General features: G+C 69.8%; 71 protein-coding genes, 1 tRNA gene and 1 pseudogene. 9 read left to right on the plus strand and 64 right to left on the minus strand.

Annotation, left to right across the window (positions count from 1 at the left end):
• Positions 1–363 precede the first annotated feature (363 nt).
• Positions 364–963: a hypothetical protein gene (locus ACIRFL_RS19615; protein WP_404029912.1), complete on the plus strand. Its 600-nt coding sequence runs from the start codon at positions 364–366 to the stop codon at positions 961–963.
• On the opposite strand, the gene ACIRFL_RS19620 is transcribed toward ACIRFL_RS19615, so the two are convergent.
• From ACIRFL_RS19620 to ACIRFL_RS19660, 9 genes are all read right to left on the minus strand, one after another.
• Entirely contained in the window at positions 873–3,014 is a 2,142-nt protein-coding gene (locus ACIRFL_RS19620) for an ATP-binding protein (protein ID WP_404029914.1), read from the minus strand. The genes ACIRFL_RS19615 and ACIRFL_RS19620 overlap by 91 nt on opposite strands.
• A gap of 291 nt (positions 3,015–3,305) precedes the next feature.
• Positions 3,306–3,893, minus strand: a complete 588-nt coding sequence (locus tag ACIRFL_RS19625) for a hypothetical protein (RefSeq protein WP_404029916.1) — start codon at positions 3,891–3,893, stop codon at positions 3,306–3,308.
• A 368-nt stretch (positions 3,894–4,261) separates the two neighbouring features.
• On the minus strand, positions 4,262–4,720 hold the full coding sequence (locus tag ACIRFL_RS19630; protein WP_404029917.1) for a type II toxin-antitoxin system VapC family toxin: 459 nt from the start codon (positions 4,718–4,720) through the stop codon (positions 4,262–4,264).
• Positions 4,710–4,979: a type II toxin-antitoxin system Phd/YefM family antitoxin gene (locus tag ACIRFL_RS19635; RefSeq protein ID WP_404029919.1), complete on the minus strand. Its 270-nt coding sequence runs from the start codon at positions 4,977–4,979 to the stop codon at positions 4,710–4,712. Before ACIRFL_RS19635 ends, ACIRFL_RS19630 begins: the two co-directional genes overlap by 11 nt.
• Positions 4,980–5,157: 178 nt before the next feature.
• Complete coding sequence (locus tag ACIRFL_RS19640; protein ID WP_404029921.1) at positions 5,158–5,685, minus strand: hypothetical protein; 528 nt, start codon at positions 5,683–5,685, stop codon at positions 5,158–5,160.
• Between the two features lie 255 nt (positions 5,686–5,940).
• Positions 5,941–6,504: a carboxymuconolactone decarboxylase family protein gene (locus ACIRFL_RS19645; RefSeq protein ID WP_404029922.1), complete on the minus strand. Its 564-nt coding sequence runs from the start codon at positions 6,502–6,504 to the stop codon at positions 5,941–5,943.
• Positions 6,505–6,516: 12 nt separating this feature from the next.
• A complete protein-coding gene (locus tag ACIRFL_RS19650; protein WP_404029924.1) occupies positions 6,517–7,728 on the minus strand; it encodes an amidohydrolase family protein in 1,212 nt (403 codons plus the stop codon).
• Between the two features lie 62 nt (positions 7,729–7,790).
• Positions 7,791–9,194 (minus strand): L-serine ammonia-lyase, encoded by a 1,404-nt coding sequence (locus tag ACIRFL_RS19655; RefSeq protein ID WP_404029926.1) that lies wholly within the window; start codon positions 9,192–9,194, stop codon positions 7,791–7,793.
• A 51-nt stretch (positions 9,195–9,245) separates the two neighbouring features.
• Positions 9,246–10,301, minus strand: coding sequence for an Lrp/AsnC family transcriptional regulator (locus tag ACIRFL_RS19660; RefSeq protein ID WP_404029927.1), 1,056 nt, complete (start codon positions 10,299–10,301; stop codon positions 9,246–9,248).
• A gap of 334 nt (positions 10,302–10,635) precedes the next feature.
• Between ACIRFL_RS19660 and ACIRFL_RS19665 the strand changes: the two genes are divergently transcribed.
• A complete protein-coding gene (locus ACIRFL_RS19665; RefSeq protein ID WP_404030112.1) occupies positions 10,636–11,481 on the plus strand; it encodes an enoyl-CoA hydratase/isomerase family protein in 846 nt (281 codons plus the stop codon).
• Between the two features lie 1,294 nt (positions 11,482–12,775).
• On the plus strand, positions 12,776–13,003 hold the full coding sequence (locus ACIRFL_RS19670; RefSeq protein ID WP_404029929.1) for a helix-turn-helix domain-containing protein: 228 nt from the start codon (positions 12,776–12,778) through the stop codon (positions 13,001–13,003).
• Between the two features lie 82 nt (positions 13,004–13,085).
• Here ACIRFL_RS19670 and ACIRFL_RS19675 read toward each other — a convergent pair whose 3' ends face one another.
• Positions 13,086–13,388 (minus strand): hypothetical protein, encoded by a 303-nt coding sequence (locus tag ACIRFL_RS19675; RefSeq protein ID WP_404029931.1) that lies wholly within the window; start codon positions 13,386–13,388, stop codon positions 13,086–13,088.
• Positions 13,385–13,582, minus strand: coding sequence for a hypothetical protein (locus tag ACIRFL_RS19680; RefSeq protein ID WP_404029932.1), 198 nt, complete (start codon positions 13,580–13,582; stop codon positions 13,385–13,387). The genes ACIRFL_RS19675 and ACIRFL_RS19680 overlap by 4 nt, the downstream gene beginning before the upstream one ends.
• A gap of 230 nt (positions 13,583–13,812) precedes the next feature.
• On the opposite strand from ACIRFL_RS19680, the gene ACIRFL_RS19685 reads away from it, so the two are divergent.
• The 3 genes from ACIRFL_RS19685 to ACIRFL_RS19695 are packed head-to-tail and all read left to right on the plus strand — an operon-like array spanning position 13,813 to position 15,454.
• Positions 13,813–14,073, plus strand: a complete 261-nt coding sequence (locus ACIRFL_RS19685; RefSeq protein ID WP_404029934.1) for a hypothetical protein — start codon at positions 13,813–13,815, stop codon at positions 14,071–14,073.
• Positions 14,045–14,572, plus strand: a complete 528-nt coding sequence (locus ACIRFL_RS19690) for a DUF6879 family protein (RefSeq protein WP_404029936.1) — start codon at positions 14,045–14,047, stop codon at positions 14,570–14,572. The genes ACIRFL_RS19685 and ACIRFL_RS19690 overlap by 29 nt, the downstream gene beginning before the upstream one ends.
• A gap of 27 nt (positions 14,573–14,599) precedes the next feature.
• A complete protein-coding gene (locus ACIRFL_RS19695; protein ID WP_404029938.1) occupies positions 14,600–15,454 on the plus strand; it encodes a helix-turn-helix domain-containing protein in 855 nt (284 codons plus the stop codon).
• Between the two features lie 55 nt (positions 15,455–15,509).
• Here the strand turns inward: ACIRFL_RS19695 and ACIRFL_RS19700 are convergent, their stop codons facing one another.
• From ACIRFL_RS19700 to ACIRFL_RS19950, 51 genes and pseudogenes are all read right to left on the minus strand, one after another.
• Positions 15,510–15,767, minus strand: coding sequence for a hypothetical protein (locus ACIRFL_RS19700; protein WP_358906548.1), 258 nt, complete (start codon positions 15,765–15,767; stop codon positions 15,510–15,512).
• Positions 15,764–15,994, minus strand: a complete 231-nt coding sequence (locus tag ACIRFL_RS19705) for a hypothetical protein (RefSeq protein WP_404029940.1) — start codon at positions 15,992–15,994, stop codon at positions 15,764–15,766. Before ACIRFL_RS19705 ends, ACIRFL_RS19700 begins: the two co-directional genes overlap by 4 nt.
• A gap of 3 nt (positions 15,995–15,997) precedes the next feature.
• Positions 15,998–16,888, minus strand: a complete 891-nt coding sequence (locus ACIRFL_RS19710) for an N-acetylmuramoyl-L-alanine amidase (RefSeq protein ID WP_404029941.1) — start codon at positions 16,886–16,888, stop codon at positions 15,998–16,000.
• 61 nt (positions 16,889–16,949) lie between these two features.
• Positions 16,950–17,459, minus strand: a complete 510-nt coding sequence (locus ACIRFL_RS19715) for a hypothetical protein (protein ID WP_404029943.1) — start codon at positions 17,457–17,459, stop codon at positions 16,950–16,952.
• A gap of 4 nt (positions 17,460–17,463) precedes the next feature.
• A complete protein-coding gene (locus ACIRFL_RS19720) occupies positions 17,464–17,901 on the minus strand; it encodes a hypothetical protein (RefSeq protein ID WP_404029945.1) in 438 nt (145 codons plus the stop codon).
• An 11-nt stretch (positions 17,902–17,912) separates the two neighbouring features.
• Positions 17,913–20,669 carry a carbohydrate binding domain-containing protein gene (locus ACIRFL_RS19725; protein WP_404029947.1) on the minus strand — a complete coding sequence of 919 codons (2,757 nt, stop codon included), beginning with the start codon at positions 20,667–20,669 and terminating at the stop codon, positions 17,913–17,915.
• 17 nt (positions 20,670–20,686) lie between these two features.
• The gene (locus ACIRFL_RS19730) at positions 20,687–23,824 is read right to left on the minus strand and encodes a hypothetical protein (protein WP_404029949.1); all 3,138 of its coding nucleotides are present in this window, start codon (positions 23,822–23,824) and stop codon (positions 20,687–20,689) included.
• Between the two features lie 142 nt (positions 23,825–23,966).
• Positions 23,967–24,443, minus strand: a complete 477-nt coding sequence (locus ACIRFL_RS19735) for a hypothetical protein (RefSeq protein ID WP_404029951.1) — start codon at positions 24,441–24,443, stop codon at positions 23,967–23,969.
• Between the two features lie 11 nt (positions 24,444–24,454).
• Positions 24,455–24,961: a hypothetical protein gene (locus tag ACIRFL_RS19740; RefSeq protein WP_404029953.1), complete on the minus strand. Its 507-nt coding sequence runs from the start codon at positions 24,959–24,961 to the stop codon at positions 24,455–24,457.
• Between the two features lie 5 nt (positions 24,962–24,966).
• Positions 24,967–25,953, minus strand: coding sequence for a phage tail tube protein (locus ACIRFL_RS19745; RefSeq protein ID WP_404029955.1), 987 nt, complete (start codon positions 25,951–25,953; stop codon positions 24,967–24,969).
• 3 nt (positions 25,954–25,956) lie between these two features.
• On the minus strand, positions 25,957–26,157 hold the full coding sequence (locus tag ACIRFL_RS19750; RefSeq protein WP_404029957.1) for a hypothetical protein: 201 nt from the start codon (positions 26,155–26,157) through the stop codon (positions 25,957–25,959).
• A 26-nt stretch (positions 26,158–26,183) separates the two neighbouring features.
• On the minus strand, positions 26,184–26,648 hold the full coding sequence (locus ACIRFL_RS19755) for a hypothetical protein (protein WP_404029959.1): 465 nt from the start codon (positions 26,646–26,648) through the stop codon (positions 26,184–26,186).
• Entirely contained in the window at positions 26,648–27,208 is a 561-nt protein-coding gene (locus ACIRFL_RS19760; RefSeq protein ID WP_404029961.1) for a hypothetical protein, read from the minus strand. Before ACIRFL_RS19760 ends, ACIRFL_RS19755 begins: the two co-directional genes overlap by 1 nt.
• Before the next feature lie 12 nt (positions 27,209–27,220).
• Positions 27,221–27,439 (minus strand): hypothetical protein, encoded by a 219-nt coding sequence (locus ACIRFL_RS19765; RefSeq protein ID WP_404029962.1) that lies wholly within the window; start codon positions 27,437–27,439, stop codon positions 27,221–27,223.
• Between the two features lie 63 nt (positions 27,440–27,502).
• Entirely contained in the window at positions 27,503–28,744 is a 1,242-nt protein-coding gene (locus tag ACIRFL_RS19770) for a phage major capsid protein (protein WP_404029964.1), read from the minus strand.
• A 71-nt stretch (positions 28,745–28,815) separates the two neighbouring features.
• Positions 28,816–29,586 carry an HK97 family phage prohead protease gene (locus tag ACIRFL_RS19775; protein WP_404029966.1) on the minus strand — a complete coding sequence of 257 codons (771 nt, stop codon included), beginning with the start codon at positions 29,584–29,586 and terminating at the stop codon, positions 28,816–28,818.
• Positions 29,564–30,886, minus strand: a complete 1,323-nt coding sequence (locus ACIRFL_RS19780) for a phage portal protein (RefSeq protein ID WP_404029968.1) — start codon at positions 30,884–30,886, stop codon at positions 29,564–29,566. Before ACIRFL_RS19780 ends, ACIRFL_RS19775 begins: the two co-directional genes overlap by 23 nt.
• Positions 30,883–31,053, minus strand: a complete 171-nt coding sequence (locus tag ACIRFL_RS19785; protein ID WP_404029970.1) for a hypothetical protein — start codon at positions 31,051–31,053, stop codon at positions 30,883–30,885. Before ACIRFL_RS19785 ends, ACIRFL_RS19780 begins: the two co-directional genes overlap by 4 nt.
• Positions 31,047–32,498 (minus strand): terminase, encoded by a 1,452-nt coding sequence (locus ACIRFL_RS19790; protein ID WP_404029972.1) that lies wholly within the window; start codon positions 32,496–32,498, stop codon positions 31,047–31,049. The genes ACIRFL_RS19785 and ACIRFL_RS19790 overlap by 7 nt, the downstream gene beginning before the upstream one ends.
• A gap of 7 nt (positions 32,499–32,505) precedes the next feature.
• Positions 32,506–32,784, minus strand: a complete 279-nt coding sequence (locus ACIRFL_RS19795; protein ID WP_404029974.1) for a hypothetical protein — start codon at positions 32,782–32,784, stop codon at positions 32,506–32,508.
• Positions 32,785–33,033: 249 nt separating this feature from the next.
• Positions 33,034–33,471 (minus strand): AAA family ATPase, encoded by a 438-nt coding sequence (locus ACIRFL_RS19800; protein ID WP_404029976.1) that lies wholly within the window; start codon positions 33,469–33,471, stop codon positions 33,034–33,036.
• A gap of 6 nt (positions 33,472–33,477) precedes the next feature.
• Positions 33,478–33,753, minus strand: coding sequence for an HNH endonuclease (locus ACIRFL_RS19805; protein ID WP_404029978.1), 276 nt, complete (start codon positions 33,751–33,753; stop codon positions 33,478–33,480).
• A gap of 16 nt (positions 33,754–33,769) precedes the next feature.
• A complete protein-coding gene (locus ACIRFL_RS19810) occupies positions 33,770–34,363 on the minus strand; it encodes a hypothetical protein (RefSeq protein WP_404029980.1) in 594 nt (197 codons plus the stop codon).
• 266 nt (positions 34,364–34,629) lie between these two features.
• Complete coding sequence (locus ACIRFL_RS19815; RefSeq protein ID WP_404029982.1) at positions 34,630–34,833, minus strand: hypothetical protein; 204 nt, start codon at positions 34,831–34,833, stop codon at positions 34,630–34,632.
• A 28-nt stretch (positions 34,834–34,861) separates the two neighbouring features.
• The gene (locus tag ACIRFL_RS19820; protein ID WP_404029984.1) at positions 34,862–35,062 is read right to left on the minus strand and encodes a hypothetical protein; all 201 of its coding nucleotides are present in this window, start codon (positions 35,060–35,062) and stop codon (positions 34,862–34,864) included.
• Between the two features lie 95 nt (positions 35,063–35,157).
• Positions 35,158–35,478, minus strand: a complete 321-nt coding sequence (locus ACIRFL_RS19825) for a hypothetical protein (protein WP_404029985.1) — start codon at positions 35,476–35,478, stop codon at positions 35,158–35,160.
• The gene (locus ACIRFL_RS19830; RefSeq protein ID WP_404029987.1) at positions 35,475–35,990 is read right to left on the minus strand and encodes a hypothetical protein; all 516 of its coding nucleotides are present in this window, start codon (positions 35,988–35,990) and stop codon (positions 35,475–35,477) included. The genes ACIRFL_RS19825 and ACIRFL_RS19830 overlap by 4 nt, the downstream gene beginning before the upstream one ends.
• Before the next feature lie 9 nt (positions 35,991–35,999).
• Entirely contained in the window at positions 36,000–36,155 is a 156-nt protein-coding gene (locus tag ACIRFL_RS19835) for a hypothetical protein (protein WP_404029988.1), read from the minus strand.
• Positions 36,155–36,481, minus strand: coding sequence for a helix-turn-helix domain-containing protein (locus ACIRFL_RS19840; protein ID WP_404029990.1), 327 nt, complete (start codon positions 36,479–36,481; stop codon positions 36,155–36,157). The genes ACIRFL_RS19835 and ACIRFL_RS19840 overlap by 1 nt, the downstream gene beginning before the upstream one ends.
• 17 nt (positions 36,482–36,498) lie before the next feature.
• Positions 36,499–36,771 (minus strand): hypothetical protein, encoded by a 273-nt coding sequence (locus ACIRFL_RS19845; RefSeq protein WP_404029992.1) that lies wholly within the window; start codon positions 36,769–36,771, stop codon positions 36,499–36,501.
• 151 nt (positions 36,772–36,922) lie between these two features.
• Positions 36,923–37,567 (minus strand): hypothetical protein, encoded by a 645-nt coding sequence (locus tag ACIRFL_RS19850; protein ID WP_404029994.1) that lies wholly within the window; start codon positions 37,565–37,567, stop codon positions 36,923–36,925.
• A complete protein-coding gene (locus ACIRFL_RS19855; RefSeq protein ID WP_404029996.1) occupies positions 37,564–37,839 on the minus strand; it encodes a hypothetical protein in 276 nt (91 codons plus the stop codon). Before ACIRFL_RS19855 ends, ACIRFL_RS19850 begins: the two co-directional genes overlap by 4 nt.
• Positions 37,836–38,033 (minus strand): hypothetical protein, encoded by a 198-nt coding sequence (locus ACIRFL_RS19860; RefSeq protein ID WP_404029998.1) that lies wholly within the window; start codon positions 38,031–38,033, stop codon positions 37,836–37,838. Before ACIRFL_RS19860 ends, ACIRFL_RS19855 begins: the two co-directional genes overlap by 4 nt.
• Positions 38,030–38,221: a hypothetical protein gene (locus tag ACIRFL_RS19865; protein WP_404030000.1), complete on the minus strand. Its 192-nt coding sequence runs from the start codon at positions 38,219–38,221 to the stop codon at positions 38,030–38,032. The genes ACIRFL_RS19860 and ACIRFL_RS19865 overlap by 4 nt, the downstream gene beginning before the upstream one ends.
• Positions 38,218–38,418: a hypothetical protein gene (locus tag ACIRFL_RS19870; protein WP_404030002.1), complete on the minus strand. Its 201-nt coding sequence runs from the start codon at positions 38,416–38,418 to the stop codon at positions 38,218–38,220. Before ACIRFL_RS19870 ends, ACIRFL_RS19865 begins: the two co-directional genes overlap by 4 nt.
• Complete coding sequence (locus ACIRFL_RS19875) at positions 38,415–38,909, minus strand: hypothetical protein (protein ID WP_404030004.1); 495 nt, start codon at positions 38,907–38,909, stop codon at positions 38,415–38,417. Before ACIRFL_RS19875 ends, ACIRFL_RS19870 begins: the two co-directional genes overlap by 4 nt.
• Positions 38,906–39,220 carry a hypothetical protein gene (locus ACIRFL_RS19880; RefSeq protein ID WP_404030006.1) on the minus strand — a complete coding sequence of 105 codons (315 nt, stop codon included), beginning with the start codon at positions 39,218–39,220 and terminating at the stop codon, positions 38,906–38,908. Before ACIRFL_RS19880 ends, ACIRFL_RS19875 begins: the two co-directional genes overlap by 4 nt.
• Positions 39,221–39,497: 277 nt before the next feature.
• Positions 39,498–42,014: a phage/plasmid primase, P4 family gene (locus ACIRFL_RS19885; RefSeq protein WP_404030008.1), complete on the minus strand. Its 2,517-nt coding sequence runs from the start codon at positions 42,012–42,014 to the stop codon at positions 39,498–39,500.
• A gap of 112 nt (positions 42,015–42,126) precedes the next feature.
• Positions 42,127–42,954, minus strand: a complete 828-nt coding sequence (locus tag ACIRFL_RS19890; protein ID WP_404030010.1) for a DUF2303 family protein — start codon at positions 42,952–42,954, stop codon at positions 42,127–42,129.
• Between the two features lie 2 nt (positions 42,955–42,956).
• Positions 42,957–43,319 carry a hypothetical protein gene (locus tag ACIRFL_RS19895; RefSeq protein WP_404030011.1) on the minus strand — a complete coding sequence of 121 codons (363 nt, stop codon included), beginning with the start codon at positions 43,317–43,319 and terminating at the stop codon, positions 42,957–42,959.
• Between the two features lie 66 nt (positions 43,320–43,385).
• The gene (locus tag ACIRFL_RS19900) at positions 43,386–43,640 is read right to left on the minus strand and encodes a hypothetical protein (protein WP_404030013.1); all 255 of its coding nucleotides are present in this window, start codon (positions 43,638–43,640) and stop codon (positions 43,386–43,388) included.
• A gap of 20 nt (positions 43,641–43,660) precedes the next feature.
• Positions 43,661–44,098 (minus strand): hypothetical protein, encoded by a 438-nt coding sequence (locus ACIRFL_RS19905; RefSeq protein ID WP_404030015.1) that lies wholly within the window; start codon positions 44,096–44,098, stop codon positions 43,661–43,663.
• Positions 44,099–44,183: 85 nt separating this feature from the next.
• Positions 44,184–44,771, minus strand: a complete 588-nt coding sequence (locus ACIRFL_RS19910) for a hypothetical protein (protein WP_404030017.1) — start codon at positions 44,769–44,771, stop codon at positions 44,184–44,186.
• A gap of 14 nt (positions 44,772–44,785) precedes the next feature.
• Positions 44,786–45,610 (minus strand): hypothetical protein, encoded by an 825-nt coding sequence (locus ACIRFL_RS19915; RefSeq protein WP_404030018.1) that lies wholly within the window; start codon positions 45,608–45,610, stop codon positions 44,786–44,788.
• A gap of 3 nt (positions 45,611–45,613) precedes the next feature.
• A complete protein-coding gene (locus ACIRFL_RS19920) occupies positions 45,614–46,138 on the minus strand; it encodes a hypothetical protein (RefSeq protein ID WP_404030020.1) in 525 nt (174 codons plus the stop codon).
• Positions 46,135–46,308: a hypothetical protein gene (locus ACIRFL_RS19925; protein ID WP_404030022.1), complete on the minus strand. Its 174-nt coding sequence runs from the start codon at positions 46,306–46,308 to the stop codon at positions 46,135–46,137. The genes ACIRFL_RS19920 and ACIRFL_RS19925 overlap by 4 nt, the downstream gene beginning before the upstream one ends.
• Before the next feature lie 106 nt (positions 46,309–46,414).
• Positions 46,415–46,798 (minus strand): hypothetical protein, encoded by a 384-nt coding sequence (locus tag ACIRFL_RS19930; RefSeq protein ID WP_404030024.1) that lies wholly within the window; start codon positions 46,796–46,798, stop codon positions 46,415–46,417.
• A complete protein-coding gene (locus ACIRFL_RS19935; RefSeq protein WP_404030026.1) occupies positions 46,795–47,706 on the minus strand; it encodes a hypothetical protein in 912 nt (303 codons plus the stop codon). Before ACIRFL_RS19935 ends, ACIRFL_RS19930 begins: the two co-directional genes overlap by 4 nt.
• Positions 47,706–48,077, minus strand: a complete 372-nt coding sequence (locus tag ACIRFL_RS19940; RefSeq protein WP_404030028.1) for a hypothetical protein — start codon at positions 48,075–48,077, stop codon at positions 47,706–47,708. The genes ACIRFL_RS19935 and ACIRFL_RS19940 overlap by 1 nt, the downstream gene beginning before the upstream one ends.
• A 92-nt stretch (positions 48,078–48,169) precedes the next feature.
• Positions 48,170–48,496, minus strand: a complete 327-nt coding sequence (locus ACIRFL_RS19945; RefSeq protein ID WP_404030029.1) for a hypothetical protein — start codon at positions 48,494–48,496, stop codon at positions 48,170–48,172.
• Positions 48,497–48,566: 70 nt separating this feature from the next.
• Positions 48,567–48,884, minus strand: a pseudogene (locus tag ACIRFL_RS19950) (helix-turn-helix domain-containing protein); the annotation flags it as partial.
• A 113-nt stretch (positions 48,885–48,997) separates the two neighbouring features.
• Here ACIRFL_RS19950 and ACIRFL_RS19955 point away from each other — a divergent pair.
• Together ACIRFL_RS19955 and ACIRFL_RS19960 are read left to right on the plus strand one after the other, a co-directional pair.
• Positions 48,998–49,381 carry a hypothetical protein gene (locus tag ACIRFL_RS19955; RefSeq protein ID WP_404030031.1) on the plus strand — a complete coding sequence of 128 codons (384 nt, stop codon included), beginning with the start codon at positions 48,998–49,000 and terminating at the stop codon, positions 49,379–49,381.
• Positions 49,382–49,544: 163 nt separating this feature from the next.
• Positions 49,545–49,733, plus strand: a complete 189-nt coding sequence (locus tag ACIRFL_RS19960) for a hypothetical protein (protein WP_404030033.1) — start codon at positions 49,545–49,547, stop codon at positions 49,731–49,733.
• A 58-nt stretch (positions 49,734–49,791) separates the two neighbouring features.
• Here the strand turns inward: ACIRFL_RS19960 and ACIRFL_RS19965 are convergent, their stop codons facing one another.
• Both ACIRFL_RS19965 and ACIRFL_RS19970 read right to left on the minus strand, forming a co-directional pair.
• Positions 49,792–50,763: a tyrosine-type recombinase/integrase gene (locus tag ACIRFL_RS19965; RefSeq protein ID WP_404030035.1), complete on the minus strand. Its 972-nt coding sequence runs from the start codon at positions 50,761–50,763 to the stop codon at positions 49,792–49,794.
• A 113-nt stretch (positions 50,764–50,876) separates the two neighbouring features.
• Positions 50,877–50,949, minus strand: a tRNA-Arg gene (locus tag ACIRFL_RS19970).
• A gap of 320 nt (positions 50,950–51,269) precedes the next feature.
• Here ACIRFL_RS19970 and ACIRFL_RS19975 point away from each other — a divergent pair.
• Positions 51,270–52,877, plus strand: coding sequence for a GTPase domain-containing protein (locus ACIRFL_RS19975; protein WP_404030036.1), 1,608 nt, complete (start codon positions 51,270–51,272; stop codon positions 52,875–52,877).
• Positions 52,878–53,078 lie beyond the last annotated feature (201 nt).

Here is a 53,078-nt window from a genome sequence, read left to right on the forward strand (position 1 = left end):
GCGGGGCCGCGGGCGGGGGCCTCCAGCCAGGCGGGGCCTCGGGTGGGGGCCATACGCACGGCTGTGTCCCGGGCGGGGGCCGCCAGCCCGGCGGGGCCGCGGGCGGGGGCCTCCAGCCAGGCGGGGCCTCGGGTGGGGGCCATACGCACGGCTGTGTCCCGGGCGGGGGCCGCCAGCCCGGCGGGGTCCCGGACCGGGGCTTCCGGTTCGGCGGGGTCCCGGGCGGGGGCCGTACGCACGGCTGTGTCCCGGGCGGGGGCTCCCAGTCCGGCGGGGTCCCGGGTGGGGGCTTCCGGTTGGGCGGGGTCCCGGACCGGGGCCGCCAGCCCGGCGGGGCACTGGGCGGGGGTCTCCGGGTCGGCCGTGTCCTGGACGGGGACCTTCAGCCCGGCCAAGTCCCAGACCGGGATCTCCCGTTCGGTGGTGTTCTGGGGTGTGGAGTCGTCCGGTTCCGTACGCGATCTCGGCAGGGGTCCGCTCCGGGTCCGTACCGTGCTGCTGAATCCGCACTCCGGGAACGGGGCCGGGATCGAGGCCGGGTCCGTGACCGTGGACGAGCATGTGCGCGTCAGCCTTCCGGCGGAAAAGCGGTGGGCTGCGCTCGGCGACGTCCTGGTCGGGCCCGGCGCGGGAGCGACACGCGCCGCCGAGACCGCGCTGTCCCATCCCGGCGCCCTGGTGGTGGCGGTGCACCACGGCCGCCGCTGCTGGCTGCGGCTCGGCCCGGACGGAACCGTCCTGGAACTGGAAGCCCGTGGGCCCGGGCAGCCGGCGGAGACATGGGGGACGCTCGCCTCTCTGGCCCACGCCTGGCTGGTGGTCGGGCTGCCCGCCGCGGAGTTCGGGTCGGCCCGGCTGTGCCTCCTGCGCGGTCAGGTCTCGGACGTACCGCCCGCCAGCCGCCGCAGCCGGCGCCTCGCGGACTCCGCTTCCTCCGACTGCGAACGGCCCACGGAGGAGTAGAGGTCCAGCGCCTCACGGTAACCGTCCCGGGCGGCGCGGGTCTGCCCGCGCCGCTCGGCGACCTCGGCCAGCCCGGCCACCGCGCGGGCCATCTCGTAGTGCGCGGCCATGCCGCGCAGTGCCGCCAGCGCGGCGGCCAGCTCCTCGTCCGCCTGATCGAGTCGGTCCAGACGCAGGTGGGCGCGGCCGAGGAGCGTGGTCGCGCGGGCGGCGTTGTACGGATCGCCCGCGTCGCGAAGCGTGGCGTGTGCGGCACGGGCGTGCTGCACCGCCGCTTCGGGCTGCCCCGCGGACAGCGTGACATCGGCGAGGTTCAGCCGCGCCAGGGCCCCGGCCCGCCGGTCGCCGCACGCCGGCAGCTCCGCGGCGGCGCGCCGGAACAGGTCGGCGGCCTCGGCCGGACGGCCCAGCCGCTGGAGCGCGAGCCCCCGGTAGTTGAGGGTGCGGGCCTGGCCGAGCCGGTCCCCGCGCCGCAGAAACAGCCGCGCCGCGCGTTCGAACATCTCCAGGGCGCGTGCGTGGTTCCCGGAACCGAGGTGTCCGATCCCACCCGAGGTGAGCATCCGGCACTCCGCCGCCGTGTCCCCGAGTTCCGCTGCCGCCGCAAGACCTTCGTCGTGCGCCGCCTGCCAGTCGTCGTAGAACTTGCGCCGCAGGAAGAGGGGCCACATCGCGTCGGCGAGCTGCCAGCCGACGGTCGGGAAACCCGCGGAGCGTGACCGGCGGATCACCGCCATCAGACTGGGCAGCTCCCGCTCCAGCCAGTCCAGGGCCGCTTCGGCGTCGTCGCCGACGTCCGCGGTGACCACCGGTCCGGGCCCGTAGTCCCGGGCCATCGTGCGGTGCTGCGGGTCGATGATCTCCTCGGCGCGCGTGGCGCTCGCCAGATAGTGGTCGGCGATACGGCGCAGGATCAGCGCCCTGTCCTGCGGGGTTTCCTCCTCCGTCGCTTTCGCGGTGGCGTGCAGACGTACGAGATCGTGGAAGCGGTGCCGTCCCTCTCCGGCGTCGAAGAGCAGGCTCGCGTCGTGCAGCGTCTCCAGCAGCTCCGCCGCGTCCCACTCGCCGGCGAGGACCGCCTCCGCCACCGGACTGCCGAACTCCGCGGCGGGGTGCAGCCCCAGGCGCCGGTACAGCAGGACGGCCGGCCGCGGCAGGGCCCGGTACGACAGATCCAGGGCCGCGCGCACATCGTGGTCGCCGTCGATGGCCAGGGCCTCCAGCCGGTCGCGCTCCTCGGTGAGGGCGCTGACCATCGTCGTGATCCGCCGCCCCGGCCGGGCCGCGAGCCGGGCGCCGGCGACCCGGACGGCCAGCGGCAGGCCCGCGCACAGCTCGACCAAGGTGCGTGCGTCGTCGGGCTGTTCGGCCACCCGCCCGTCGGCCAGGGTGTCCGCGAGCAGTTCCACGGCGGCCTCGGGCGCCAGCGACTCCAGATGGACCGGAAAACAGCCGTCGACGGTCAGTCCGGGCAGACGGTGGCGGCTGGTCACCGCCGTCACATTGCCGTTTCCGGGCAGCAGGGGGCGCACCTGCGCCGCGGTCGCCGCGTCGTCGAGCAGCACGACGAGACCCAGGTCCGCGGTCAACGACCGGTACAGCGCGGTCCGTTCGGCGAGCGCCGACGGCACCTGCTGCGCGGGGACGCCCAGGGCCCGCAGAAAGCGTCCCAGCACCTCTTCCGGAAGCGCAGGACCGCCCGGCGCCTGGGCGCCCAGGTCCGCGTGCAGCTGGCCGCCCGGGAAGTGCGGGCGCAGCGTGTGCAGCCAGCGCAGCGCGAGGGCGGTCTTCCCGACCCCGCCCAGGCCGCTCACCGCGGTCAGCGCGGGCCGCTCCTCCCGCGCGGCACGGACCCGGTGCCGCTCCAGCGCCGCCAGCTCCCGGGACCTGTCGACCATGTGCACGGACGGCGGCAACTGCCAGGGCGTCCGACGGGCGGCACCCGGCTCGGCGGCGATGTGAATGCCGCCGTACACCGCTCCTGCCTGGACGGCCGCGCCGTGTACCGTGCCGCTCAACTCGTTCCGTGCCGAGAGCTCATGGCCCCGCACTGCTGCCCCCTAAGCCGCGGTAAGTACCGGTTCCTGGGATGGAGCCTTTCCGTACACGTAGTCGATACCCATGCGCCCGGACAACAGCGCCGGAGGTTGGCCGAGCGACGCACCGTCCACAGGCGCGTGGCGACGTCCCGCCTCGGCCCGACGCCGGCTCCTACGGCACTCTCGGAGGCGGAAGCGCGGCCTGGGCCCACACCGCCATGGCGGCAGGCGCGGCCGGGACGACGGGGCTCGTCACCGGCTGCTCATCGCACAGCACGCCAGGAGCGCTCGGATTCGGCCGAATCAGACGGCGTCGATCCGCCAGGCGATCCCGCCGCTCGAACCCTTGGTGCTGTTGACGTCGATGCGCACGGGCTTGTGCACCGTGATGCGCTGCTGGACCACCGACTGGTCGCAGGGGACCGGTGTCTGCGCGCTCTCCGGTGTCTGTGTGCTTTCTGGTGCCACGGTGCTTGCTGTGGTGTTCGCGGGCGTCATGGCGAGGCGCGCGCTGCCGCTGCCGAAGCAGATCAGGCTGAGCCGGTAGGTCCTGCCCGCGCTCAAGGCGGGCTCGGTGTGGATGCCGTCACTGACGCGCTCCGAGCCGGCTGCGACCATCTCGCCGTCGGGGAAGGCGGCCAGGGCGGCCTGGGCCCGATCGGCGAGCTGCTGCTCGGACGGCCCGGCGGACGTATGAGACGCGCTCGGCGCGGTGGGCGGCGACGCCTTCGCCGCCTCGTCGCCCTCGCTGCCCGAGGTGCAGGCGGTGAGAAGGAGTACCGACGCGGCCAGAGAACATCCGACGCCCGAAGCCCGCGCGACCAAGTGGACCATGACGAAGTTCCCCAGCGACACCGAAAGGCCGGAACGGCCCAGACGACGGTACTGCACGGTCGACTTCCAAAGGGCGGCCAGGAGGATACCCGGCCGATCCCGCGGCCCCCCGGACGTCGCTGGGGGACAAGGCGCGCGAGGCGGTGCTTACGCCATTCGACTACGAATCTCCCGCAGGCGGACGCATCCATGACCGCCCTCCCACCTGCCTCACCCGGTGGTCGCACATCGACGTCCCGGCCGGCCCAGGTCGCTGAGTGGACGGGCACCAGTGTGCCGGTGCCGCCGGCTGGGAACCGCCCCGGCTCGCAACGGCGCCGGAACCGTAGGCAGGGCCCCCGCGGTACCCGGACGCGGGAGCGCGCCGCCCGCCGATGCCGGCCGGATCGACACGGTCGCGCCGTGGCGGTCGCTCCCGCCCGGTGCTACCGGTCGTGCAGGATCTCGGGCCGGGTCACGGGCACGATGGTGAGCAAGTCGTCGAGGCCCTTGAAGTCGTCGGGGTTGGTGGTGAAGAGGGGTAGTTCCTCGGCGGCCGCGATGGAGGCGATCATCAGGGCGGCCACACGGCGACGGGGCTTGCGGCCCGCGGAGACGACGGCGGCGCAGATTCTGCCGTAGATGCGGGCGGCCTCCACGTCGAAGGGGATGGGGTCGAACTCGTTCTCGGCGCGCTGCAGGACGTCCATCCGGCGGGCCCGCTCGGCGTGTTCGTCGTAGTCGCTCTGCTCGTCGCCGCCGCGTGCCTGGTGGGGGCCCGCGGACAGTTCCGCGAGGGTGATGGTGCTGATGGCCATCTCGGCGGGCAGCTCGTCGGCGTCGATCCACCGGCGCAAGATCATGATGTTGGTGTCGAGCAGGCCCTGCTCGTGCTCAACGGGCATACGGGTCGTCCAAGTCCCGCTCGACGACGGCGTCCTGGTCGTCGCGGAAGGCGTCCAGCGAGATGTCAGGGGCGGTGCGTGACATGGCCGCGAACTCGGCACGGGGAACGAAGCGGCGACGGCGGCGGAGCGGGATCAGCTCGCCGACACGGTGCCCGTCGCGGGTGACGGTGAACGCCTGTCCCCCCTGGACGGCGTCCATGATCTCTTTGGAACGGGTGCGCAGATCGCGCTGAGTGATCTCTGGCTGCGCAGTCATGGCTGTCCACGATAGCGAAGGTGTGCTACCCGGTGCTACGCCGTGTTCCCGGTGTGGCTTCTGTATCCGGACATGAAAAAGCCCCTCACGCGTTGGGGCAGGTGAGAGGCTGTATGCGCCCCCGGCAGGACTCGAACCTGCGGCCAAGCGCATTCCACCACCGCACTGACCTGCGCGTTCATGCCGCGGACAGGCTCGCGTGGTTCGCGGGTGCCGGATACTCGGCAGAGCTTGCGGGCTGGACTGAGGCAGTCGTCGGCGGTGTGCGCCTCGTGATGGAGTGTTCAGCGGGTTCGGCTGGTCTGTGTGGTGGGGGGCGGCGGGGTGTGGGGTCTGGGATGGTGGGGGTGCGTCGGCCGGTTTCGTCGGCGATCGTGAGGTCGGCCAGGAGTGGGGCGGAGGTGTCGAACTGGATGCCGGCGGCTCCGTCGGAGGCCTCCCAGCGGATCCAGCGTCCGTCCGCCACCTTGTGTTTCCATCCGGCGTCCGTGAGGGGCCGGGTGGCGGTGGTGACGGTCTTCTCGGTGACCGGACTGCCGAGAGCGGACTCCCAGGCATCGGCCGTGCCGAGTGTGATGAGGAGGGTTTCCAGCACTGTCGCGGGCGTTGTGCTGGTGAGGCGGAGGTGCCACATACGGTCGGAGACGGAAGTTTCGTACGAGGCGATGCCCTTGTCCGCCTCGCCGGTGTGGACGTGACCGCGCACGCTCCGCGAGACCGCCGGTGCATCAAGTCCAGCATCCCCGGATCCGGACGCCCGGCAGGCTCCCGCCATCCGCCGCGATCCTGACGAAAGCACCAAACACGGCAGGACGCTTGAAGATCGCCGACGGCCCACAAGTCAGACGGAAAGCGCGGGCAGGCTGACAAACCCGTCGAAAACAGCGCCGGAGTGTGTCAGCCGCACCGGAGGGAAGCGGCGGACACCCGGTCTGCCGTCCCAGGGCTCGCTGACGCAGAGTCAGTCGCCGTCGGGCGGCAGTGGCACGTCGTACGCATTGAGGATCGCCGAGATGGCGGCGTACTGCGCGACGAGGAAGACGAGTTCAGCCGTACCGGAGTCGCCGAAGGTGCGGACTGCGGCTCGGTAAAGCGCTCCCGGCAAAGGCGCGCCGCTGTGCAGCCGGGCAGCCACATCGTGAGCGACCGTTTCCTCGGCGGTCATGCCTGCCGGGCGCTGCCCCGCGACCAGGCCCTCGATGATGTCCTCCGGCAGACCGACGTCGAGCGCGACCCGGGAGTGCGAGTACAGCTCGTAGGCCGCGGCATACCGCGAGCCCGTGGTGAGAATCGCAACCTCGCGCACCCGGGCGGGCAGTACTGAGGCACCGGTGCCGACCGTGAACCACTCCAGCAGCGGGCGGGCGAGCCCGGGAAAGCGGAGCATCACCGGGAACGGGCCGATCAGCGCGCCGTCGGGATCAGTCGAGGTAAACGGCGCGGGCAACCCGGCCATGAGCTGTCGGACGTGACCGTCGAGCGAGCGCTGCTCGGCTGTCAGTTCGCCGGGCTTGATCGAGGGCATGCGCACAACGCGTCACCGTACCTGCGTGCCGTCGAGCCACACCTGACGGACCCGGCCGCGAAGGTCGTCGAGATCGGACAGACTGCCCGCGATGACGACCACATCCGCGAGCTTGCCGGCTGCCAACTTTCCGGCGGTGTCGAATCGAAGGAGTTCGGCCGGGCTCGACGTCGTGGCGCGCCAGGCATCCAGCGCGGACATCGATGAGGAGTTCACCATCAGAGCGAGTTCTCTGAGGTTGCTCGCTGCCGGGCTCCAGTAGGGAGGGCTGTCGGTCCCCATGGCGATCTTCACTCCCGCCTGGACGGCGAGTGCGAAGCTCGCTTGATGAGCTTCGACGGCCTCACGGGCAAGGCTGGCGTTCTCCTCCGGGATCGGTATGCCGCTGTCAGCGGCGTCAATGATGGCGCGTGTTGCTGACAGCGTGGGAACGAGCCAGGCGCCACGCTCGAGCATGAGGTCGACTGCTTCGTCGTCCAGATAGTAGCCGTGTTCGATGGAACGGACGCCGGCCCGCAAGGCTGCCTTGATCCCCTCGGTCCCCTGCGCGTGGGCGAATACGTAGGTGTCGGCCGCGGCGGCTTCGGCGACGATCACCGCTAGCTCGTCGGCGCGAAAGTGGGCGTGGCGGGGATTGTCACCTGGAGACATGACTCCGCCGGTGGTGGCGATCTTGACTGCGTCGGCTCCCGCGCGCAGGACTTCACGAACTCCTCGCCGTACTCCGTCCGGGCCGTCGACGATCGGGTTGGGCCGTCCGGGGTGTGCCGTCATCATCGGGATCGATCGATGACCTCCCGAGGGGAGATGGACATCGCCGTGCCCGCCCGTTTGGGACAGCATCGAGATCGCGATCTGCAGTCGCGGTCCTTCGATGAGTTCCTGCGCGATCGCCTGCTTCACCCCTAGGTCTGCGCCTGCGGCATCTCGGGCAGAGGTGATGCCTTGGTCGAGCAGGAGCGACAGGTTGCGCTTTGCTTCGTAATACTGCAGGGAGAAGGCTTGTTGTTCGGCGCGTGCGAGGTTGAAGTCTCGGGTCATCACGTGCACGTGGCAGTCGAACAGCCCGGGGAGGACCGACATTCCAGAGCAGTCCACAACATGATCGCCGTCCAGATCGGTCCCGACATCGACGACGTGGCGGCCTTCGATGACGAGGTCGGCCGTGCCTGCTGCGGTTCCGTCGAAGACGGTCCCATTCTTGAAGACTGTGCGGATTGTCATTGCTCCTCATTTCATGAATGTTCGACCGCGCAGTTTGGGCGCGGGGGGTGTCCGACGCGGCTTCAGCACTCGACAACGTTGACGGCCAGCCCGCCCAGGGCCGTCTCCTTGTACTTGTGGTTCATGTCTGCGCCGGTCTCACGCATGGTGGCGATGACCTGGTCCAAAGAGACGTGATGGTTGCCGTCGCCCCAGAGCGCCATTCGCGCGGCGTTGATCGCTTTCACCGAAGCGATCGCGTTGCGTTCTATGCAGGGCACCTGTACGAGGCCGGCAACGGGATCACAGGTCAGCCCGAGATTGTGTTCCAGCGCGATCTCGGCGGCGTTCTCCACCTGGCGTGGGGTGCCACCGAGGATCTCGGTCAGTCCGGCCGCAGCCATCGCCGACGCGGAGCCAACCTCACCTTGACAACCCACCTCGGCACCGGAGATCGAGGCGTTGGCCTTGCAGAGGCTGCCCACCGCCGTGGCGGTGAGCAGAAACCTCTCGACGATGTCGTTGCGTGAATCGTCGTCGGCGCCCCTGCCGGCAGCCGTGTAGTTCAAGGCGTAAAACAGTACGGCGGGGATGATGCCGGCCGCACCGTTGGTCGGTGCGGTCACGACGCGGCCGCCGCTGGCGTTCTCCTCATTCACTGCCAACGCGATGAAATTGACACGCTCTTGCCAGTATTGGTCACTGCGCTCGGGGTCCTCGCGGTCCAATCGCGACGCCCATGCACCGGCTCGCCGACGGACACCGAGGCCACCAGGGAGTACCCCTGTGCGCGATACGGCCGAGGTGACGCATGTTTGCATCGTTTGCCATAGTTCTCGCAATCCCTGGTTGAGGTCGGCGCTCGACCGCCCTGCGAGTTCGTTGGCGCGTATCACTTCGCTGATGCGGGAACCTGTCTTGTCGCAGACAGCGAGCAACTCCGCCGCCGTGCGGAACGGGTGTGGAACCGACGTCGATTGCACGCCGGAGGGGCGCTCCTCGTCGCCGTCGCGGACAATGAACCCGCCACCGACGGAGTAGTACGTGTCCGATCGAACAACAACGCCGGCATGGCCGTATGCCGTGAGCGTCAACGCGTTCGTGTGGCGCGGCCGTACAGTCAACGGTCGCAGCACGAAGTCCTCGATCCGGCAGGGTATTCGTTGCCCTGCGCCGAGGCTCACCGTGCCGGATGCCGTGATGTCCGCCAGTCTTCGCTCCACTTCGCCGGAGTCGATCCTGGCTGATTCCGCACCATCCAAGCCGAGAAGCACTGCGGTGAACGTGCCGTGCCCGCGTCCGGTCGCGGCGAGCGAGCCAAATATCTCCACGCGCAATGATTCGACGCGGTCCGCCGTGCCCGCTCGTCGCAGGTCCTTCGCAAAGGCGGCGGCTGCCTTCATCGGTCCGACCGTGTGCGAACTTGAGGGCCCAATCCCGATAGTGAACAGGTCGAAGACACCGACAGGAGCTGTCGAAGTGGTCATGAAGCAGGACGGTAGTCCGCGCGTGTAATGGCCTCGGCCTGTTGCAGGATTTCACTCGAAAGACGGCTTTGGCTGAGACATATTGGTCAGTAGAGGGCTGAATTCGCCAGTGGCGTGCCCATGGGCATCGAGGCGGTGTCCTTCCTTCTTGACCGTGCGCAGCACGACGGAACGATCGGCGATGCTGACACCGGGGAGTTTCTCCTCGATGACGGCCTCGAACCGCTGCACGTCAGCCAGCGTCGGCAACCACACGGCGAGGATGAGGTTGTACTGTCCGACAGTTGAAACCGCGAGGCGGATCTCGCCGATACGCGTGAGCACCGACCCGACGCGCTGCACGAGCGCGGCAGGGACACGGAGGAAGTACCACGCATGAACCGGCCGGCCTGATTGCGCTTTTGCCATATCCAGGCGGGTGTCCAACCGCCCTTGTGCAGTCATGGCCGCAACCGCATCCCGTACCCGACGTTGGCCCACGCCGACGGTCCTCGCCAGGAAAGCCACTGTCGCCCTGCCGTCCGGTCCCAGGAGGCGAAGGAGTTGGTCTTCCAGCCGAGAGTCGACGCGGCTCCTCGGGGATCGCCTGACCTCGATGGTCCGCTCCACCGCAGCGATCTCCTCGGCTGACAGGGAGCGAAGACGCCACTGACCTCCGTGCACGAAGGGTGCCGTGAACAAATGGGCCCGGGTCGCCCGAATCCCGTCGAGTTTCGGTACCCGCATCATCAAATACTCCGTGAGGGCATCCATGCTGGATGTGGCCACCAGCACGAGCATCTCGCGTCCCCCGGCCGTGAGGTCCACCGTGAACGCTTCACTGTCCGCGGAGATCTCCTGTGCGAGACCGAGCATGGCGGCAGGGTGGGCTTCGATTTCCAGTATGGCCGACGGCCCTCTCAGCTCTGGGCCGGGATGTCCGGACACCCATGCGATGCCAGCCTCGACGATGCGTTCCCAGCGCCGGGCGAGGGTGACCGCGTCGACCCCGATAATCGGCGCCAGCGCAGCCCAGCGTGCTCGCGGGTTGATCTGGAGGGCATGGATGAGCCGCCGATCGAGCTCATCGAGGTCGTAGTCCTGCCGGCTCTCGTCCAAATGACTCATAAGACTTGACTCCATGTCACGGGAAAAGGTTGATGTTTCGGCGGGCATGTGGTTGTTCAAGTGCAGTGTGCCGAAGCATCCTGACGTGGCTCCGTGCGGAGATTCCAGACGCCGCGACTCGCGATGCCCTTTGAGTGCCGGCGTGGAGCTCGTGACGCTGGCCGAATTGCGGCAGAAGGGCGCGCCCGCCTGCCGTCAAACTTCACCGCGGTCTGTTTCTGGGTATTTTTCCTGCGTTGCCGGTCATGCCGCCTCCTCGCGGAGTAATGATCTTCGCATTAGTGCGAGAGCGTCGGTATCCCGGCGCTGACGAAGGAGGACGACCTTGGCGACCATGTCAGACCCCCGGTGGGAAGGCCACGTTCCACCGACCGCATTTGAGGAGTACTCAGAGAAGTACGCCGCCTTCTTCAAGATGCGCAGGGAGAACGGGATCATCGAGCTTCGGCTCCACACCGACGGCGGTCCGTACATCCACAACTGGGCCGCCCACAACGCGTGGAACCGGGTGTGGCAGGACGTGGGCAACGACCCCGACAACCATGTCCTCATCCTGACCGGCACCGGCGAGACCTGGTTCCGGGGCGATCCCGAGGAGACGTGGCCGCGGCCCATCGTCGACGAGGAGCCCGACTACATCTTTCAGCAGACCATCGATGCGTGGAAGCTGATCGAGAACTTCGTCAACAACCTCGACATCCCGACGATCGCGGCGGTAAACGGTCCCGGGATCCACACCGAGTTCGCGCTACTCTGCGACATCACTCTGGCCGCGGAAGACGCAGACTTCATGGACCCGCACTTCATGGCGGGCACCGCGCCGGGAGACGGACTCTCGCTCGCCCTGCAGCACCTGATGGGCACGAAGCGGGCGGCCTACGACATCTACAGTGGCCGCTCCATCCCCGCGCGGAAAGCACTCGACTACGGGCTCGTCAGCGACGTACTTCCGCGTGAGGAGCTCCTGCCGAAGGCGTGGGCGATCGCAGGCGACATCATGAAGCGCCCGCGGTTCGCTCGCTGGGCAACCCACAACATCGTGTCTCGCCCCTGGCGCAAGCTCGTTGCCGAAGACTTCGGTTTCCACTTCTCGCAACAGATGCTCGCCACCGTCGCTGCCAAGCGAAAGGTTCCCGACCCCGACCTGGTCGTCGAGGCGCGCTCACGCAAAGTGTGGTGAGAACCTGAGGGACGAAGCAGGCTGTCGGCCGCCGTCACGGACGGCGGCCGACACTTGTCCACTGATCTCCTCGGGGTGTTGTCGGATGGCGAGTCGGTTTCAGGCGAGCGCCGGCTGTCTGGACGCGCCGGCCCCTGAGCGCCGCGCTTGTCGGCGACAGCCCCTCGCCGGCGAGATCCGGGAAGCCGGGGGGTGCGGGGCGTCGGGCCAGGCCGTGCTCGGGCCTTGACCCCCGGGATGTGCGCAGTGCTTTGCGGGAGTATGCCTTCAACTCCAAGCGGCGTACCTCCGCGCTGCCCGAAGAGGTCCGGGTGCTCCTTGACTGGGGTGTCGGCCTGGGAGGACACAGAGAGGGCCGTGTCGGTGGTCACCGCCCTGGGCACACTCCTGAGCGGTAAGAGCGCGGCAGCCGGCTCGGTGACGCGGAATCGACGCATCATGAGCCTTGCCCGGCGATGTGCACGCGGAGCGTGACCTTGAGGAACGGGCAGTACAGACGCGTATGGGGTCGCGCAAGGCGGTGCTTAGGCCGTACGAGTACACATCCCCCGCAGGAAAGCGCGTTCACGACTGCCGTCATACCTGCCTGACGGGATGGCTGAACGCCGCATCGAGGCGGTCCGCGCGGTAACGGCGGGAGTAGTGCCGATTTCCCCTTTTGCCGGCACGGTGCGGTCCAGCGCCTCTCGGTAGCGTTGTGTAGCGGTCCGTGGCCCATGGTGATGGTTCACGGACCGCTTGTGTGGCTGAAGGCTCCGCCCGGGGATGCAGGGGTGCGATTTCCGGGGGAAGCATGGGGGACGGATACCCGTAGAGACTCGGGTTCAGCCGGTGTCAGCCGGAACTCGGCAGGGTCGGTGCCCTCGGCCTGATCAACCTGCAAATCCGGCGCGTACCCCATCTGACCTGCGGGAATGCCCTCTGGTGGGAGGGTGGTGACTGGCGCCCCCGGCAGGACTCGAACCTGCGGCCAAGCGCTTAGAAGGTATTCGAGGTTTAGCGATGTACGCACCTGCGTTTTTGCAGGTGGGGCCTAAGCGGTCTGACGAAAGGCGCTTGGTCTGAGATTCGGTGAGTTCGGCCGAGACCTTTCGCCGTGAGCATGGCACCGCCCCCGGCCCTGGTGGGCACGGGGGCGGCTGAGGCCGGGGCTCCGCCATCTGGGCGGAACGGCGCACCTCGCGCGAAGACGCCTGCCCCTGACCACAGATCTCACTTACCCCCCTTCCTCAAGATCCCAAAATGCATCACTTCTGATGCTGACAGAAGATCACCAGGCCCTGAGCGTGGACGGGTGCCCGACGACCAGCCCGAGTGGATCCGCGCCGCCTGCCAGCGGCAGGGCGTCCGCATCCGCCAGGCACGCGAGCACGCCAACCTCAGCCAAGAAGCCCTCGCCGAACGCGCCGAGCTGGGCCGTTCGACCATCCAGCGCGTGGAGGCGGGCGAGGGCATCAAGTACGTGCACCTGCTGCGGATTGCCAGGGCTTTAGCCGTGCCGCTCGCAGACCTTGTGCGGTGACCTGCCACGGTTTCCGGCCCCGGCCGGATCGGCGTCCGGCCGGGGCCTGGTGCCGCCCGCCGGCCAGGGGCGGGCGGCGGTCTCAGGGCGCCAGCGCGAGGCGGCGCAGGGCGCGCGCGTCCATGCAGTAGTCGCGGTGCGTGCACCGCGGGCACACCGTGACGTGGACCGCGTGCACCCGCGCGGCCTCCCTCTGAGCGCACGGCAGGCAGGAGTGCGGGAACCAGCGGTCCAGGCGTCCCTCTGCCACGCGGAGCCGCGGGCCCAGCGGTATCTCGGGCGGTCGTGCGCACCAGGGGCATGCGGTGCCGTCGAGCTGCGCGGCCGTGAACTCGGTGCGCGGCATGGGCAGCATCTCGACCGCGTTCGCGAAGGCGGGGTTCACGGGCGGTCGGTGAGCGGGACCAGGCCGTACAGGTCGCGGCAGGGGCCGCAGGCGAACAGGCTCACCCCGGGTCCGGAGCCCTGCTCGATCGCGCTGATCAGCCGGATGCCGTCGGCGGCGCCTTTGTGCCAGGTGCACCAGCCGTAGGCGGTGGGGGTGTCGGGGGTGGGCTCGGTCTGCGTAGTCTCTGCCATGTCGACGCTCCTCAGCGGCGTTGACCGTGCCCCGGGAGGCCCGCCGCCTCGCCGGGGTTTCGTCGTGCCTGCCGACGCTAGGAGCGTGCACATAGCCACAGCCAGCAATGTGCAGATCTGCTCACGGCTCATGCCCGGCATGGGTGTTGGCTGCTTTGCACCCTTGACCGGCTAGACAGAAGAGATGACTGTGTTGCACACAACTGCACAACTCATCGACGGAGGCAGCCGTGGCGCTACTGTTCATCGGCATCGACCAAAACACCGGGGACAAGCAGAGCCCTACCGTGTGGGTCGACCAGGAAAAGAAGGAGTTCGTCTTCCAGGGTTGGGAGGCGGGGCCCGACCTGGAGGCGGAATGCGCGGCGTTCGAGGTGCCGGGCCACGCGCGGGGAATCCCCGAGGGCGAGGCAGTGATCCGTATCCCCGCCAGGATGGTGCACATGATCAGGGAGGCATGCAATGTCGTCGAGCGTTCCGGACTTCGATGAGCTGATCGCGGGCTGCACGCGCTCAGCCGTGCACCTCGAAATGCGGGACTCATACGCCGTCGACTACGAGGAGGGCCCGTTCGCCCAGTGGCGGGCAGGGTTCCGCCACGACCCGGCGGACCGCGCCTCCTGGTGGCGGCCCTGGCTCGACCTCATCCAGGAGACCGTGGCACGCGGCGTCGTCGTGCGCCGGGCGCGCATCGTCTCGGAGCCGGTCAGCGAGTACACGCGCTTCCTGTACGACGGCACGTTCACCAACGTCGCGGCGGGCGAGCAGGTGCGGTGGCTGCCGCGACGCCGGGCATCCGGCATCGCCCTGCCGGGCAACGACTTCTGGCTCTTCGACGAGCGCTGGATCCACTGGAACCACTTCGCCGGCGATGGGTCGTCGACCGGCGAGGAGATCACCGACGACCCAGCCGCGGCCAAGCTGTGCACCGAGGCGTTCGAGGCCGTGTGGTCCCACGCCATTCCGCACGAGCAGTACGAGATCCACTGACAGCACGCACCGGACAGGCCAGCTCACATGCCCATCTCTCCATCCTCGTCTGCTCAGGCCGCGCGCCAGGTCGTCGCGTTGCGGCTGCGCAACCTCCGCAAGAGCGCCGGGCTGACGGTGGTGGAGCTGGCCGACCGGTGCGGCTGGCACCACTCGAAGACATCCCGTGTCGAAAACGCCATCACCGCCCCGACCGCCAAGGACATACGGGCCTGGGCTGCCGCCTGCGGGGCCGCCGACCAGTCGGAGGACCTGGTCACCCAGTCGCTTAACGCGGAGTCCCTGTACCGCGAGTGGCGGCACCAGGTGCGGCGCGGGATGAAGCAGCTGCAGGACAGCGTCGTCCAGTTCTTCCACGAGACCCGCCTGTTCCGGATCTACTCCTCGACGATGGTCCCCGGGCTCCTGCAGACGGAGGGTTATGCGGCCGCCCTGTTGAGCAGCATCGCCGACTTCCGCGGCATCCCCGTCAACGACGGCGCCGAGGCCGCAGCCGCCCGCGTCGAACGTTCCCGGGTCATCCACGAATCAGGGCACCGGTTCGTCATGCTCATCGAGGAGTCCGTCTTGTACTCCCAGCTGGGCGACGAGGACGCCATGGCCGCCCAGCTCGGCTACCTGCTGACCGCTGGCGCGCTGCCACAGGTGTCGCTGGGCATCATCCCGATGGCGACTCGGGCGCGTCCTCAGTGGCCCATCGAGACGTTCCACATGTACGACGACAGCCTCGTGTCGGTGGAGTTCCTGTCGGCGGAGGTGAACATCACGCAGCCCTCAGAAATCGCTCTGTACCTGAAGGCGTTCGAGCAACTGCGTGGCATGGCCGTGTACGGGGCCGACGCTCGCGCCCTGATCCTCAAGGCGATCGAAGCGCTGCCCTGACCCTGAACGCACGAAAGCGGCCCGCCCTCCCGGAGGAGAGCGGGCCGCAATCGTGTCAGCGGAGAAGGTACTGGGCGAGGACGCCGCCGGCCGTGCCGAGGACGGCCGCGCCGCCCATCGCCCGCCACACCGTGTGCTCCAGGGTCCGGATCCGAGACTCGTGATCAGCGACGTCCTTCCCAACCTCGGTCAGGCCCTGGCCGATGGTGTCGAGCTTGGTCTCTACCCGGGTCAGTCCGTCGCTCAGGGATCTCAGCTCCTGGTACATCTGCGCCGGCGATATGTAGACGCCCGGGTCTGGGGTGGTGGTCACTCGCGTGCTCCCGCCGTGTCGTCGGTGCGCAGCCACGACGGCAGCAGCAGCTGCACAGACGGCAGCGCCATCACCCGGGCGAGACCGCCGGCCACCGCCAGGGCGCCAGCCACCCACGGCAGGGAGGCCGGGACACCGGAGGCGTCCACGATCCCGGGCAGCGCCACAGCGACACCCACCGTGGTCTGCAGGACGGTGCGCGCCGTGCGCTTGGAGGTGTCCTTCATGGGTCATGCCTCCTTGGTCTGCAGGGCGGCGAGCATGGCGTCGAGCTTCGTCTCGGTCCTGCGCGTCACGATCTCGATGTTGTTCAGGCCGGTCGCGGGGGCGATGTACCCGTTGGCCTTCGCGGTGGCTGGGTTCGGGTTCTTCACCACGTTGTCCGTGAGCCAGATCTCCCGGACCAGGGAGTCCCCGGCCAGGAGCTTGGCCACAACGGCGGTAGCTACCTTGTCGATGTCAGCGGCGGTGAGCGTCACGTCGTCTTCCTCGGGTTCGTCGGTACTGCTGCTGGGGTTCCAGCTGGCGGGATGCTGGAGGCGTTCGTCGACCTTTGCGCGGAAGGCGTCCATGCCGAAGGAGGGGTCGACCTTCCCCTCGATCGACGTCTCCTTGTGGCCGGCTACCGAGTCGGCACTCCAGCCGTGGGCGCGGCACAGTGCGGCGGCCCAGCGGACCGCGGCGTCGTACTGGGCGGCGGGGTAGGGGTCCTTACCGTCGCCGCGGTTCTCGATCTCGATGCCGTACAGGTGCGCGTTGCCGTCGACGGTGCCCGAGCTGGCGGCTGGCTTCGGGTGCGTGGACGATTCGGCGACCAGTGCGTTGAACGCGTTCTTCGCGGCCTTCCCGGCGTGGTTCGCGCGGCCGGCCGACACCATCGTCGCGACGCCCTTCTTGCTCAGGTGGGTGTGCGCGAGCGGGCCGGGCAGGTCGGAGCGGCCGGAGTAGACGATGCCGAGACTGGATGTTCCGGCGGTGTGGTGGATGAGGATTCCGTTCACTGGCCCCCAGGCGCCCACCGAGTTGCGGTTGTGGGTGCGCCATCCGGCGTGCTCGGCGACGGTTACGCCCTCCGCTTTGAGGGCGGCGACGATCCGGTCTGCGGTGAGCGGTGTGGCCATGCGTGCTCCAGACATGACGAAACCCCGGGCCGGGCGGCGCGGGGCGGGCGGGAGGGGCGGGTCAGGGGGCGGACTGGTAGTTGCCCCAGATGCGGACGACGTCTCCGGCCGCGAGGGTCCAGGGGGTGGAGGTGGTCCAGGCGTCCCAGTCGCCGGCGACGCTGGGCGATGCGAACCAGATCGTCCCGGTGGTGGTGCCGTTGTTGCTCAGCGGCGCGGCCCCCATGATGAAGTTCGGGGTGCCCGACTTGCTGACGCTGGCGTTGAGGACTGCGCCGGATGCGGCGGACGACACGGCCGCGGGCAGGCTGAAGTTGAGGTTGCCGCTGCCGAAGACAGTGGTGGAGCCGACGGTGAGCACGAGGGACATGTGGACGATCCGGCCGATCCGCATGTACTGGCCGTTCAGGACGCCGTTGCCCAGGACGGGCGCGGTGCCGGCGGATCCGAGGGCCGGTGTGTAGGTGGTCCAGGCGCCGAGGACGCTGTTCCACTGGTCACGGATCTCCTGGTTCATGATCGCGGCGGAGACGACTTCGCCGACGACCCAGGTACGTGGTGCGAAAGTCACCGGGTCACCTCTCGCTGCTCATGGGCCCGGGGTCGGGCAGGGGGTCCGGCTGCCGGTTGGGGTTGGCCGGATCGTCGTCGTTCCACCAGTTCCTGAACCCAGGCTTCAGACCCATCAGGCCGGCCTCGACGGCGGCGACGTCGGCGGGGAAGACGAGCGCGCACCATCCCCACTCGCATTCGGTGCACGCGTACCGCGGATCTGTGGGGGAGACCACCGCGGCGGAGCCGCAGCTGCTGCAGTCGGCGATCCACCGGTTCTGGTTGATCCGTGCGAAGTAGACGTCGGCGACGGTGTCTTCGGGTGGGGTGGCTCGCCGGCCCATCCGGTACTCGATCCACTTCCACACCAGTTCGGCGGCGGGCACGTCGGCCCACGCGTCGGCGGGCTGCGGGTACGGCGGCTGGTAGAACGTCTCGGCGCGCACCACGGCAATGGGCACGGCGTCCCCTTTCAGTAGGCGAGGCGAGTGCTGGTGTCCAGCACCGAGTACACGGGGTCGTCGAGGACCCACACTGAGTCGGTGAGGGACGACGAGCAGTGGAACTGGATCAGGTGTGATGCCTCTTTGATCGTCTCGGTGTAGCCCTCGACGGTGACGCGCATCGCGGGTGCCGGCGACTGCGGCGGCATGTTGAACACCGTGAAGTAGTTGCTGATCTCGGCGTCGAGGATGTCCGCGTAGTAGGGCATCGTGTACGCCTCGATCGGTACCTCGCGCAGTTCCGGCGCCGGGTCGGCGTAGCGGGAGACCCGCCAGTTCGCGGCGTCCAACACCTTGTTGTCGGAGGTCTTGAGGATGGACAGGACGCCAGGGTCGTAGATGCCGTTGTTCCGGATCGATTCCGGCGAGGTCACCCGTTGTGTGGCGCCGCCGGGGCGGGAGGCGTCGAGGCTGTTGATCAGCTTCTGGTCGTCGTCGGCCAGTTCGACACTCCGGGTTTCCAGGTCGGCGTAGTCGATGGTGAAGATCTCGCTGGCCGGGTCGGGGTTGTAGCGGATGTCCCGGGACTGGAAGGCGAGGCCGTACCAGTCCCGTTCGGCGAACAGGCGCGCGGACTCGGTGGATTCGACCTCCCGCATCCGGGCCACCACGCTGGAGCCGCCGGGCCCTTGGGAGGCGATCGGGTCGAACGTGCTGCCCCAGAGCGTCACCGAGGGGATACCGGTGTAGCTGGCCAGCCGCTGGATCCGCACGTCGGCGGTCTCGCCCGCGTGGCCGGTCATGCCGGCGTCGTAGTGGGTGGCGGCCGTCGGTCCGGCCGACGTGGTGTCGGTCTGGTAGACCACGGCGTGCGCGATGCTGCCGCTCCACAGGCGGGTGCCCCGGTAGCCGCCCACGTGCAGCACCCGCTGGTTGAAGCCGCGGGGAACGGCCAGCGTGGAGTCGACCAGTACGCCGTCGATCCACACCTTCCCCTCGCGCTGGTCATACACGACGTGGTGCCAGTTGCCGTCCGCGAGCGTGGTGGGTCCGCTGACCGTCTCCGTGGTCATCGTCGTGGTCTGGTCGGATGTCCATTCGATCTGGAGGTTTCCGCCCGGTCCGATGGACAGCAGGTGCTGGTAGACCAGGTCGGTGGAGTGGATGCCCAGGATGCAGCGGCCGGTGGTCGTGGTCTGGAAGAACGCCTCGTAGCAGCGGTAGAAGGTGCCTTCGTACTGCGGGCCCAGATCGGCGGACAGCCACTTGCCCGCGGTCGCCGTCGACGGTGTGAACACCGGCGTCTGCTCGCCGGTCTCCGGCGGTCCGGCCGCGGTGGCGAGGGTGAGCGTGCCGCCAGCGCCGGCCTGGGTGATGGCGAGCGAGGGGGCGCCGTTGCCGCCGATGTCGCCGGCGCTGTTCGATGTGCTGTCCTCGCTGAGTGGGTAGTACACCATCGGTGCCTGGACGAGAATTTCCTCGGCGAGCATGGACCGCAGGGCGGGCAGCTTGTTGAGCCGCTTGAACAGGTCCGTGCACGTGATCTGCACGGTGGAGACCAGGCCCTCCCAGCCCACCGGCCACTCGTTGACCATGCCCCAGAACCGGTCATGGACCCTGGCGCCACGGCCGTCGAACGCTGTGGCCGTGCCGCCTTCCTCGACCTGCACGGCATCCAGCCAGACCTGCCTGCCGAACTGCGGATTCCCCGTCGGGATGAGCTGCAGGGTGTGCGAGGTCGATGTCGCGGTGAAGGTGTAGGTGATCCGCTGCCAGGCGTCGACGGTGGTGGAAGGGCTCCCGGCGTTGTCGATGCCGACGACGAACAGGCACACCGGGCGCGAGCCGGCGGGCACCCACACGTAGGCCGACGCGGTGTACTGCCGGCCGATGGTCAGCCCCCGCAGCGTCGTACCGACAGCGGGGAACTCGGTGCCGGGCGAGGCCAGGAACCGCACGTCGTCGACGAACATCAGGTCCGTGACCGGCGGGGTGTCGTGCACCGTCGGGGCCAGCTGCGCGAACGCGGCCCCGGCCGGCGGGGTGAACGTGCCGCTGTAGAACGTCCACGTGTTCGCGACGATGTTCTGGATGTTGAAGCTGGTCGACATGAATGTGCCGCTGGCGTCGTACCAGTTGACGTTCAGGCCGACCCGCCGGGACGAGACGCAGCGCATCCAGCCCTGCGCCCGGAAGGTGCTGCCGGCCGACAGCGGGAACTTCTCGGACTCCGCGCGCGGACTCGGACTGGTGCCGTTCGGGGTGACCTGCAGCGACCACGATCCGGAGTGCGCCTGCGTGCTGACCCGGGCAATCGTGCCGGTGTTCCCGGACCACGACGACGCATCCACCTCGAAGGTCGGGTTGTTGTTGAAGGTGCCGCCCCAGGTGACCAGCAGGGACTGGGTGCCAAACTGCGCCCGCACCATCGACAGGGCGAACGAGGTCGACGCGTCACTGCCCAGCTCCCAGCCCGCGGTGTCGGCGAAGTTCGGGTTGGTGACGAAGTTCTTCGCCGTCGTGACGACCTGGATCCGGATCGGCGCGTTGCGCCGCACGAACGGGTAGTAGGGGCTGGCGGCGTTGCCCGCCGTGAACCGGCCGTCCTCGTTGTCGAGGAAGAGCGTGGCCGTGCCGGGCTGCGTCTCGGCCTGCTCGTCGGCCGCGCCCCGAGTGATCGTCACCCCAGACTTGCTGACGTCGACGTAGGGGGTGATGTCCGTCCACGTAATGGTCTCGGGGGCCTGCACCAGACCGCCCCAGCCCATCTCCACCACCAGCGACACCTGTCTACCTCCTTGGTCTACGCGAAGCTGTAGGAGGCCCCGCCGCGCCCGCGCCGGTACTTGGCCAGGATCTTCTCTATCTCGCGGGCTGTGGAGTACGGGTCGACAGCCCCCTGGATCGTGATGTTGATCTGCGCTGCTGCACCGCCGGCCGCCACCGCGGGCCGCCCCACCACAGGCCGCGTGGCGGCCACCCGACCGGTGATCCGGCCCGCCACGGTGTCCATGGCCCGGTCGATGAAGGGCAGCCCGTCAAGGACGCCCTTGGCCACACCGCGGGCGGTGTTGATCCCGTCGGGCACCACCTTGGTCGCCGGCGACTTGATGCCGAGGGCCGTGCGGAGGGCCTTCTGCATGGACTTGGCCAGCTTCTCCATGGTCTTCTCCAGGTTCTTCTCCTGGGAGAGAAGACCCGTGAGGAACCCCTTGCTGGCGTTCTTGCCGCTGTCGTAGAGGATGTCGGCGCCCTTGCGGCCGAGGATGCCGGTCTGGTCCGTGATCTGCTTCTGGGTGCTGTTGATCGACGCCAGGGTGGCCTTGTCCGCGCCGGCGAGCGCGGACGCGTAGGCGTACCCGTCGACCGGGCCCATGTCGAGGATCTGCCGCAGCAGCCCCTTGTTCAGCCCCCGCTTGGCCAGCGTGCTGATGTACTTCGAGAACTGCTTGATCTGCGCCAGCTTGGACTGCAGGCCCGCCTTGATACCGCCGGCCGTGACCTCCTCCGGGGACATCCCCAGGCTGGACAGGCCCGCCTGCTGGCGAGCCGTCGCCGTCGTCGCCGATGCGTACTGCTTCGCCTCGGCGATCCTCGCCGCGACCTTGTCGCGCTTCTTCGCCGCGTCCAGCAGCTTGTCCGTCTGCTTGTTGACGTAGGCGACGAGGCTGGACTCCTTCTTCCCGGAGAAGGCCGTCTTGATGTCCTTGACCAGGTCTTTCGCCGTGGCCTTGATCTTCTCCCGGGTGCCGGTCAGCCCGACGATCAGGCCCTTGCCGATGTCCGCGGCGAGCGCCTTCGTCTTCTTCGACGGGGAGCGGATCTCCATCTCGTCCCGGATGCCGGCCGTGACCGCGCTGGCCATCACCCGCGCCGCCGCGTACACGCCGCTCGTCGACCCGAGCCCCGCGGCCAGCCCCTGCCCGGCGGCCCGGCCCGCGCCGACCGTGCCGCTCAGGAGCGACTTCGTGGTCTTGGCGTCGAAGACGCGGGCGGCCTGGCCGAACACGACCAGCTCGGGCCCCTTCTCGCCGACCATGGCCAGCTCGCCCCGCTCGGGCGTGCCACCGCTGGCGTACTTCGAGACGCCGCCCTCACCCTTGCTGGGACGGCCCACGCTGCTGTAGACGGCGCGGGTCTCCCGGATGGTGAGGATGCGGGTGGTGGCCGTCTTCCCGTCGAGGTTGTTCAGTTGCCGCCGGGCCTCGGCGACCTTGGCCTGCAAGTCCTTGATCGTGGCCTTCAGCGCGGCCCGCTTCGACGGGGGCACCGTCTTCAGCTTGGCTTTGGCCGTCTCGATCTGCTGCTGCCAGTTGTCGATGTTCAGCTTCAGCTTGCCCGCCGACAGCTTCGGTACCGTCGTCAGAGCGAAGTCGTTCGCCGCCTTGACGGCGCTGCCCAGGCTCTGGGTGTAGCCCTTCTTGAAGTCCTCGAACGCCTTGTTCGCGGCCTTCAACTTGCCGCCGATGCCGGGCACCCAGCCGAAGAGCTTCGCGCTTCCGCTCACCGCGACACCGATCGCGTTCAGGATGCCGATGGACACGACGGTGAACGCCTTGAGGAGTGGGGGTGCTGCCGCGACGCCGGCACCCACCATGTCGAGCATCGCGGCGCTGAAGGCGCGGGCGCCCTCCAGGATGCCGATCTTGTTGTCGGCGATCGCCTGGTTCAGGCGTTGCAGCGGCCCGGCCGCATCGTTGACGGACTTCCCCACCGGCAGAAACGCCGTGACGATCGAGCTGCCCAGGTCCGCCAGCGTAGGGCCGACGATCTTCGCGAAGCTGTTGATGCTCTTGAAGCCGTAGGCGATGTCCTGGAAGACGGGCCGCAGCAGGATCATGGCGCCGCGGATGGTGTCCATGGTGCCCGCGATGAGACCGCCGGTGATCTTGAGGGTCTGGCCGAAGACGGGGCCGAGGGTGCGGCCGAACTCGCCGGACAGGCGGCCGAGTCCGCCGAGCAGGTTGTTGATCAGGGAGAACAGGCCGTCCAGCATCTTGGCCGTGCCGGGGATGCCGGTCTTCAGTCCGCCGAACATGGCGGGCAGGCCTTTGCCGAGCAGCCCGGACAGCCCCGACGACAGGGCCTTGAGGGTCGGGCCCGAGGCGGCGCCGAAGTCGAGCAGGCTGCGGGTGAGCTGGCCGACGCCGGTCGTCATGTCCTTCACGAACACGGCGCCCAGCCGGAGGTTGGTCTGCAGCGTGTCCTGGAACCCGGAGTCCTTCAGGAGCCGGCCGACGCCCTCGGCGGCCTTCCCGAACTGGCCGCCCATCTCGGTCATGGCCTTGCCGAGGATCTTCACCACCGGGGCGGCGTCCTTCACCGCTTTGGTGAAGCCGGGCAGCATCGCGCGCTGGATGTCCTTGCCGATCCCGGAGAACTCCTTCTTGACCCCGACCAGGGCTTTCGTGAAGTCCTGGGCAGGCTTGGGGAGTTTCTTCAGGGCCTCGGCGTACTCCTTCTGCCCCTTGGTCTGCGCCTCCAGCGCGTCCCCGATCCCGGAGAACCCGAGCTTCAGGGTGCCCGCCGCGACGCCAGCACCCACCAGGGCGGGGACCAGGGCGCCGAGCATGGGCAGCAGCGACAGGCCCGCGGCTGCGGCCACGCCGAGCATCACGCCGCCAAGGCCGCCGCCGGACTGGCCGAGCGATGCAGCGGCGCTGCTGCCCGCCCCGGCCACGTCGTCGAGGCGGCGGCGCACGTCGGGCATGCCGCCCGCCATCATCCGGGAGGCGTCGGCCACGGACAGGAACCGGCCGCGCAGGTCGCGCAGGCGGCCGTCGGCGGACTGGATGAAACCGTTGACGGCCCGGCTGTTGCCGTCCATGTCGTCGTTGAGACGGCGGTGCAGACGGGCGCTGCTGTCACCGGCGTGGTTGAGGACGCGCGAGAGCCGGTCGTCGCCGTCGAGGATGAACCGCAGACGCTGGGAGCCGGCCATCACTCACCTCCCGAGGACTGGGCCCGCAGCTGGGCCTCGTGGCTGTCGATCCAGGCGGTGAGCAGGTCGAACTCTTCTTCGGTGAGGTCGTCGACGTCCCGCGCGGTGTAGTGCAGGTAGAGGCCGAACAGCGGCAGGTAGGTCAGCCGTCGCTCGGTGAAGGTTCCGCCTCCGGCAGCGGCCCCTCCTGCGGCTTGGGGGCGGGGGTGGGCGCCGGGTCTTTTGGGGCCGTCACGTCGGCGATGGCCTGCTCGCACGCCTCACGGTCGGCGGCCACGTCGCGCAGCTCGTCGAACGCCTCGGCCAGCTCCTCCGGGTTGGCCCCGTATCTGGCGACGATGCCCTCGGCGTAGCCGCGGACCTCACGCGCGTCGAGCAGCACCCGCAGCTCGTCCTCGAACGGGTCGAAGTCGGCGAACCTGAGCGTCGGCTCCAGGCGCTTCTTGATGACCCAGGCGACCGTGCGCATGGCGTTGACCTCGCCGTCCCGCAGGCCGGCCTTGATGTCGCTCCAGCGGCCGTCAGCGGTCCGCTCGATGACCTGGATCTCGGAGGCGCGCAGGCGGCCGGCGTCGAACCGCTGCGGCTCGCCGCCGTCATGGGTGTATTCGATGATCACAGGGGTGGCTCCTATTCGAGGCGGCGGCGCACGTCGTCGAGGACCCGGGCGACCTCGGACTCCATGCGCTGGCGGTGCTTGCGGACGGTGGTGTCCCACCAGGGCGGGGAGGCGTACTGGTTGACCCAGCGCCGCCGGTTGCCGAACACCGGGTGCCGCAGGCGGCCGTTGTTCAGGTGGGCGGGGATGTTCTTCATGTCGGGCGGCATACGGCCCTTGTCGATCCACACGGTGGCGCCCGGACTGCTCCCGGTGCGGACGCTGATGCGGATCGCATCGGCGATCGTCTCCCGCAGGGGCCGGCTGTTCGGCGACGGTCCGCCGGGGCGAGCGCTGCGGCCCTGGCCGCGGATGTCCAGGCCGCGGATCGTGTCCTTGAGGTCGTCGCGCAGCGGCTCGGCGGCGCGCCGGATCCGGCGGTGCATCGACTGGCGGATGTTCTCTCCACCGGCAGCGCGCAGGCGCCGCGAGAGTTCGAGCAGGCTGCCGGTGTTGAGGAGCCGCACGTCACGGGGCATGACCGTTACACCGTGGTGTCGGTGCTCAGGTACTCGATCTTCGGCTGGTTGGTGCCGTCGTACAGGCCGGTGAAGGTGAAGCTGGGCTTCACCACGCCGAACCCGTCGACCACGGGCGGGCCCTCGTCGAGCTTGACCGCGGGCAGGGTGACCCGGAACGTCTCGAAGTAGGTCGACGCGATGTTCGGGCCCACGAACTCCCAGACGAGGCTGGTCGCGCCGTCCGAGGTGTGCAGGTCGTCCAGGGTCGTCGCTGTGTAGTCCGTCTCCAGCGTGCCCGTGATCTTGACCTGGTCGTTCTCGATCGGCTCCTTCTTCAGAGCCGACTGGTTCGCGTAGAAACGCTCCACATCCTGTGGACGCTCGATCTTCACCGAGACCTTGCGGATGCCGTCCAGCGCAGCCTCGGAGCCGAACACGCCGGTCTTCAGCGCCATCTGCCCGAAGTGGAACGGCGACATGTTCGAGTACGAGGCCGCGGCGAGGACCTGGCTCTCGTCGCAGTCCTTCGCGTCGAACTCGAACGTGCCGGTCAGCATCTCGCCCACACCGCACGACAGCTCACCCGACGTGACCTTGCAGCCCACGAACGTCTTGTCCGTGACCGCACCGCTGGTGAGCGGCACGCCCTTCTGGATCGTCAGCGACTTGCCGGCGACGCTGGCCAGGGTGTGGGTCTGCAGGTAGGCGGGCGTCGTCGCCTGCTGCACCGGCGTGACGGTCGTGCCCATCCACGCCTGCAGCAGCAGGCCCATGCCCTTGTTGGCGATCTCCAGGTCGACGGACCCGGAGCCCTCGCGCCGGGTGACCACGCGCCGCGACGACAGCGGCAGCAGCCGGCCGGACGCGATCCCCGCGGACTGGGCGGTGGTCTTCTTGAGAGCCAGGCTCTCCTTGGTGAACTCGATGAACCTGGTCGGCGCGACGAACGTGCCGTAGGTCGACTCGGCCGCGATGCCCATCTGGGCGCCGAGTCCGGATCCGATCGCCATCGCTCAGCCCTCCTTGTGCAGCTGCTTGGCCGCGGTCTTCTTCTTCGCCGCGCCGGGCTCCTCGATCGGCTCCCAGTTCGTCGGCTGGCAGACGTAGCCCTCGTACCGGTCGTCGGGGACTTCGACGATCTCGTCGGGCTCGACAGTGCGGCCCAGCTCGGGCACGGTCACCTGCTCGGGCCCCAGATAGCGCACACGCGCCATGGCAGAACTCCTCAGGGTGGGGTGGATCAGATACGGGCCTGGCAGGTCACCGTGAACGCGAGCCCCGCGATGCTGCCCTCGCTCTGTGCCTGCGTGAGGTCGCCGGCGGTCAGCTCCGCCCACAGGACGGTGCCGTTCAAAGTCGGAGCCTCGGGGGCTTCGTTCGTGGCGCGCAGGGCCTGCTCGACGGCCGCGACGATCTCGAAGACCTTCGCGCGGCGGACGGCCATGTCCTTGTCGCCCGACCGGGACTCGGCGTAGCAGGAGATCGAGAACGCTTCGTCGCGGGTACGGGCCCCGGCCGCGTTCCAGGACTGCTCCAGCGACACGGCCGCGCTGTCGCCAGGCTGCCAGCCCACGTGGATGCGGTGCTTGTCGGTGAGGTTCACGGCCTCCGGGCCGTCGACGATCCGGATCCCCTCCAGCGCAGGGGAGGCCCGCAGGATCGCCAGCAGCGCGTCGACCGCGGCCGGGACACGGGAGGACGTCATCACGCCACCCCCGGCGGCGCCTTGTACGGCTCCAGGAGCTGGAGCACCCGGTTGGGGATCGCGTAGCCGTAGCCGGGGACGGGCTCCGTGACGTTGAAGTCGTCGGCGCCCCCGACCCCGGCCAGCCCGCGGGATGCCCCGTACTGGGTACGCCACAGGTGTTGCAGCAGGATCCGCGCAGCCAGGTTGATCGTGGCCAATGCCGCATCCCCCCGGCCGGCGACGTAGGCGAACGTCCACGGGCCGCCGCGGAAGCAGCCGCCGTCCAGGCGCCGCACGATGCCGGTGGCGCCGTCCAGGTGCAGCCCGGACACATCCAGGGCTGTGCCGTTCGTCAGCACCGGCGTTGCGGACGTCAGCGACACGGCGGGGACCTGCCGCAGGCACAGCACGGGACCGCTGCCGTCGACGACCTCGGTCACGGTCCGGTTCGCGACCGGCCCCACGATGCCCTCAATGACCGCGTCCAGCGCATCCACGTACACGCGCAGCTCGGCGTCGCTGGCATCGGACTCGATGTCGAGCTGCTGCTTGGCCTCTTCCAGCGAGATCAGCGACATGACACCAGCCCGTCACGCGTCGCGGGTCTCGGCCCGCTTGCCGCGGCCGCCGCCACGGGAGCGGGCCGCGGCCTTCTCGGCGCCGGCCTGCGGCTTGGGCTCGTCGACCAGCACGGCGCGCTCGCCGTCGGCCCACGCCGCGGCCGTGGCGGCGTCGACCTCCACGACCTGCCCGGCCTTCCAGGAGAAGTCCAGGCCGCCGACGGACTGCAGGACTCGGATGCGCGGCATCCGCTCCTCCTTCCAAAAGGGGCGGCCCCCAGCTGGTGGCCGGGGGCCGCCGGGTCGGGCGGATCAGGTCGCGGGGTGCTTGTACACGCGGAACGCGGCGCCGTCGTCGGGGGTGCCGTCGAAGCGCAGGAAGCCGAGGAAGCCGACCTGGAGGTAGTCGGCGTACCGCTCCTCCAGCCGCATCATCTGACCGCCGGCGACCTGCCGGGCGACGTAGGCCGCACGGAGGTCACCGAAGCCGACCGAGGCGGCGCCGGCCGCCGGGGCGGCGATCCCGTTGTCGACGACCACCGGGGCGCCCAGCAGCGTGGACGGGAGACCGGCCTGCAGCGACGGCTCCCACAGCGGGCGGCCCTGGTCGTCCTTCAGCTTCCGGATGACCTTCAGCCCGGAGTCCGAGGTCGCCCACCGGGCGGTGCCGCGGTAGGCGGGGTCAACGGAGTGCTGAAGGTCGATCAGGTCGTCGTAGACGATCGACGTGGTCTGACCGGCCGCGCCGGTCTTGCCCGCGGTGGCGTTGGTGAACAGGCCCTCCGGCTGGTTGGTGCCCGTGCCGGTGGCCAGGTGCGCGGCGACCGCGCGGCCGATCCGCTCGCCCAGCTTGCGGGCGATGAACCCCTCCGTGTCGAACGCCGAGTCCTGGAGCAGGGCGAGGGAAGCACGGATCATCTTCGACGTGTACGTGTACGCGCCGAGGTCCTTCTGCCCCAGGGTGACGTCCTGCTCGGTGACCTGGGTGTTCTCCGTGAGGATCGCGCCGACGTTCGCGGTGTCGTCGTTGGTCGGCCAGTTCAGCGTGTTGCCCGACGCCGTGGTGATGACGTTGACCTCGGAGAGTAGACCACCGTAGACCTTCATCGTCTCGGTGATCTTGTTGAGGGTGTCGGTCGGGATGAAGTAGCCGCCCGCGCTGCCCGGCGACGTGGCCGCCGCACGGATCTCCGAGTGGTTGGCGAGCATCAGCTCACGCTGCTCGTTGGACAGGGCGGACATGCCCCGGCGGATGAACCGGCCGAACGCGTCGCGGTAAGCAGCGTCCTGGTCCCCGTCACGGCCCTCGCTGTCACCGCCGGCGGTGGTGACGACGGCCTGGTCGCGCTGCACGGCGTCCATGCGGGCCGCGCGCTCCATGCGCTCGATGTCCGAGGACAGGCCGGTCAGCTCGGCCTCCATGCGGTCCCAGGTCTCGCGCTCCTCGGCGGTCAGCGCGTCGCGGTTCTCGGTCTCGGCGCGGGACTGAATCTCCTGCATCTGGGACCAGATGTTGGCCCGCTTCTCCAGGGCCCGGGTGAGCAGAGTGCTCATGGCGTCTGTGTCCTTTCACGGCACGCCAGACAGCCCCGCTGCGGGCGGGGCTGACGGGATGATTGGGTAGGTCAGCGCGGGAGCCCGTAGCGGGCAGCCAGCGCGTTCATGCGCATCGACACAGGCAGCCCCGCGGGCTGAGTGGACACCGCCGGCTCAGCCGGCTTGCCCGTGCCGCGAGTGGACTCCCCCGGCTCGCGGTCGATGTGCACCAGGTCCAGCAGCTCGGGCCGGTACCGGGCGCGGGCCTCGACAGCGGCGTACTCGCCGCGCCGGTCCAGCGCCCGGGCCACGGCCTTCAGCTCGGCCTCGGTCTCGGGGTAGGCAGGGAAGGTCACCGCGGACACCTCGACGAGGCGCACCTCGCGGATGATGCGGACGTCGACCTCGACCGGGTCGGCGCCCTCCACCTCGATCGTCTCGGTGTTCCATTCGTCCTTGATGACGTAGAACCCGAAGCTCATGCCGGTGATGTTGCGGTTGCGCAGGTTCGCCTTCAGGTCCCGCACATACGACAGCTCGCCGTCCAGCGCGGAGTCGACGGACAGGCCCTTGTCGTCCTCGGCGAGGTCGAGCGTGCCGGCTGACGTCCGCGACACGACGTAGTACGAGTCGTGGTCGATGAGCATCCGCGCGTCGCCCTCGGACAGCGTCTTGGTGAACGCGCCCGGTGCGATCTCCTCGTAGAAGCCCCACCGCAGCGGATTGCCAATGGCGGTGCGGGAGTTGAACACGGACGCGTATCCGCCGAAGCGCTCGCCCCCGTCGGTCGCCCGGATCGCCACGTCGGCGGCGGACAGGGCCAGTCGGCGCCGCTCCTCAGCGCCGGTCATCGTCGGCATCGTGATTGCCTCCTTGGTCGGCGTGAAGGGCCAGCAGGCGCCGCGCCTCGGCCATCAGGGCAGCCGCACGGGCGGGCAGAGCCCCGCCGTCGTCGGCCAGAGGGTTGGACCCCAGCGGGGCCATGTACGTCGGCTGCAGGTAGGTGTCGCCCTCGGGCCCCGGGATCGGGGGCAGTTCCTCCAGCGCGCGGATGTCGTTGGCGGACATGACGCCCGTATCCCGCATCGCCCGGTAGAACGTCGCCCGCGCCGAGCTGTCGCCGCGCAGCAGGCCCTGCACCGCGTAGTGCGCGTACTGCCCGGCGGGCAGCAGCTCCTTGCTGATGCGCTGCTCCGTCGGCGCCAGCCACGTCGGAGTGAGGTCGAACGTGATCCAGCCCTGCGCCTGCTGCTCCAGGCCCGTCCCCCAGCTGGTGGACTTCGCCGTCTCCATGAGCAGGAACAGCGGCACGCCGAACATGCGGGCGATCTCCGGGATCTGGAACTCCCGCGACTCCAGAAACTGGGCGTCCTTCAGCGGCATCGTCACCGGCTTGAACGCGGCGCCCGCGTCCAGGACGGCGATCTCCTGGAAGTTGTCGATGCCGGACAGCTTCGCCTGGAACCGGGACTTGAGCGCGTGGGCCTGCTCGGCGTTCAGCTTCTGCTCGGTCTCCAGCACACCGGACAGGACATTGCCGCGGCCGAACAGCTTGGCTGCGCCCTTCTCCGCGGCCTGCGCCAGGCCGATGCCCTGACGGGCCATGGCGATCGGGGACAGGCCCTTCAGCCCGTCGATGCCCAGGCCGGGCAGGTGCATCATCTCCCGGGGCGTCAGCGCGTGCAGGACACCCCAGTCGTCCGTGGCGAAGAACCACTTGCCCGTCGGGTTGTCCGGGCTCGGCTTCTGCCGCTTGACGTCCACCCGTTCCGCGGCGACCGGCCACAGCTCCTTGACCTGCCCCACCTGGTTACGGAGCTTCTGCACGTAGCCGTTGCCCCACAGCACCCGGTACACGTTGACCAGCCGCCACAGCTCCAGCGGCGTCAGCTCCGGGTGCGGGTCCTCCAGCAGCGGCACCGTGACACGGTCCCGGCTGCCCGACTTGTACACGTGCAGCGGCAGAGCGGCCGACACACCGGCGATCACGGCCACAGCCCGCCACACAGTGGGCGTGCGCAGCGACGTCTCCTCCGAGACCTGCACGCCGGCATCGGAGCGGGGGCCGCCGAAGATCTCAGCCAGGACCGCATCCGTGAGCGGGACGGCGGGGTTCTCCAACGACGATGCCCGCCGCTCGAACAGCCCGAACAGGCTCACGGCCGGGCCCCCTTACGCGGCGGGCCCGCCAAGGTCCGTTCCACCGCGACCACGCCCAGCACACCGGCCAGGACCAGCGCAGCGGGCACAGACCACAGACCCACACCCAGCAGCAGCGCGAGGACGAACACGACCTCCAGCACGTGCAGAACGAGGCGCGTCACCATACCTCCGGCACCTCCTCCGTCTCCTCGACCTCAGCTGACAGCCCCCACCGGGCGAACGTGGCGCCCCCCAGCGGGCTGATGTCCACGGAGACGATCCGCCGCGCCCACGCCCAAGCGTCCCCGAGAGGACGCTTCTGCGCGCCCGCCAGCGCGGCGGCGAGCGGCGCCTGGTCGAGATGGGACAGGGCCTGCTCGGCGACCGCGTCGAAGAACTGGCCGCACGCCTGCGCGACTTCCCGCGTCTTGGGCTGCACCACCTCAACCCCCAGGCGCTCCTGGAGATCAGGGATCAGCGACCCGGCCGGCCCGCCGCCGTCGACCACCCAGCACCGCGGCTTCCACCGCTCGTGCAGCTCGGCCGCCCGGTCCAGGATCCAGCCCGTACCGGGCCGGTGCTCTACGACCTCGACGTGCGTACCGCCCCGCCACTCCCCGGCCACGCAGATAGCCGCGTGCGACCGCTCCGGGGTCATCTCGATGGCGAACGCCACCGGGTCCGACGGCGTGGACTCAGGGGCCGCCAGGGCCCGCCACGCGTCCTCACCGATGACCTGCCACGTGTCGGCCTCGTCGGACGGGTAGTCGCCCACGCCCAGCCTCTCCCTCGCGTAGCCGGCGGCGCTGAGCGTCGCCCGCTCGCGCGCGATCTTCTCCAGCGTGAGCCGGTAGCCGACGCCCGGGTTGGACTTCAGTACCGCGTCGTCGGACTCGGGGTCGTCGTGGGCGGTGCAGTCGGCCGGGCACTCATCGACGTGCGGGTCTGCCGACCACTCCATGTAGGCCAGCGACGGATCCGGCGTGCCCGTCTCGATCGCGGCGAGCGCACGCCGCCGCAACCGCCCCAGCTGGACGGACGGGGCGCCGATACCGGCACTGCCCGCATACCAGACCTGAGGGTCCGGAACGGCCGCCATGGTGGGCATCAGGGCGTCCATCTCGGGGTCACCGAGGATCATGTCCTCGTCCATGATGTTGCACCAGCCGGTGAAGCCACGCCCGGAACCCTTGCTGCGGGCGATGAACCGCAGCAGCTGCCCGGTGTGCAGCTCGATGCCTTCCTCGCCCACGGTCTGCCGGTACGTCTTCACGCGTTTGTGCAGGTCAGGGGTCTGCCGGATCAGACGCTCGATCCGCCTGAACGCGTTCTTCGCCGTCTTGAACTCATGCGCCGAGTGGAGGATCAGTTCCTCGCCGCCGATGAACAGGCCCCACAGCTCACGGGCCTCGATGATCCCGCCCTTGCCGTTCTGGCGCGGGACGTTGAAGGCGACCTCGAACGCGGCCCAACGACCGTCCGGACGCTCGCCCATCCCGACCCGCAGCACGTGCTGCTGCCACGGGTCCAGCTGCAGGCCCGCCCGCGCGGCGAGGTCGATGGCCTCCTGCCCGGCGGTCGACGCCGCCGCAGGAGCGATCTGGATCGGCGGCGCCTGCCAGCCGTACACAGGGCCGTCAGTCTCCTGCGGCCTGTTCGAGGGCTGCGGCCCGGCGCTTGGCTCGCTGCTGAGCAATGTCATCGACCGCGTCCCCCTTCGACTCGACGGGAGCGAGCTTGCGCAGCTCGGTCATCACGGAGCGCAGTGCAGTCGCCGCGTTCGCCAGGCCGGTCAGCCCGCCGTCGTTGTCCATGGACTCGGCGAGCCGGACAGCGACTTGGGCGAGGCCGGGTGAGGTCTCGTCCGCTCGGAGCTGTTCGATCTCGGCGGCGATCTTGTCTCGGACGTCGCCCATGATCACCCCCGGTGGTGACGCAGCGTCACGTCACGCAGGGTGACGGTCCGCTAATTCGGTCCAACTCAGTTCGCGGTGATTAGCGACCGGATCGGGCCGCGCAAAAAATCGGGCGACAAGGGCGTTTGGGTCGCCCGGTCCTGCGCCGAACTTTCGACTCACTCTCCGCCCGGCCAACCGTGATCGGGTCGCGCGTCGGCCCTGGCAGGGGCCGGTTGGGAGGCTGTCTTCACCAGATGTGACCGATGGTCACCAGGACCGGGAGGCTTGCGGCATCGCCTGCTGGGGGAGGCGTCGGCGGGCGTTGTACCAGCGGGTGGCGACGCGCTCCATCTCCGGAGCCCGCATCGCCTTGATGCGCTGCATGACGATCTCTCGGCCTGGATCCACGACCACGATGCGTGCCTTCAGCCGCTTGTACTTGGCCATGGCGCGGGTGTTGGGCATGGTGTGGATCAGGTAGACGTCGAGCTGGTCGAGGAGCTGGAACGCCTCGTCCATGGCGGCGTACCGGGCGCGGTGGGCGACGCGCAGGTGCAGCGGATGCTGGCTCCAGGCCGGTGCGCCCGGCCCGGTGAGGGCGCCGGTGATGCGGTCCAGGTCGATGACGATGTCGGCCGGCTTGGCGTGCGCCTCGATCCAACTGCTCTTACCTGCGGCCGGGGGGCCGGTGATCACGAAAAGCACGGCGCGTCACCACCTCCGTGAGGCTCGCTGTGGCCGTCTCGGCGTGGTGCGATTGCCGCGCGCCGAGTTGCACCGCCGGTGCGCGGCGCGGGCGTTGGCCCGGTCGAGCAGGCTGCCGCCGCGGGACAGCGGCACCTCGTGGTCGAGGGTGAAGGACAGCGGGTGCCGGGCGTCCAGGTCGTAGCCGATGTTGTGGCCGCAGATCCAGCAGGGGAGGCGTTGGGCGCGGAGCCAGTCGACGAGGCGGCGGTAGGGGCGCCCGTTGCGCGGGTTGCCGGCCACGGGCGCCACCTCCGCTCTATGCCTTGGGGACGGCCCACTCGACGGTGTCGCGGTCTGCGGCGCCGTAGACGATGCTGACGGGTCGGGTGCCGTGTTCTACGTCGAAGGTGATCTTCCCGCGGAGGCAGTCACCTGGGTTCACGGTGGCGCCGTGCGCGGCGTACTCGGGCTTGGGGACGCCGTAGCCGCTGTAGCTGGGGGCGTCCAGACGTGTGTCGTCCGGGAAACCGAGGGCCCAGGGGCCTTGGGAGACGGTCACGGCGCTGCTCTTGGCGTCTGTGCAGACCTTGACTTCGAGGACGGCCCACTCGGGGTCTTTGGAGTCGGCGGCGTCTGGGGTGAGTCCGACGTCCTTGGCGGGCTGGGTGTAGCTGAGGACGGTGGTGGTGCCACTGATGGGCTTGCCGTCTTCGTCCTTGTCGGTCCAGTGCCAGCCGGTGCCGAACTTGAGCGGTCCGGGCGTGGGGGTTGCGGTCGGCTTGGCTTGGGTGCTGCTGGTGGTCTTGCTGGGCTTGCTCTGTGCCTTGTCGTCGCTGCTGTTGCTGCTGCAGCTGGCTGTGAGCGCTGCGAGGGCGAGTAGGGCTGTGCAGGCGGCTGTGCGGGTGTTCATGGTCCCCCCAGGGTGTTCTGGTCTGAGGGGGCATCATGCGCCGGGTGAGGGGCGTGTGTGGGCGGTGTGGCTGTGTTGTGACGTTGGGGTCCGCCGCCGGGCGCTGCCGCCTCCCGCGGGCCGCCTCCAGCCCTGCTGCGCCGGGCGGCGGACGGACACGACGAAGCCCCGGCCGGTGGTCCGGTCCGGGGCTCTGTCGTGTGTCTGTGGTGCCTGGTGTGGGCACAGTTGTCCACGGCGATCGTCACACAGTGTCTGACCTGCGGTCAAGCGGCGGCGCGCTGTTCGCGTTCGGCGGCGAGGGCGTTGACGTCCGCGACGGCGTAGTACGGGTAGCGGTCGGTGCCGCCGGACCGGGCGAGTCGGCCGCGGTAGACGAGGTTGCGGAGGGCGCCGGCGCTGATATCGCCGAGGACCTGGCGGGCCTGGGTGGCGGTGTAGTGGCCGGGGCGGATGAGCTGGGACTCCATGGTCCCATGATGCCCCGGCTCGCCTCGTTCACCAGTGGCGCGGCTCCAGGACGAAGTCGAGGTCCGGGTCGTGCCAGTCCGGTGCCGGGCGGAACGGCGGCTCAGCCGAGTAGCCGCCCGACGGCTCTGGAACGGGCATGTCGTCGGGCTCGGCGGGCGGTGCTGTGTCGGGGACCAGCTCCGTGTAATCGCCGTCGCCGCCGTTGTCGCGGATCACTTCAATGGCCATGGGGGTCATCCTCTTGTGTCAGTGGCCGCAGTGGGGCCGGGTCCACCAACCGCACTGCGGGCAGTACTCGTAGAGGCGGGTGAGGACGCGCAGGATCACCGGTTCACCTCCCTGTCGGCAGGCTTCGGATACAAGATCGTCAACCCCTCCCCCGGCCCCTCTTGGATGCGGTCGATTTCGTCGCTGTGAGCTGCGTAAACGTCGCCTGAGAGGGACGGTGGGGGAGTGGTGCGCGAATCGGACATACGCCGCGCCGACCGGTACAGGGCCACGGCCCCGGCGACGACGACCAGGAGCACGCCGGCCGCCTCGTCGACCGCGAACGCGACCCCGACCGCGGCGCCGCCGAGGACGACCAGGACGCACGCCCCAGCCGCCCGGGACGGCTGTTCCTCGGGCTCTATCGCGGCGCTCATCCGATCCGCCCGAAGGTGTTGTCGCCGAGCCAGTTCGCGGCGAGCGCGAGCGGCACGGCGGCGAACCCCGCCACGCCCGCGCTGGTCCCGAGGGTGATGCCGCACCACACGCCGCGCTTCAGCTCGCCGCGTGTCTCATCGCTCGCCTTCTTCATGGCGGCGATGAGCCCGGCGGTCATGATCAGCACGATGCAGGCCCCGGGCCCGGACAGCGGGGTGAACGTCTCGCGGGCGGCGAGCTGGCCGGGCTGCTCCCCGACGCCCCAGAGCAGGGCTGCGTCCCCGAGCCAGTTGGACAGGCCGAGGATGGAGCTGGATGCGGTGCCGATGAGTCCGGCGACGCCGAGGGTGGTGAGGGCGCCGTAGCACCACGCCAGCAGCCAGGGCAGCAGCTTGGCGGCGTGCTTGACCGGGTCCTTCAGCAACTGCTTGCGGCCCGGCCACCACTGGATGACGTCCCAGACGAGGATGCAGATTCCGACGGTCACGCCGCCATAGGTGACGTAGTTCAAGGTGGGTCCTCAGCGCAGAACAGCGACCGCGAGCGCGGCGCAGGTGAGTACGAATGCTGCCGTCCCGGTGATCGGGGGGACGGTGCGGAGGTCGACCAGGGCGAGGCCGAGCAGGGCCGCGAGGGCGGCGAGCGCGAAGACGATGGCGAGCACCGGTTGCGCCATCAGCGCGCCAGCTCGGGGTGCGCTTCCAGGACGGCGTCGGCGGTGGCGCGGATCGCGGCGCGCGCGGCGGCGCGGTTCTGCGCCGCCGTGTCGGGTGCGCGGCGCACGGCGCGCAGGACGGCGAGGGCCTGGCGCAGCGGCTCGTCGAGGCGGAGCACGAGCACGTCGTCGTCCTGCGGTGCGGGCGGCGCACCGTTGGCGCGCAGGGCGTCCATGTCCCGTCGGATGGTGTCCTTGCCGACGCCGAGTTGGGTGGCGATGGCGCGCGCCGACAGGTCGGGGTCGTGCGCCAGGAGCTGCGCCACCTTGGCGCGGCGCTCGGTCATGGTGAGCGGAGGGTGGCTCATCGTGCGCCGCCCGTCTCGGCGTTGAGGGCGCGCAGGAGGATGCGGATGGCTTCGGTGAGGGCGCCGTGTGCCTGGGCGTAGGCGAAGACGTCGAAGTCAGTGGGGTCGCCGTAGGCGGCGAGCATCTTCTGGCCGACGTGGATAGCGACGGCGAGGTCGCCGGGCTCGGTCTGCGGCTGGGGTGCGCGGCGCACATAGCCGGCGGCGACGAGACGCCGGGGCGCGGGGGAACTTGCGGCCCGTTCGGGGCGCGCGGAATGATCGGTCATGCCGACTCCTGCTCTACTCAGGATGTTCGGTCGGAGGGTCGGGCGGTGCGATCGCCCGGGTGTTGGCGCACCCGGAGCTGCTGCCCGGCCCTTCGCTATTCGCGGGTCATCCACGTCCGTGGACGTGGACGTGGATAGCAAAGCACATCGCTTACACGATGTCCATGGGGTGAGCTACCGACTGGGCGGGCTGATAGTGCTGGAACTGCGCCCAGTCCAGGGCGGATTCGTACACGGTGTGGCACTTCCGGCAGCGCACCCGGGTCTGACCGGGCAGCCGGGAGATCACGGCCCCGCACACGGCGCCCTGATCGTCGGTGACGGCTACGCACGTTCCGAGCTGCTGCGCCCTCGGCGGCGGGTCGCCGACGATCGTCCGGGCCTGCGCCTCCAACTCGCGTACCTCACGGTCGAGGTCGCCGGTCCCCGGGTAGTGGGCGACGATCCACTCCAGCTCCATGGCCAGCCAGCGGCAGTCCGCAGACAGGTCGGCGGGCGGCGGGGGCGGCGCATGCTGCGGCCAGCGCACGCGCTGCACGTCGATCCGCCACAGCCGCATCACCTCGGCGGCGCGCCCCCAGTTCACCGTGTCGAGCACGTCCTCGTCGATCGGCGAGCGGGGACCGGCCGCGCCGCGGGTGGCGACGATCTCGCCCCAGCCGCCGCGGCGCGGCACTAGGCACTCTCCGACCTCGTCGTACAGGGTCGGCAGGTCGGCCAGCCTCGCGGCCAGCTGCTCCCGGTGCCGGGTGCACAGGTAGCCGCTGGTCGCGGTGCCGCACAGTTCACAGGTCACGGGGTGGTGCTCTCCTTGGGTTCGGCCAGGGCGGCGCGCAGTTCGACGGCGGCGCCTCCGTGGGTGCGGAGAACGGCCCAGCGGGTGGCCAGCTTCAGGGCTCGCCCTACGGCGGCCTCGGCACGGTGGAGGCGTGCAAGCGTGTCCCGGAGGGCGTGCTCTCCGTACGTCGACCTCCACTGCTGTACCTCGTAGTTGAGACGGTCGCGTTCGTCGTACAGGGCGTCGAGGGCGTTGTCGTTGATGCTGTCGGCGGTGTAGCGGTCGGTCATGCTGCGTTCCGGGGGTCGTCGGGGAGGTCGAGGTCGAGGCCGGCCACGAGTTCGTCGAAACGGTCGCGCTCGGCTTGAAGGGCTTCGCGGTCGCAGCGGGCGCAGGTCCATGTGCGGCGGGGCTGGGGGCGGGTGCGGTAGCCGATGCACCAGCCGGCGGCGAGGGCGAGCAGCACGGCGAGGACAGCGGTCATGACGTGGCTCCTGCGGGTGTGCGGGGGCGGGTCGGGTGGGTGGCGGTGATGTGCCAGCCGAGGTCGCGGAGTTCGGCGACGACGAGGCGAGCGAGCAGGGCGGGGCCGGCGGCAGGGTGCTCCTGCATGACGGCTGCGAGGACGGCTTGCACGGCGTCGGGGACGACAACCTTGGCGTCGGTGCTCATGCGGTCTTCGCCTCCGAGTGGGGGCAGTGACCGATGCGGGCGCGGGCGAGCAGCCGGGCGACGGCGGCGCGTCCGGTGGCGCGCTCGTGGATGCGGCAGGAGCACAGCCAGTCGGCGACGGGGGTCTGGTCGCGGTCGAGGCCGCGGGCGGTGAGGCCGGCTGGGATGCCCTCGATGCGGGCGGGCTGCTCGCTCACGCCGCGCCATCCTCGGCGAAGGCGATGCAGTCGCAGCGGGTCTTCTCATCGTCGAACTGGCAGACGCCAGCCACGTGCCAGTTGAACGGGTGCGTGCAGACCGCACAGGGCGTAGCGAGGGTGAGCAGTTTTCGGCGCTCGGCGGCCGGGGCGGGCAGGCCCTGCTGCTCGCGCAGCAGCTGCGCGAACTGGGCGCCGGACATGGTGACGAACCAGTCGGCCGGGCTGGACTTGCCGCGGAGCTTGTGCCAGACGACGCCGAGCGTGGCGTTGTCGTTGTCGCGTTCGATCTCGGCTTCGGCGACCCAGGCGGGGAGTTCCTGCCGGGCGCAGTTCTTCACCTCGATGACGACGCCGGGGATGCCGGCGATGTCGCCGCGGTCCTGGACGCCGGCGAGGGTGCGGCGTTCGGCCTGGGCGAAGCCGGCGGCCTGGAGGTAGCGGACGACCGCGGTTTCGGCGGCGGTGCCCTTGGCTTTGGATCGGCTCACAGCAGGGTCTCCTGGACGGGTCGGGGCTTGCAGGCGTGGTCGATGAGGACGGGATGGGAGCAGCGGGCGGCGTGCCAGCGGTCGCGCCACCGGATGCGGGCGGGCAGGTGCTCGCGCTGGACCAGGCACCAGGCGAGCCGTCCCGGCGGGATGGCGGCCGGGTCGACGGGGGCCGGGTCGGCGCGGACGTCGACGGCCGCGACGCGGTCCGCGGTGCGGGCGGTGAGGGTGTCGGCTCCGCAGCGGGGGCACGGGCGGGTACGGACGGTCTGAGCGGAGGCGTCTGCGTGCTCGGCGGGCGTGGGTTTCATGTGGGCCGCCTGTGACGCATCGGATGATGGATGACGCTTGTGACGCGTAGTTCGGCATGACGGCCCGTGCGCGTGCGCGCGTGCGCACTAGAGGGGAACGGGGGTTGAAGCGTCACAAGCGTCACAAGCGTCATGACCTGCGATGACACCTGGTCCGATGCGTCATTCAATGCGTCATGATCTTGCTTCGATGCGTCATCCGGCATCGCCTTACGGGCGTCCGTAACGTGATCAAGGGCGTGACGGGTATGACGCATCGGCTTGGAGGTGTGACGCATCAGCGGCTCGCCTCCGGGTGGCGCAACTGGATCCCGTCGAAGAAACGGAACCGGGAATTGCGGTCCGAGCGCACGTTGTACGGAGGCTTCTGCAACTGCGCGGCGAACTTCTTCGCCGACACCGGTTCCTCGCCCTCCTGCTGGCACCACGCCTCGTAGGTGCCGCGCAGGGCACCGGACGGGGTCTGCATCCCTGCCGCGCCGGGCACGCCGATCACGCACATGTCGGCGATGAACCGGGCGATGGTGTCCTGCTCGCCCTGGTACTCCTCGGTTGCCTGCTGGACGGCGGCCGGGGTGGTGAGGCCGTGGCGGCCGTAGTCGGCGGCGCCGCGGATCAGCCAGGCGAGGATGGCGGGGCCCTCGCGGTCGACGAGGTATTCCTCCAGCCCGGTGTCGCGAAGGTGCTCGGGTACGGTGTGGAGGAACGGGACGAGGCGCAGGCGCCGCCAGAACGCGGGGCCGCCGGTACGGACGGCGGGCCGGTGGTTGCCGAGCAGCCACAGCGTGTGCGTGGGGGCGAAGGAGAAGAAGTCCTGCCGCATGAACCGGCCGGTGATGATGTCGCGACCGGTGAGCATCTTGATGCGGGCCTCGGCGAACCGCTGGCCGTCGTCGAGTTCGGAGGCGACGACGAGGCGGGCGCCAGCCAGGCGTGCGATCTCGGTGGGGTGACTGTTCGCGGACGAAGCGAGCAGCATCTCGGAGGGGGCGCTGATCGCGTAGCCGGTCTCGCCGATGCCAACGAGCCGCATCACGGTGTCGGCCAGCGTGCTCTTGCCGTTGGCCCCTTCGCCGAATGCGAAGGGGAGCAGCTGCTCAAGGACGGTACCGATGAGGGAGACGCCGAAGAGGCGCTGCACGTAGGTGATGAGGTCGGGGTCGTTGCCGAAGGTGTCGGCGAGGAAGGTGCGGAAGCGCGGCGCGTCGGCCTCGGCGTCGGGGGCGACGCTTGTGGATCTGGTGTGGAGCTGCTGGGGATCTGGGGATGAGAGCTGGCCGGTGCGCAGGTCGACCACCCCGGCGGGGGTGTTGAGCTGCCAGGGGTGGGCGTCGAGGGTGGCGACGGGGGCGACGATGCGGGGGTCGGTGCGGGCGACCTTGACCATGGATTCGAGGCCGCGTGCCGACAAGGAGCGGGCCTTGTGCTGAAGGTCGCCTTCGCCTTCGGGCAGGGAGCGGGCGATGTCGCGGGCGAGTTCGCTGACGTGGCCGCTCTCGTCCCACGCCCACCGGTGGCCGTCCCAGAGGAGCCATCCGCGTGAGGGACAGTAGCGGATCTCGTGAGCGTGTCGGTCGACCAGGCGCAGCGCGTTGCCGTCGTCGGTGCGGCTGTACGTCTCGGGGCTGGCGGCCGGGGCGTGCTCGTCGACCTGGAGGGCGGCCGTGCCGCCGACGGTGGGGGCGGGGTTGGGGACGACGGCGAGGTGCCGGGCGGTTTCGGGCGCGCGCTGACCGTAGCGGCGGCGGCGCAGCTCCTTCGCGGCGGCAGAGTGGTCGCCGCCGTGTTCGAGGAGGGCGTAGGCGCCGGGCTTGGTGTAGGGGGTCTCGGGCGTGAACTCGGTTGAGCTGGTGAAGACGTACAGGCGGTCGCGCTCGGGGTCGCGGCCGGTGGTGGCGGAGACGCCGATGGTCTTGCCGGGGCGCCGCCAGTAGGAGGTGTGCCCGGAGGTGAAGAGGAGCTGCCAGCCGTGGGGTTTGAGGATGTCGGCCCAGCTGGTGCGCTGCTCGAAGTCGTCGAGGGGGGACAGCCCGCCGTCGGGGGTTGGGCTGGTGCCGAACAGGAACGCGTCGGCGTCGCTTGCCGGGGTGGCCGGGCCGGGGGTGGGCTCGGGGGCCTGCGGCATCTGGTCGAGCATGCGGGCGATGTCGAACAGGGCGTCGCGTTCGTCGGCGGTGATGGTGGCGACGGTGGCGGGGCTGCCTGCGAGGAGTTCCCAGGGGTGGCCGGTGTCGTGGACGGGTCCGTGTGAGGGGGCCATGACGGACTGGCCGCCTTCGCCGCGGGTCTCGATGAGGTCGCGCTGGAAGACCTTGCCGGGCCGGTTGGCGAGGACGTCGCGTTCCCGGTCGGTGAGTTCTTCAGGGCGGGCGGGGCGGGCGGCGAGCTTGGTGTTGCTGCGGACGTGGCCGTCGGTGACGCGCCAGACGACGTGGATTCCGCCGCTGGGGGAGCGGTCGCAGTAGCCGCACTTGATGCGGTTCCACAGGTCGCCGAGCCCGGAGGCGTCGGCGATCTCGTTGAACTCCTGGGCGATGCCCTCGGCGACGGCGCGGCCTTCGAACTCGAACATCTCCAGTCCGCCGGACACAGCGCCCATGACGACGCCGAGGCCAGGGTGCCCGCTCGCGAACCAGCTGTGCAGTTGGGCGACGGTGGCGCGTTCGGTCTGGGCGTTCTTCCAGTCGCCGAGTGGCCGCTTGGTGCCGTCGGTGGCCACCCGGACGACGCTCGCGCCGGCGGTGTGCCAGGCGAGTGCGGTGGTGAGCGTGTCCGGCGGTGGCGTGGTGCTCAACGGGTGTGCTCCTCGGGGTTGTGCGGGGCCCGCCCGCCGCCTGCCGTCCGTATCCGTGGATGTGGATGTGAGGGGCGTGGGGAAGGGCGGCGGACGGGCGGACAGGGGACGGTCAGGCAGGCGTGCCGTTCATGACGGCCGTGTCGATCTGTTCGCCGATGGCCTTGACGACGTCCGCGAATGCGGTGCGCCGGATCTCATCCGGGCGTTCGAGCTTGTAGCCGAGGCGGAGGCCGTTCTGCCCGATGCGGTAGCGGAGTCGGGCGGTGAGCCGGTAGCCCTCGCTGCCCTCGAACGGCACCAGGCCGATGACGAAGGTCTCGGGGACGGTGAGCTGCCCCTTCTGCCCGGCCTTGGTGGTCTGCGTCTCGACGTACTGGAACTGCCGCTGTCCGCTGGTGAGTCGGGTGGCGGACTGGAAGTCGACCTTCTGCGCGGCCTGGAAGGACTGGGCGATTTCCAGCATGTCCGCGGCCGAGGGCTCCAGGAGTTCGGGGAGGTGGTCCTCCAGGAACTCGGCGAACGCCTCCTGGTCCAGCAGCTGGCCGTCCGAGTGCAGCCACTGCTTCCACGCGGTGGTTTCGCGCAGGGCGAGGTGGAGGCGGTGTCCGGCCCAGCGGGCGCGGTCGGCGGTGTGGGCGTCGAGGACGGCGGTGACGGTGAGCCGGTCGCTGTCGGCGTACACCTCGGACGCGTTGTCGTGGTGCTTCTCCCAGTAGGCCAGGAAGGATTCGCCGTCGCGGACGGTGGTGGTGCCGCGCTTCTGGCTGGGCTGGTCCTTGTACCCGTCGCCGGTGAGGTCGATCTGCTCGACGCCCTTGGGGGTGTGGAAGGCGTAGACCTTGCCCGGAGTCAGCTCGGCCGGCGGTGCGGAGCGGAGCGCGGTGTCGACGATGGTCTGCGCTTCGCCGTTGGTGGAGGCGCGTTCGGTGTAGGTCACGGTCAGGCGTCCTTGAAGGTGTCGGTGGCGGGGGCGGTGCGGAAGTCCATGGCCATCTGGCGGGGGTCCTCGCGGACGGGGTTGCCGTCGCCGTCGAGGAAGTAGAGGGACTTCACGGGGGTCGGCTTGGGGGCCTTGACGGTGGACTCGACTCCGATGGGCATCGGGGCGGAGTCGACGCCGTTGGTGGGCGGGTCGATGACGATGGTGATGGTCATCGAGCCCTTCTTGCCGTGGGTCTTCACGGCGTCGAGCAGGGTGTGGAACTCGGCGGAGAGTTCGGTGGAGGTGCGTCCGCCGAGGTGGCTGGCGAGGAAGGCGGCGACGTCGGTGTGCTCGGTCGTCGTCTCGGTCTGGCTGGTCACGGAGTGGTTCGCTTTCTCGGGTTGGTCCGCCCGCCGCCGCGTGTGCCAGCGGCGGCGCGGGGCGGGTCAGTTGGCCGGGGCGGTGGGAATGCCGGCGATGCGCTGGAGGCGGGCGATGCCGTCCGGGCGGTTGGCAGCGATGTCCATCGCGGCGGACAGTTCGGGGTAGGCGGTGGCGAGCCGGGCGGTGTGGAGGACGTCGGCGGCGTCGATCGCCTGCATGAGCAGGACGGTGAACCGGCCGGGCCGGAAGCCGCCCTGGGCGTCGTAGTGGAAGAGGACGTGCCGGGCGGTCTCGGCGTCGATGGTGACCTTGGCCATGGCGTGTGCTTTCTGCTGGGTCAGGCGGTCGGGAAGTGCTTGGCGATCTCGGCGCCGACGCCCTCGACGAGTGCGCGGCGTATGTCGTCGGGCATGTCGGGGCGGACGGCGAAGTGGAGGCGGAACCAGGGGCCGTTGTCGGTCTGCGCGGTGAGCTGTTCGGGCAGCGGCTCCAGTCCGTCGGCGCCGAGGTTGACGGCCCATTCGGAGACGTCGGCAGCGCCGCTGATCAGGTCGTGGATGCGACGTTGCGCGGCGTCCCATGCCTCGTCGTCGTCGCCGTCGGGGTCCAGCAATTCGCCCCAGGTCTTGCCGTCGCCGTCGGCCTCGGTCGAGGCGACGATGTCGTCCTCCATCCGCTCCCCGACCCCCATGAAGTCAGGGTCCTCGGTGAGGGCTGCGTGCTGGCTCGCGGCTTCTGCGCGAAGGTCGTCGTCGGTGTACGGGCGGTCGGTCACTGCCCGGTCCTTTCGGTGGTGGGTTGGCCCGCCCGCCGCCGCGCGGGTGGGCAGCGGTGGCGGGCGGTGCTGGCGGGGCCGCGGGTTAGAAGGGGGGCTCGTTGCCCTGCGGGGCGGCGGGGGCGGGCTGCGCGTAGTTGCTGGTGATCTCGCCCGTGACGGGGTTGACGCCGGCCGGTACGGCGGCCGGGGCCGGGGCGGCGTACTGCGCAGGCGGCGCGGCGGCCGGGGCGGTGGGCTGCTGGCCCTGCAACTGCGCGGCGGCTGCGGGCGTGTAGTGCGCCTCGTACTGCTTCGGCGGGCTGAACCCGCGCTGCTTCTGCTCGCCGTCGTGGCTGTAGCGGACGCGGAGAATGCCGCCGACCTCCAGGCCGCGCCCGCCCGCCTGGCGGACGGCATCGGCGACGGCGTTCTTCATCTGGCCCTTGACGAAGATGCGGCGCCGGCCGTCGTCGTCCTCGATGGACGGGTCGCGCTGGTCGGTCTGGACGGTGACGACGAGCTGCATCATCGGGTTGCCGTCGGCCCAGAACTTCTTGTCGCCGGTCTGGATGTCGCGCTGCTGCTCGACGCTCGGCTGCTCGGTGATGTGCCCGCCGACGACGGTGCCGGGGGTGGGGAACTTGGCGGTGGGGGCTCCGCCGCCGCCCATGAGGAAGCTGTTCGCGTCCACTGATACTCCTGTGCTTATGCGATGAGGGATTCGAAGCCGTGCCGCGCGGGGCGGTCGGCCTGGATGCCGGGGCAGCCGACGGTGAGGTCGGTCGAGCCGGGCTTGAACCACTCGCAGAACCGGCACTTCGCCTGTTCGCTCGTGGGAATCTGGGTCCACCAGCCGGGGCCGTAGTCGCTGGCCGCGGCGGCGGTGTTGGTGAGGCGGGCGCGGATGCGGTCGAGGCGGGCGAGTCCGTCGAGGGCGACCTGCCGGTCATAGGGCTCGGTCCAGACGTGGACGCGGAGTTCGTGGTAGCGGCCGACGAAGCAGATCGCGACGCGCTTCACGGTCTCGCCCGCGTTCTCCTGGCCGAGCCCGTACAGGTGGGCCTGGGTGCGGTACTGGGGGCCGGGGCCCTTGCGCCGGTACTCGTCCTGGCTGGTGTGGCCGACGAGCTTCCAGTCCCAGACGGTGCCGGTGAGCCGGTCGAACAGGTCGGTACTGCCCGCGACGATGGCGGCCTCAATGGGGCTGTCGTAGACGGTGACCCGTTCCTCGACCTTGTACCGCGGCCGGCCGTCCGGGAGCGTCGTCTGCTTCCGCTCGAACGCTTCTTCCATCCAGGTGTGGAAGCCGGTGCCGATGATGCTCGCGGCCGGGTCGCTCTCGCCGGCCGCGCGCGGCCAGTCGAGGAGCTTGTAGGTGAGGCGCCGCTCGCAGGGGTCGCCGACCTCGGACGGCCCGAGCCGCTTCTGGAGGGAGCGGGGAGCGTTGCGGGCGGTGTCGACGATGAGTGCGGCGATGCGCTCGGCGAGCATTTCGCCGACCTCGTCGGATCCACTGGTTCGCGGCGCCATCGCTCACGCCTCCTTCGCGGCCCAGGTCGCGCAGGCGGCATCCAGCTCGGCGTGCCGTTCCCACGAGTCGCCGATCAGGTCGCCGGTCCAGGTGGACCAGCCGCCGTCGAAGCTGGTGGGCCGGATCTCGCGGGAGATGACCTTGCGAGCGGCCTCCACGACGGCGGCCGGGCTTGCGTAGCCAACGACAGGCAGGACGGTCGGATATGCGCTGCTCCCGTCGTCCTTCAGCTCGGCGAACAACCACTGCGGGCCCTTGTCGGGCTCGCCCTGTTCGGCCTCGATGCCGGTGTGCCACTCCCAGATCAGCAGCAGCCCATGCGGCCAGGGGGTCCCGGCGGGGATGTCCTCGGCCATCTCGCCGACCGTGCCGCTCGGGTCGAGGGTGACCACCGCGTTGAGGTAGCAGTACGTGCCGCGGGTCTCGCCATCGTCGGTCCAGCAGTGATCGGTAAGATTCAGGCCGGCGGCGGTGAGCGCATCACGGACGGCGGTGATGTACGGGTCGTGCGGGAGTTCGCGGGTCATGCGTCTTCCTTGCTGGTCTTGTCGTTGAGCCCGAGCAGGTCGAGCAGATAGCGGAGGTCGTCGTGCGACCGGGCGTGCCGCAGCACGACCCGGGAGGCGGCGACGCGCTGCTCGGGCGTGACCTCGCGGTCGGCGGTGACGCGGTAGTCGCTGCCGCGTTCGACGTTCACCTGTGGCCTCGTTTCCAGCGGGCCAGCAGCGACGGCACGTCGAGCACGGCGTAGACGAGGAAGACGGCCCAGACGACGGCGCCCCAGAGGAGCCATTCGATCGCGGTCACGGGCGCTCACCGTCCAGCTCGGCGCGCAGCACCTGGGTGGGAGCGAACAGGCGGGTCAGCCGGTCGGCCGCAGCATCGGCCTTCGAGGTGAGCGCGTAGGCGATGGGGTCCTCGTCAGCGGGCCGCTCGTACTCGGCGAGCCGGGCCTCGGCGTGTGCCGCCCGCTCCCGCTGCCGCTCCATCAGCTCGTACTCCCACTTCGGAACGAGCACGTACTTCTCCCGCTCGGCCCGCAGCCGTGCCAGTTCGGCGGCCGTCTCCGGGGACTGGAGGAGTTGCGCGGAGTCCAGCGCGATGGCGATGCCGGCGGGGGTCTGGCGGCCCTGCTGCAGGGCGGCGGTGATGACGCCCGCCGCGGCGTTCACGGCCCGCGTGTTCACGCGTCACCGTCCTCGTCAACGAGTGCGGCGACCTCCGACCAGCGGCTGGCGACAGTGCGCAGCAACCGGCGCTCGCGGTCCATGGCAGTGGTCGCGGCGTCCCAGAGGTCGAGGTCGCGGCAGGACCAGATCTCCTCCTCGATGAGCTGGTCGAGCAGCGTCGGGTCCAGGGCGTCCAGCTCCCAGCTGCTGCGGCCGTGCTCGCGGATGTAGCCGCTGGCGCGCGAGTCGGTCAGCTTGGCCGGGTTGGGCGGTGGGTTGTGCTCCCGGACCTGGTCCATGTTCAGAGCGATCCGGCGGACATCGACGTGGGCCTCGAACAGCTCCAGGCGTTCGCGGATGTCCCGGGTCATGTCCACGCCGGATGGGTCGTGGTCGCCGAGGTGGATGATGACGGGCTTCTGGCCGGCACTCTGGTAGGCGATCATCCGCTGGGCTGCGCCCCACAGTTCGGACTGCGATGTGTAGCCGCGGCAGGAGAAGTAGTCGACGTCGTAGCGCTGGCACACTCCGGCGATCACGCCGACCAGGGCGTCTTTCTCGATCCACACCTCGACGCGGTGCGGCTGGCCCGCCCAGCGCTCGGTGCGGTAGCTGGAGGCTGCCGATCGGATGACCGAGTGCGGGCTGTCCCAGTGGGAGAGGCCGCGCAGGTTCCGGGTGCGGTCGACGATGTAATCCCAGTCGAGCAGGCCCGCCAGGCGTGCGTCGTTGACGACGCTGCCGAGCCGCTTGTACTCGGACTGCTTGTTGGGCAGCAGGTCCCGAGCGACGAACTGGTAGTACAACTGCCTCAGCGTCAAGTCGAAGCCCTGCCGTGCGTAGTCCCGGCAGATCTCCTCGGCCTTCTCGATTAGCGCCATGCTGCGCGGGCTGAACTTCCGCTCGATGTAAGCCTCGCGGGGCATCAGGCGCTCACCGCCGTGGTGTCGCGCGGTGCGTCGACCTGGGCGCGGCTGAGCGGTCCCTGGAATCCGGCGAGGTGGACGCGGACACCCTCGTACGTGGTGTCCACGGCCAGCCACGTGTTGGAGACCGTGGTGTGCAGCACGACAGCCGCCGGGTCCGCGCCGAGCGCGGTCCGCCACGCCTCGAACGCGGGGCCGTCGACCTGAACGTCCAAGCGCGCGTCGGTGTTGTACCTGGGGGCCGGCTCCTGGACGGTGATGTACGCGGCGGGCAGCGTGGGGTGCTGCTCGGCGAGCGCGGACAGCGCCTGAATGGCGGGGAGTTGCCCGCCGATCGTCGGCGGACTGATCGCGGTAGTCTCTGTGGTCACGGTGACCTCGGCTTTCTCTCGGTAGTTGAGGCGCCGGTCGGGGGTCGCCAGGCGGGCAAAGTCGGGCGGCCCTTCGGCGTTCAGGGGATTCGTCAGGCGACGGCCGTGGTGGCGCCGGACTCGCCCAGCAGCTGGGCGACGCGCGCGGCCTTGCTCTTCTTGGCCGTCTCGCTGCGGATACGGCGGGCCTGCGCCGAGCGGCGGGCCATCTCCGTGTAGTGCGCCTTCTTCAGCGCCTCAGCCGCGGCGGTGATCTGCTCCTCGGTGCCGTCCGGGTGCTTCTCGCGGGCCTGCTTGATGAACCGGTCGTGGTGCGACGCCTTGCGCGCGGCTGCCGTACGCGCGGACCGATCCGTCGTGTTGGCCCAGCTGTGGTATGCGGCGATGCGGTTCCGCATCGCGCGCTCGCTGGTGTTCAACAGAGCCTCCCTGGTTATCCACATCCACGGACGTGGATGCATCGGGCATGAAAAGAGCAGCGCGGTGGACGCCGACGGCTTGGGCGATCCGTGTCGCAACCTCGGGAGGGACCGTTGGGTACCGGCCGTGCAGGAGGTCGTCGATGCGGGTCTTGGAGGTGCCGGCGACTTCGGCCAGACGCCGGATGCTGAGCGGCCCTCCGGGTGCGCGCTTCATCAGCTTGCGCAGCAGGTCGCCGTCGGTCAGGCGCAGGCGTTCGTCTTTCACGGGCTTCTCCGTCCATCCACGTCCGTGGATGTGGATACCCAAGCACACCGCTTGAGCGTTGTCCACCACCGCAGGCCGCCAAGATTTAGCCAAGGCGGGCGAACGGCATATCATCCACATCCGTATTCATGGACAATGTTGCGCGTCACTCAAAGGGTTGTACTGGCTGACCTGCGACTTTGGTACCCCATACGGCGGGTGTTCTGGGACACCTGAGCGGAAAGAGGCACCTGATGACTCAGCGGCGGGACGCACTGACCGAGTTGGTGCAACAGCATGTCGGCACCCATACGGGTCCCGGCAAGATGAGCGTGGCCGCCTTCGTCAAGGTCGCCATCGACAAGGACACCGGGTACCAACCGAGTAATGGCCTCATCGGGAAGATCGTCCGCGGCCAGAGCTACGGGGTCGACCCCAAGCTGATCGGCGCCCTCGCGGCCGGCCTGCGTCTTGACCGGGAAATCGTCGCCGCCGCGGCCCACTTGCAGCTGATCGGCTACGAGGATTCCGAGCTGAAGAGCGGCGCCCCGGCCAGGCTGTTGCGCCGCCTGGATGCTGAACCAGGCGCGCCCGAGCGGGCCATGGCCGAGAAGTGGCGCTCGGAAGCCGGCCAGTAGCCCCGAGCGTATTGCCACTTCCCCACGCTGGTCGCGCACATTCCGCCTACCTGCTGCGTGAATCTGACTACGCGGCGTAGAGTGGTGCCGCCTCGCGCAGATCGAACGCGTGTGCGAACAGGGCTGTGCCCGGACAGTGGACACGCGGGACAAGGGGGGTCATGTGACCGTGCATCTCGAACGCGCCACCCTCACCGAAGGCGTACCCGTGATGTATGCAGACCAGGGGGAGCAGGTCAGAGCTGCCTACGACCCCGCCCAGATAGAAGAAGCCGCCGCGCTCGCCTGGCTCTGCATCAGCATCCCCAGGCTCGTGCGCGACGGCTTCGAGGTGGCGTACACCACCGCATGACAGTTACAGAGGGTGAACAGGAGGGAGAGCCCGATGTGCCGACCGGGCCCTCCTCCCTCTACAGCCGGTCCCCGGGAGACAGGGATCGATGCGCCAGCCGGGCCCGTTCGATGCCGGCCGATGCGGCATAACGAGACAGCATCTGCCGCGACCTCCAGCCCGTGATGCGCATCAGGTCGTCCTCGTTGCCGTTGTTCTTCTTCCACAGGTGCGCGAAGGTGTGCCGGAACTGATGCGGGTGCACCGGGTCGATTCCGGCCTCGGCGCACCGCCGTTTCAGCATCGTCCCCACGCCCCAGATTGTGAGCCGGTGGCCCTTCTGTCCGCGATCGCCCCACCATAGCCACATGTTCTCATCGAGCGGCTTGCCCTTGTGCTTCGCTGCGGCGCGCAGGTACCGGTCTAGGGCGGTCGCGCAGGTCCGGCCGAACGGCACCGGCCGCCATTTGTTGCCCTTGCCGAGGACGCGCAGCACCATCATGTCGAGGTCCAGATCGCCGACCCGACGGTCGGTCAGTTCGGACAGCCGCACGCCCGTATCCAGGAACAGGAAGAGGATGGCGGTGTCGCGGCGGTCGGCGTAGGTCTTTCCCCTGCACGCCTTGAAGAGCTTCCGGAGGTCGTCCTCGGAGATGACGGGCACCTCTTTCTCGGTGACCGCCGGCGGCTTCATCGTCCGCATGGGGGAACGTTCGATCTCTTCCTCGTCCTCCAACCAGTTGAAGAAGGTCCGCAGCGCCCGGTAATGCTGGTGCGCATTCGCCGCCGAGGTCCGCTTGATAGTGGCTGCGATGTACGCCTGAACGTGCTCGCGGTGGATCTCGCTGAGGTCGGTGGGTGCGGGGCGGATGGGAGTTCCGTCCTCGCTGATGGTCGAGTGGTAGCCGTCTTCTTCGTCGAGCAGGAACCAAGCGAGCGAGTTGACCGCGTATCCATAGATTCGGATGGTGTTGTCGGACTTGTTCTCGGACTTCAGGGCGCGCAGCCAGGAGGCGACCATGGGCCCGATGTCGTACCGCTCATCTGCCATGACCCCACGATGGTGTACACGATCGTGGATGGTCAAGGCGCTTGGTCTGGGAGCGATGTGCATCGCGCCAGAAATGAAAAAGACCAGCGTTTCCGCTGGTCAGAAGGTGTTTGCGCCCCCGGCAGGACTCGAACCTGCGGCCAAGCGCTTAGAAGGCGCCTGCTCTATCCACTGAGCTACGGGGGCCGGTGTGGTGGCCTCGTTCGTGGTGCCCGGGTGCGGGCCGATCCGTGACGTTGCCGGGGACAAGGATAGGGCTCCCGCATCCGTGTCCCTGTTGCTTCGCCTCCGTGGCTCAATGTGGAGGTTCGGTGAAGCGATCCTGATAATCGCAGGCAGGTGCGAATCGTGCATCGCTTTTGGCGCCTCGCGCACCGGGTGTTGTGCACTCGTTATGCCTGAGCTGTGCCCGTGTCCCAGTCATCCCTTCCGCCCGTTGTGTCCTGTCGGCACGCAGACAACGCCATATGCTTCAGAATTCCCCTAAAATTGGGCATTCTTCGCATGTGGTGACCTTGGACGTACGGCCTCAGCTGCTCGACGCACTTTCCGCCCTGCGCGACCGTGTCGCCGCCGCACGCTTTCCGCTGCCCCTGGCGGGGGCCCCACGCGCGCGTGCCAACCGCGACGAACTCCTCGCCCAGCTCGACGACTACCTGGTGCCCCGGTTGCGCAGCCCCGAAGCGCCCCTGCTGGCCGTCGTGGGCGGATCCACCGGCGCGGGCAAGTCGACGCTCGTCAACTCACTCGTGGGGCGGCGGGTCAGCGAGGCGGGCGTGCTGCGGCCGACCACCCGGACCCCGGTCCTGGTGTGCCATCCGGAGGACCATCACTGGTTCAGCGGGATGAGGGTGCTGCCCGCCCTCACGCGCGTGTGGGTGCCCCAGCAGGACCCGGGGGACGATCTGCTGCTCCCCGGCGAGGACCCCGCGCGCGTCCTGCGGATCGAGACCGCCGAGAGCCTTCCGCGCGGGCTCGCCCTGCTCGACGCCCCCGACATCGACTCCCTGGTCGCCGACAACCGCGTCCTCGCCGCCGCGCTGCTCTGCGCCGCCGACATCTGGATCATGGTCACCACGGCCGCCCGGTACGCCGACGCCGTGCCCTGGCACCTGCTGCGCACCGCCAAGGAGTACGACGCCACCCTGGTGACCGTCCTCGACCGGGTGCCCCACCAGGTCGTCTCCGAGGTCTCCCGGCAGTACGGCGCCCTGCTCACCAAGGCCGGCCTCGGCGAGGTGCCCCGCTTCACGGTGCCCGAGCTGCCCGAGTCCGCCTGGGGCGGCGGCCTGCTGCCCACCACCGCGGTGGCCCCGCTGTGGAACTGGCTCGCCCACCAGGCCCAGGACCCGGGCGCCCGGCAGCACATCATGGCGCGCACGGCGTACGGCGTCCTCGACTCGCTGAAGAAGCGCATGCCCGAACTGGCCGGCGCCGCCGCCGCCCAGTACGCGGCGGCGGTGCGGCTGGTCACCGCGGTCGACAGGGCGTACGAGACCGAGCACGCGCGCGTGCGGGGCCGGCTGAACTCCGGGACCGTGCTGGCCGGGGACGCGCTGAAGCGCTGGCGCGCCTTCCCCCTCGACTGCACCGCGGGTGAACTGCTCGACGCCCTGGTGGGGAGCCTGGCCGCGCTGCTTCTGTGCGCCGTCACCGCCGCCGACGAGCGCGTCGACGAGGCATGGCGGCGCGAGCCGGCCTCGACCGCACCGGGGCTCACCGAGCGCGATCCCTCGCCGGAGAGCGCCGAGCACCGGATCGGCCTCGCCGTACGGCGGTGGCGGCGCGAGGTCGAGGAGTACGCCGAGGAGGAGGTGCGCGAGCTGGAACGGAGCGTCGCGCCCGACCCGGAGGTCGTCGCGGCCCTGACCGCCACCGTCGTACTGGGCGGGCGCCGGGCCAGGACCGCCGGTGAGGGCCTTGCCGACCGCCTGGGCGCGCACCGCGCGACACGGCTGCGCGAGCGCGCCGGAAACCGGCTGGCCGAGTACCTGGACCGGGTCATGAACAGCGAACGTGAGCGCCGTCTCGCCCCGCTCGACGTCCTCGATGTCCACCCCGAACCCCAGGCCGAACTCATCGCCGCCCTGTCCGTACTGCAGAAGGAGAGGTGACCGGTGACCGCCGTCACTGACCAGGACCACACGGAGCACACCGATCACACCGGCGACACGGCCTCGCGGAAGGCCGCTCCGAGCAGCGAGAAGCCTGAGAGCGCCCCTGCTGCAGAGCCCGGGAACGCCGTCCCCGGAGCGGACGCGGCCGAGACCGGCCACGCCGACGAGGGCGGCGAGCCAGAGCGGGCCCGGAGGCGA

The organism is Streptomyces sp. NPDC102462, assembly GCF_044765425.1.
Taxonomy (GTDB): Bacteria; Actinomycetota; Actinomycetes; order Streptomycetales; family Streptomycetaceae; genus Streptomyces.

Coding starts and splice junctions, on each gene's coding strand:
- ACIRFL_RS19630 (WP_404029917.1), bottom strand. CDS start 4,720: ATGCCCGTTGAGCACGAGCAGGGCCTGCTCGACACCAACATCATGATC.
- ACIRFL_RS19635 (WP_404029919.1), bottom strand. CDS start 4,979: ATGACTGCGCAGCCAGAGATCACTCAGCGCGATCTGCGCACCCGTTCC.
- ACIRFL_RS19645 (WP_404029922.1), bottom strand. CDS start 6,504: ATGCCCTCGATCAAGCCCGGCGAACTGACAGCCGAGCAGCGCTCGCTC.
- ACIRFL_RS19650 (WP_404029924.1), bottom strand. CDS start 7,728: ATGACAATCCGCACAGTCTTCAAGAATGGGACCGTCTTCGACGGAACC.
- ACIRFL_RS19655 (WP_404029926.1), bottom strand. CDS start 9,194: ATGACCACTTCGACAGCTCCTGTCGGTGTCTTCGACCTGTTCACTATC.
- ACIRFL_RS19660 (WP_404029927.1), bottom strand. CDS start 10,301: ATGAGTCATTTGGACGAGAGCCGGCAGGACTACGACCTCGATGAGCTC.
- ACIRFL_RS19665 (WP_404030112.1), top strand. CDS start 10,636: ATGTCAGACCCCCGGTGGGAAGGCCACGTTCCACCGACCGCATTTGAG.
- ACIRFL_RS19680 (WP_404029932.1), bottom strand. CDS start 13,582: ATGGCAGAGACTACGCAGACCGAGCCCACCCCCGACACCCCCACCGCC.
- ACIRFL_RS19690 (WP_404029936.1), top strand. CDS start 14,045: ATGTCGTCGAGCGTTCCGGACTTCGATGAGCTGATCGCGGGCTGCACG.
- ACIRFL_RS19695 (WP_404029938.1), top strand. CDS start 14,600: ATGCCCATCTCTCCATCCTCGTCTGCTCAGGCCGCGCGCCAGGTCGTC.
- ACIRFL_RS19705 (WP_404029940.1), bottom strand. CDS start 15,994: ATGAAGGACACCTCCAAGCGCACGGCGCGCACCGTCCTGCAGACCACG.
- ACIRFL_RS19710 (WP_404029941.1), bottom strand. CDS start 16,888: ATGGCCACACCGCTCACCGCAGACCGGATCGTCGCCGCCCTCAAAGCG.
- ACIRFL_RS19730 (WP_404029949.1), bottom strand. CDS start 23,824: ATGGCCGGCTCCCAGCGTCTGCGGTTCATCCTCGACGGCGACGACCGG.
- ACIRFL_RS19740 (WP_404029953.1), bottom strand. CDS start 24,961: ATGCCCCGTGACGTGCGGCTCCTCAACACCGGCAGCCTGCTCGAACTC.
- ACIRFL_RS19745 (WP_404029955.1), bottom strand. CDS start 25,953: ATGGCGATCGGATCCGGACTCGGCGCCCAGATGGGCATCGCGGCCGAG.
- ACIRFL_RS19750 (WP_404029957.1), bottom strand. CDS start 26,157: ATGGCGCGTGTGCGCTATCTGGGGCCCGAGCAGGTGACCGTGCCCGAG.
- ACIRFL_RS19755 (WP_404029959.1), bottom strand. CDS start 26,648: ATGACGTCCTCCCGTGTCCCGGCCGCGGTCGACGCGCTGCTGGCGATC.
- ACIRFL_RS19760 (WP_404029961.1), bottom strand. CDS start 27,208: ATGTCGCTGATCTCGCTGGAAGAGGCCAAGCAGCAGCTCGACATCGAG.
- ACIRFL_RS19765 (WP_404029962.1), bottom strand. CDS start 27,439: ATGCCGCGCATCCGAGTCCTGCAGTCCGTCGGCGGCCTGGACTTCTCC.
- ACIRFL_RS19770 (WP_404029964.1), bottom strand. CDS start 28,744: ATGAGCACTCTGCTCACCCGGGCCCTGGAGAAGCGGGCCAACATCTGG.
- ACIRFL_RS19775 (WP_404029966.1), bottom strand. CDS start 29,586: ATGCCGACGATGACCGGCGCTGAGGAGCGGCGCCGACTGGCCCTGTCC.
- ACIRFL_RS19785 (WP_404029970.1), bottom strand. CDS start 31,053: ATGGTGACGCGCCTCGTTCTGCACGTGCTGGAGGTCGTGTTCGTCCTC.
- ACIRFL_RS19795 (WP_404029974.1), bottom strand. CDS start 32,784: ATGGGCGACGTCCGAGACAAGATCGCCGCCGAGATCGAACAGCTCCGA.
- ACIRFL_RS19810 (WP_404029980.1), bottom strand. CDS start 34,363: ATGAACACCCGCACAGCCGCCTGCACAGCCCTACTCGCCCTCGCAGCG.
- ACIRFL_RS19815 (WP_404029982.1), bottom strand. CDS start 34,833: ATGGAGTCCCAGCTCATCCGCCCCGGCCACTACACCGCCACCCAGGCC.
- ACIRFL_RS19820 (WP_404029984.1), bottom strand. CDS start 35,062: ATGGCCATTGAAGTGATCCGCGACAACGGCGGCGACGGCGATTACACG.
- ACIRFL_RS19825 (WP_404029985.1), bottom strand. CDS start 35,478: ATGAGCGCCGCGATAGAGCCCGAGGAACAGCCGTCCCGGGCGGCTGGG.
- ACIRFL_RS19835 (WP_404029988.1), bottom strand. CDS start 36,155: ATGGCGCAACCGGTGCTCGCCATCGTCTTCGCGCTCGCCGCCCTCGCG.
- ACIRFL_RS19840 (WP_404029990.1), bottom strand. CDS start 36,481: ATGACCGAGCGCCGCGCCAAGGTGGCGCAGCTCCTGGCGCACGACCCC.
- ACIRFL_RS19845 (WP_404029992.1), bottom strand. CDS start 36,771: ATGACCGATCATTCCGCGCGCCCCGAACGGGCCGCAAGTTCCCCCGCG.
- ACIRFL_RS19855 (WP_404029996.1), bottom strand. CDS start 37,839: ATGACCGACCGCTACACCGCCGACAGCATCAACGACAACGCCCTCGAC.
- ACIRFL_RS19860 (WP_404029998.1), bottom strand. CDS start 38,033: ATGACCGCTGTCCTCGCCGTGCTGCTCGCCCTCGCCGCCGGCTGGTGC.
- ACIRFL_RS19865 (WP_404030000.1), bottom strand. CDS start 38,221: ATGAGCACCGACGCCAAGGTTGTCGTCCCCGACGCCGTGCAAGCCGTC.
- ACIRFL_RS19880 (WP_404030006.1), bottom strand. CDS start 39,220: ATGAAACCCACGCCCGCCGAGCACGCAGACGCCTCCGCTCAGACCGTC.
- ACIRFL_RS19900 (WP_404030013.1), bottom strand. CDS start 43,640: ATGGCCAAGGTCACCATCGACGCCGAGACCGCCCGGCACGTCCTCTTC.
- ACIRFL_RS19915 (WP_404030018.1), bottom strand. CDS start 45,610: ATGGCGCCGCGAACCAGTGGATCCGACGAGGTCGGCGAAATGCTCGCC.
- ACIRFL_RS19920 (WP_404030020.1), bottom strand. CDS start 46,138: ATGACCCGCGAACTCCCGCACGACCCGTACATCACCGCCGTCCGTGAT.
- ACIRFL_RS19935 (WP_404030026.1), bottom strand. CDS start 47,706: ATGCCCCGCGAGGCTTACATCGAGCGGAAGTTCAGCCCGCGCAGCATG.
- ACIRFL_RS19955 (WP_404030031.1), top strand. CDS start 48,998: ATGACTCAGCGGCGGGACGCACTGACCGAGTTGGTGCAACAGCATGTC.
- ACIRFL_RS19965 (WP_404030035.1), bottom strand. CDS start 50,763: ATGGCAGATGAGCGGTACGACATCGGGCCCATGGTCGCCTCCTGGCTG.